This window comes from Amycolatopsis sp. NPDC006125 (genome assembly GCF_040614195.1).
GTDB classification, from domain to species: domain Bacteria; phylum Actinomycetota; class Actinomycetes; order Mycobacteriales; family Pseudonocardiaceae; genus Amycolatopsis_E; species Amycolatopsis_E tucumanensis.
This window is the reverse complement of the sequence record NZ_JBEXTZ010000018.1, coordinates 55,043-103,408: the sequence shown is the minus strand read 5'-3', so window position 1 is coordinate 103,408 and position 48,366 is coordinate 55,043. Positions and strand designations below refer to the sequence as shown.

Annotated in this window: 49 protein-coding genes and 2 tRNA genes (1 of these 51 running past the window's edge); 32 read left to right on the top strand and 19 right to left on the bottom strand. The window is 70.1% G+C overall.

The features are described 5' to 3' along the window. Positions 1–97 precede the first annotated feature (97 nt). The 7 genes from murJ (at position 98) to ABZ193_RS12250 (ending at position 7,804) form a co-directional block, all read left to right on the top strand. Positions 98–1,933 carry a murein biosynthesis integral membrane protein MurJ gene (gene murJ, locus ABZ193_RS12280; RefSeq protein WP_157358404.1) on the top strand — a complete coding sequence of 612 codons (1,836 nt, stop codon included), beginning with the start codon at positions 98–100 and terminating at the stop codon, positions 1,931–1,933. 80 nt (positions 1,934–2,013) lie between these two features. Then, entirely contained in the window at positions 2,014–3,603 is a 1,590-nt protein-coding gene (locus tag ABZ193_RS12275) for a protein kinase family protein (protein WP_020416217.1), read from the top strand. A 10-nt stretch (positions 3,604–3,613) separates the two neighbouring features. After that, positions 3,614–4,249, top strand: coding sequence for an RNA polymerase sigma factor SigM (gene sigM / locus ABZ193_RS12270; RefSeq protein ID WP_027933195.1), 636 nt, complete (start codon positions 3,614–3,616; stop codon positions 4,247–4,249). Continuing rightward, positions 4,246–5,016, top strand: a complete 771-nt coding sequence (locus ABZ193_RS12265; RefSeq protein WP_354709842.1) for a hypothetical protein — start codon at positions 4,246–4,248, stop codon at positions 5,014–5,016. Before sigM ends, ABZ193_RS12265 begins: the two co-directional genes overlap by 4 nt. A gap of 101 nt (positions 5,017–5,117) precedes the next feature. Continuing rightward, on the top strand, positions 5,118–6,110 hold the full coding sequence (gene trxB / locus ABZ193_RS12260; RefSeq protein WP_020416220.1) for a thioredoxin-disulfide reductase: 993 nt from the start codon (positions 5,118–5,120) through the stop codon (positions 6,108–6,110). A 31-nt stretch (positions 6,111–6,141) separates the two neighbouring features. Then, positions 6,142–6,468 carry a thioredoxin gene (gene trxA / locus ABZ193_RS12255; protein ID WP_017985934.1) on the top strand — a complete coding sequence of 109 codons (327 nt, stop codon included), beginning with the start codon at positions 6,142–6,144 and terminating at the stop codon, positions 6,466–6,468. Positions 6,469–6,670: 202 nt separating this feature from the next. Further along, on the top strand, positions 6,671–7,804 hold the full coding sequence (locus ABZ193_RS12250; RefSeq protein WP_020416221.1) for an N-acetylmuramoyl-L-alanine amidase: 1,134 nt from the start codon (positions 6,671–6,673) through the stop codon (positions 7,802–7,804). An 80-nt stretch (positions 7,805–7,884) separates the two neighbouring features. Here the strand turns inward: ABZ193_RS12250 and ABZ193_RS12245 are convergent, their stop codons facing one another. Further along, a complete protein-coding gene (locus ABZ193_RS12245) occupies positions 7,885–8,532 on the bottom strand; it encodes a GNAT family N-acetyltransferase (protein WP_027935576.1) in 648 nt (215 codons plus the stop codon). Positions 8,533–8,713: 181 nt separating this feature from the next. Between ABZ193_RS12245 and ABZ193_RS12240 the strand changes: the two genes are divergently transcribed. Together ABZ193_RS12240 and ABZ193_RS12235 are read left to right on the top strand one after the other, a co-directional pair. Continuing rightward, positions 8,714–10,027 carry a PLP-dependent aminotransferase family protein gene (locus tag ABZ193_RS12240; protein WP_354709841.1) on the top strand — a complete coding sequence of 438 codons (1,314 nt, stop codon included), beginning with the start codon at positions 8,714–8,716 and terminating at the stop codon, positions 10,025–10,027. Positions 10,028–10,078: 51 nt separating this feature from the next. After that, positions 10,079–11,029, top strand: a complete 951-nt coding sequence (locus ABZ193_RS12235; RefSeq protein WP_354709839.1) for a D-alanine--D-alanine ligase — start codon at positions 10,079–10,081, stop codon at positions 11,027–11,029. A 95-nt stretch (positions 11,030–11,124) separates the two neighbouring features. On the opposite strand, the gene ABZ193_RS12230 is transcribed toward ABZ193_RS12235, so the two are convergent. The 8 genes from ABZ193_RS12230 to rpmH form a co-directional block, all read right to left on the bottom strand. Continuing rightward, positions 11,125–12,126, bottom strand: coding sequence for a ParB/RepB/Spo0J family partition protein (locus ABZ193_RS12230; RefSeq protein WP_020416225.1), 1,002 nt, complete (start codon positions 12,124–12,126; stop codon positions 11,125–11,127). Continuing rightward, on the bottom strand, positions 12,123–13,025 hold the full coding sequence (locus ABZ193_RS12225) for a ParA family protein (RefSeq protein ID WP_084506005.1): 903 nt from the start codon (positions 13,023–13,025) through the stop codon (positions 12,123–12,125). The genes ABZ193_RS12230 and ABZ193_RS12225 overlap by 4 nt, the downstream gene beginning before the upstream one ends. A gap of 102 nt (positions 13,026–13,127) precedes the next feature. Continuing rightward, entirely contained in the window at positions 13,128–13,784 is a 657-nt protein-coding gene (rsmG, locus tag ABZ193_RS12220; protein WP_354709838.1) for a 16S rRNA (guanine(527)-N(7))-methyltransferase RsmG, read from the bottom strand. Between the two features lie 477 nt (positions 13,785–14,261). Then, the gene (locus ABZ193_RS12215) at positions 14,262–14,798 is read right to left on the bottom strand and encodes a R3H domain-containing nucleic acid-binding protein (protein ID WP_020416228.1); all 537 of its coding nucleotides are present in this window, start codon (positions 14,796–14,798) and stop codon (positions 14,262–14,264) included. Between the two features lie 29 nt (positions 14,799–14,827). After that, positions 14,828–15,943 (bottom strand): membrane protein insertase YidC, encoded by a 1,116-nt coding sequence (gene yidC / locus ABZ193_RS12210; RefSeq protein ID WP_020416229.1) that lies wholly within the window; start codon positions 15,941–15,943, stop codon positions 14,828–14,830. 4 nt (positions 15,944–15,947) lie between these two features. Beyond that, positions 15,948–16,256, bottom strand: coding sequence for a membrane protein insertion efficiency factor YidD (yidD, locus tag ABZ193_RS12205; RefSeq protein ID WP_027935580.1), 309 nt, complete (start codon positions 16,254–16,256; stop codon positions 15,948–15,950). Continuing rightward, entirely contained in the window at positions 16,249–16,668 is a 420-nt protein-coding gene (rnpA, locus tag ABZ193_RS12200; RefSeq protein ID WP_081617639.1) for a ribonuclease P protein component, read from the bottom strand. The genes yidD and rnpA overlap by 8 nt, the downstream gene beginning before the upstream one ends. Before the next feature lie 22 nt (positions 16,669–16,690). Next, positions 16,691–16,834 carry a 50S ribosomal protein L34 gene (gene rpmH / locus ABZ193_RS12195; protein ID WP_017985946.1) on the bottom strand — a complete coding sequence of 48 codons (144 nt, stop codon included), beginning with the start codon at positions 16,832–16,834 and terminating at the stop codon, positions 16,691–16,693. Positions 16,835–17,353: 519 nt separating this feature from the next. Here rpmH and dnaA point away from each other — a divergent pair. Further along, the gene (gene dnaA, locus ABZ193_RS12190; protein ID WP_020416231.1) at positions 17,354–18,967 is read left to right on the top strand and encodes a chromosomal replication initiator protein DnaA; all 1,614 of its coding nucleotides are present in this window, start codon (positions 17,354–17,356) and stop codon (positions 18,965–18,967) included. Here dnaA and ABZ193_RS12185 read toward each other — a convergent pair. Then, complete coding sequence (locus ABZ193_RS12185; protein ID WP_020416232.1) at positions 18,945–19,865, bottom strand: LysR family transcriptional regulator; 921 nt, start codon at positions 19,863–19,865, stop codon at positions 18,945–18,947. The two genes, dnaA and ABZ193_RS12185, sit on opposite strands and share 23 nt — an antisense overlap. Before the next feature lie 74 nt (positions 19,866–19,939). Between ABZ193_RS12185 and ABZ193_RS12180 the strand changes: the two genes are divergently transcribed. From ABZ193_RS12180 to ABZ193_RS12140, 9 genes are all read left to right on the top strand, one after another. Further along, positions 19,940–20,752: an EamA family transporter gene (locus tag ABZ193_RS12180; RefSeq protein WP_354709837.1), complete on the top strand. Its 813-nt coding sequence runs from the start codon at positions 19,940–19,942 to the stop codon at positions 20,750–20,752. A gap of 587 nt (positions 20,753–21,339) precedes the next feature. After that, on the top strand, positions 21,340–22,473 hold the full coding sequence (gene dnaN / locus ABZ193_RS12175) for a DNA polymerase III subunit beta (RefSeq protein WP_017985951.1): 1,134 nt from the start codon (positions 21,340–21,342) through the stop codon (positions 22,471–22,473). Positions 22,474–22,504: 31 nt separating this feature from the next. After that, positions 22,505–23,395: a phosphogluconate dehydrogenase (NAD(+)-dependent, decarboxylating) gene (gnd, locus tag ABZ193_RS12170; protein ID WP_020416235.1), complete on the top strand. Its 891-nt coding sequence runs from the start codon at positions 22,505–22,507 to the stop codon at positions 23,393–23,395. Between the two features lie 10 nt (positions 23,396–23,405). Beyond that, complete coding sequence (gene recF, locus ABZ193_RS12165; RefSeq protein WP_354709836.1) at positions 23,406–24,563, top strand: DNA replication/repair protein RecF; 1,158 nt, start codon at positions 23,406–23,408, stop codon at positions 24,561–24,563. Between the two features lie 256 nt (positions 24,564–24,819). Continuing rightward, complete coding sequence (locus tag ABZ193_RS12160) at positions 24,820–25,290, top strand: DciA family protein (RefSeq protein ID WP_039791185.1); 471 nt, start codon at positions 24,820–24,822, stop codon at positions 25,288–25,290. A 178-nt stretch (positions 25,291–25,468) separates the two neighbouring features. Next, positions 25,469–27,436, top strand: coding sequence for a DNA topoisomerase (ATP-hydrolyzing) subunit B (gene gyrB / locus ABZ193_RS12155; protein ID WP_354709834.1), 1,968 nt, complete (start codon positions 25,469–25,471; stop codon positions 27,434–27,436). Between the two features lie 43 nt (positions 27,437–27,479). Next, positions 27,480–29,999: a DNA gyrase subunit A gene (gyrA, locus tag ABZ193_RS12150; protein ID WP_237335831.1), complete on the top strand. Its 2,520-nt coding sequence runs from the start codon at positions 27,480–27,482 to the stop codon at positions 29,997–29,999. Further along, entirely contained in the window at positions 30,000–30,716 is a 717-nt protein-coding gene (locus ABZ193_RS12145) for a DUF3566 domain-containing protein (protein ID WP_017985957.1), read from the top strand. 30 nt (positions 30,717–30,746) lie between these two features. Beyond that, positions 30,747–30,820, top strand: a tRNA-Ile gene (locus tag ABZ193_RS12140). Positions 30,821–30,880: 60 nt separating this feature from the next. Here the strand turns inward: ABZ193_RS12140 and ABZ193_RS12135 are convergent. Continuing rightward, positions 30,881–31,708, bottom strand: coding sequence for an LLM class flavin-dependent oxidoreductase (locus ABZ193_RS12135; protein ID WP_354709833.1), 828 nt, complete (start codon positions 31,706–31,708; stop codon positions 30,881–30,883). 149 nt (positions 31,709–31,857) lie between these two features. Here ABZ193_RS12135 and ABZ193_RS12130 point away from each other — a divergent pair, with 149 nt between their 5' ends. Next, complete coding sequence (locus ABZ193_RS12130; RefSeq protein WP_354709832.1) at positions 31,858–32,991, top strand: PP2C family protein-serine/threonine phosphatase; 1,134 nt, start codon at positions 31,858–31,860, stop codon at positions 32,989–32,991. A gap of 103 nt (positions 32,992–33,094) precedes the next feature. Beyond that, complete coding sequence (locus ABZ193_RS12125; RefSeq protein ID WP_020416242.1) at positions 33,095–33,952, top strand: YceI family protein; 858 nt, start codon at positions 33,095–33,097, stop codon at positions 33,950–33,952. Here the strand turns inward: ABZ193_RS12125 and ABZ193_RS12120 are convergent. The 3 genes from ABZ193_RS12120 to ABZ193_RS12110 all read right to left on the bottom strand — a co-directional run bounded on the left by ABZ193_RS12120 (position 33,949) and on the right by ABZ193_RS12110 (position 36,756). Beyond that, positions 33,949–34,917 carry a MerR family transcriptional regulator gene (locus ABZ193_RS12120; protein ID WP_237335828.1) on the bottom strand — a complete coding sequence of 323 codons (969 nt, stop codon included), beginning with the start codon at positions 34,915–34,917 and terminating at the stop codon, positions 33,949–33,951. The genes ABZ193_RS12125 and ABZ193_RS12120 overlap by 4 nt on opposite strands. Before the next feature lie 146 nt (positions 34,918–35,063). Next, positions 35,064–35,297: a CsbD family protein gene (locus ABZ193_RS12115; RefSeq protein WP_020416244.1), complete on the bottom strand. Its 234-nt coding sequence runs from the start codon at positions 35,295–35,297 to the stop codon at positions 35,064–35,066. A 61-nt stretch (positions 35,298–35,358) separates the two neighbouring features. Next, complete coding sequence (locus ABZ193_RS12110; RefSeq protein ID WP_237335827.1) at positions 35,359–36,756, bottom strand: FAD-binding oxidoreductase; 1,398 nt, start codon at positions 36,754–36,756, stop codon at positions 35,359–35,361. A gap of 169 nt (positions 36,757–36,925) precedes the next feature. Here ABZ193_RS12110 and ABZ193_RS12105 point away from each other — a divergent pair, with 169 nt between their 5' ends. The 7 genes from ABZ193_RS12105 to ABZ193_RS12075 all read left to right on the top strand — a co-directional run bounded on the left by ABZ193_RS12105 (position 36,926) and on the right by ABZ193_RS12075 (position 42,478). Further along, positions 36,926–37,114 (top strand): DLW-39 family protein, encoded by a 189-nt coding sequence (locus ABZ193_RS12105; RefSeq protein ID WP_017985983.1) that lies wholly within the window; start codon positions 36,926–36,928, stop codon positions 37,112–37,114. A 28-nt stretch (positions 37,115–37,142) separates the two neighbouring features. Then, positions 37,143–37,215, top strand: a tRNA-Ala gene (locus ABZ193_RS12100). A 16-nt stretch (positions 37,216–37,231) separates the two neighbouring features. Continuing rightward, the gene (locus tag ABZ193_RS12095; protein WP_237335826.1) at positions 37,232–39,064 is read left to right on the top strand and encodes a hypothetical protein; all 1,833 of its coding nucleotides are present in this window, start codon (positions 37,232–37,234) and stop codon (positions 39,062–39,064) included. A gap of 91 nt (positions 39,065–39,155) precedes the next feature. Further along, positions 39,156–39,446: a DUF6403 family protein gene (locus ABZ193_RS12090; RefSeq protein WP_237335825.1), complete on the top strand. Its 291-nt coding sequence runs from the start codon at positions 39,156–39,158 to the stop codon at positions 39,444–39,446. Beyond that, entirely contained in the window at positions 39,443–40,756 is a 1,314-nt protein-coding gene (locus ABZ193_RS12085) for a hypothetical protein (protein WP_354709830.1), read from the top strand. Before ABZ193_RS12090 ends, ABZ193_RS12085 begins: the two co-directional genes overlap by 4 nt. Further along, positions 40,753–41,589 (top strand): hypothetical protein, encoded by an 837-nt coding sequence (locus ABZ193_RS12080; protein ID WP_020416249.1) that lies wholly within the window; start codon positions 40,753–40,755, stop codon positions 41,587–41,589. The genes ABZ193_RS12085 and ABZ193_RS12080 overlap by 4 nt, the downstream gene beginning before the upstream one ends. 10 nt (positions 41,590–41,599) lie before the next feature. Further along, positions 41,600–42,478, top strand: a complete 879-nt coding sequence (locus ABZ193_RS12075; protein ID WP_020416250.1) for a fused MFS/spermidine synthase — start codon at positions 41,600–41,602, stop codon at positions 42,476–42,478. Here the strand turns inward: ABZ193_RS12075 and ABZ193_RS12070 are convergent. Together ABZ193_RS12070 and ABZ193_RS12065 are read right to left on the bottom strand one after the other, a co-directional pair. Next, the gene (locus ABZ193_RS12070) at positions 42,468–43,097 is read right to left on the bottom strand and encodes a helix-turn-helix transcriptional regulator (RefSeq protein ID WP_017985988.1); all 630 of its coding nucleotides are present in this window, start codon (positions 43,095–43,097) and stop codon (positions 42,468–42,470) included. The two genes, ABZ193_RS12075 and ABZ193_RS12070, sit on opposite strands and share 11 nt — an antisense overlap. Before the next feature lie 33 nt (positions 43,098–43,130). Beyond that, positions 43,131–44,162, bottom strand: a complete 1,032-nt coding sequence (locus ABZ193_RS12065) for a M14 family metallopeptidase (RefSeq protein ID WP_354709828.1) — start codon at positions 44,160–44,162, stop codon at positions 43,131–43,133. Positions 44,163–44,261: 99 nt separating this feature from the next. Here ABZ193_RS12065 and ABZ193_RS12060 point away from each other — a divergent pair, with 99 nt between their 5' ends. Continuing rightward, on the top strand, positions 44,262–44,777 hold the full coding sequence (locus ABZ193_RS12060) for a DUF2020 domain-containing protein (RefSeq protein ID WP_020416253.1): 516 nt from the start codon (positions 44,262–44,264) through the stop codon (positions 44,775–44,777). A 161-nt stretch (positions 44,778–44,938) separates the two neighbouring features. Then, a complete protein-coding gene (locus ABZ193_RS12055) occupies positions 44,939–45,391 on the top strand; it encodes a hypothetical protein (RefSeq protein WP_027935584.1) in 453 nt (150 codons plus the stop codon). Between the two features lie 150 nt (positions 45,392–45,541). On the opposite strand, the gene ABZ193_RS12050 is transcribed toward ABZ193_RS12055, so the two are convergent. Further along, the gene (locus tag ABZ193_RS12050) at positions 45,542–46,144 is read right to left on the bottom strand and encodes a hypothetical protein (RefSeq protein ID WP_235716044.1); all 603 of its coding nucleotides are present in this window, start codon (positions 46,142–46,144) and stop codon (positions 45,542–45,544) included. A gap of 97 nt (positions 46,145–46,241) precedes the next feature. On the opposite strand from ABZ193_RS12050, the gene ABZ193_RS12045 reads away from it, so the two are divergent. Both ABZ193_RS12045 and ABZ193_RS12040 read left to right on the top strand, forming a co-directional pair. Beyond that, positions 46,242–46,793 (top strand): peptidylprolyl isomerase, encoded by a 552-nt coding sequence (locus tag ABZ193_RS12045; protein WP_017985993.1) that lies wholly within the window; start codon positions 46,242–46,244, stop codon positions 46,791–46,793. A 22-nt stretch (positions 46,794–46,815) separates the two neighbouring features. Further along, positions 46,816–47,757, top strand: a complete 942-nt coding sequence (locus tag ABZ193_RS12040; protein WP_237335819.1) for a rhomboid family intramembrane serine protease — start codon at positions 46,816–46,818, stop codon at positions 47,755–47,757. Here ABZ193_RS12040 and ABZ193_RS12035 read toward each other — a convergent pair. Both ABZ193_RS12035 and crgA read right to left on the bottom strand, forming a co-directional pair. After that, entirely contained in the window at positions 47,754–48,053 is a 300-nt protein-coding gene (locus ABZ193_RS12035) for a PH domain-containing protein (RefSeq protein WP_020416257.1), read from the bottom strand. The two genes, ABZ193_RS12040 and ABZ193_RS12035, sit on opposite strands and share 4 nt — an antisense overlap. A gap of 189 nt (positions 48,054–48,242) precedes the next feature. Further along, positions 48,243–48,366: the 3' end of a cell division protein CrgA gene (crgA, locus tag ABZ193_RS12030; protein ID WP_027935586.1), read on the bottom strand. Its footprint extends 143 nt past the window's final position; only the last 124 of its 267 coding nucleotides appear in the window; its start codon lies off the right edge, out of view; its stop codon occupies positions 48,243–48,245.

Genomic DNA, 48,366 nt, shown 5'->3' with positions numbered 1-48,366 from the left:
ACCCCCAACCACAAGGTGGTGACGGGAGTTACGCCGTGTGGACCGCCGCCAGCCGGTCCGGCCGTGGCGGCAGGAGCGGCAGCGCCACCAGGACAGCATGCCGTTCGGCGCGCCGCCGCTGCCGCCGAACGACCCCGACGCGACCATGCTGATCCCGCGGATCAGCGGCGTGCAGGGCGGCAACCGCTGGCCGGTGGCCGACCCGGACGTGCTGCGGCCCTACGACGCGCTGGCGACGCGGATGATGCCACGCATCACGGCGTCGCCGTCCACCTCGTTCGGCGAGGGTCCCGGCCTGGACGCCACCGGCTTCCACGCGCCCGTCGAGGCGCCGGAGAAGCCGGCCGCGCCGTCGCTGGCGAAGTCCAGCAGCCGGATCGCCATCGCGTCCCTGATCAGCCGGATCACCGGGTTCCTCTGGAAGATCATGCTGGTCTGGGCCGTGGGCACCGGCGTGGTGAACGACTCGTTCAACATCGCCAACACGCTGCCCAACATCGTCTTCGAGCTGCTGCTCGGCGGCGTCCTGAGCAGTGTGGTGGTGCCGCTGCTGGTGCGGTCGCAGGACGACAAGGACGGCGGCCTGGCCTACACCCAGCGCATGCTGACGGTGGCGTTCGTGCTGCTGGTGATCGGCACGGTGGTCGCGGTGGCCGCCGCGCCGTGGCTGACCTCGCTCTACCTGGACGGCGAACCGGGCAAGACCAGCTCGGACCTGACCACGGCGTTCGCCAGGCTGCTGCTGCCGGAGATCCTGTTCTACGGCCTGTTCGCGCTGCTCTCGGCGATCCTCAACGCCAAGCAGATCTTCGGGCCGCCGGCCTGGGCGCCGGTGGTGAACAACCTTGTCGTGATCTTCACGCTGGCCGTGTTCATGCTCACCCCCGGCGAGATCACGTTCAACCCGGTCGAGATGAGCCAGCCGAAGCTGCTGCTGCTGGGCATCGGCGTGACCATGGGCATCGTCGTGCAGGCGATCATGCTGGTGCCGCCGCTGCTGCGCAGCGGGTTCCGGTTCAAGTGGCGCTGGGGCATCGACAAGCGCATGAAGGAGTTCGGCGGCCTCGCGCTGTGGATCCTCGGCTACGTCGCGGTCAGCCAGATCGGCTTCACCGTCAACACCCGCGTGCTGACCAGCGGTGACCCGGGCGGTGTGACGATCTACTCGAACGCCTGGCTGCTGTTCCAGCTGCCGTACGGCGTCATCGGCGTCTCGCTGCTCACCGCGATCATGCCGCGGCTGTCGCGCAACGCCGCCGACGGCGACACCCGCAAGGTGGTCGCCGACCTGTCCTACGCCTCCCGCATCTCGACGGTGATGCTCGTGCCGATCGCCGCGGTGATGTCGGTGATCGGCACCTCGGTCGGTGTGGCGTTGTTCAGCGGCGGGGAGAACTCGACCGCGGACGCGTCGCGGCTGGGTGAGGCACTGGCCATCTCGGCGTTCGGCCTGCTGCCGTACGCGCTGGTGATGCTGCAGCTGCGGGTGTTCTACGCGATGAAGGACGCCCGCACGCCGACGCTGATCATGGTCGTGATGACCCTGGTCAAGATCCCGCTGCTGTACCTGTGCCCGGTGCTGCTGTCGGACCAGAACATCGTGCTGGGCGCGATGATGGTCAACTCGCTGACGTTCGTGGTCGGCGCGATCATGGGCCAGGTCTGGCTGTGGGTCAGCCTGGGCAACCTGCGCAGCAAGCGCGTGCTCGGCGTCATCCTGTTCACCGTCGTGGCGAGCGGGCTGGGTGTGCTGGCCGCGGTCGCGGTCGGCTGGGTGGTCCCGGACTTCGGCGAGCGGCTGACCGCGTGGATCAAGCTGATCCTGCAGGGCATCGTCGGCCTCGGTGTGTCGTTCGGCGTACTGGCGCTGCTCAGGGTGGACGAGCTGTCGCCGGCCACGAAGAGAATCACCCGATTGATCAAGCGCGGGTAACGAACCACTCACGGATAACCCTGTCTCACCCCGTGTGTTCACGTACCCTCGACCACAGGGCGCGGGAAAGAGAGCGTGGGGTGAACGAGAAGCGGAGCGAGCAGTCCGGTCCGATCCGGACGGGTGTCCGCGCGAGGGGAGGCTCCCTCGCGCCGGGCAGCGTGGTCGGAGACGGCCGGTACCGGTTGCTCGCCCAGTTCGGCATCGACGAGCGGGCGGGCGCCCACCTGTGGCGTGCGCGGGACGGCCAGCTGCGGCGGGACGTCGCGCTGACGCTGCTCGTCGGCGACCCCGCGGACGCCGAAGCCGCACGTCAGGCCCGCAAGACCCTCGAACGCGCCACGCACGCCGCCAAGTTCAACCACGAAGCGGTCGCCAGGGTGCTCGACGTGCTCACCCTCGGCAACGGCATCACCTCCGGTGAGGGCCTGCTGGGCGTCGTGGTCACCGAGTGGACCAAGGGCACCGACCTGATCGATCTGGTCGCCGACCGCCCGGTCCAGCCGCTCGCCGCGGCCCGGATGGTCCAGCGGCTCGCCGAGGCCGTCGAGCGGGCCCACCACTCCGGTCTCGTGCTCGGCCTGGACCACCCGCAGCGCCTGCGCCTGACCACCGAAGGCTCGCTCCGCCTGGCGTTCCCCGGCCCGCTGCCGGACGCGACGCTGCGCGACGACGTGAAGGCCATCGGCGGGATCCTGTACCTGCTGCTCACCGGCCGCTGGCCGCTGCCGGGCGGGCCGGCCGCGATCCCGGCCGCGCCGCACGCCCCGAACGGACGGCTCGTGCCGCCGCGCTCGCTGCAGCCGTCGGTGCCGCAGGAGCTGTCGTCGCTGGCGGTCCGCACGGTCGAGGACGGCGGCCCTGGCGGCATCCGCACCAGCGCCGCGATCGTGCGCGCGCTGGAGATGGCCGCCGAGGCCGAGGAGCGGACGCAGCTGATCAAGGCCCAGATGGAGGCCGACGGCGACGGCACGATCTGGACGACGAAGAAGCCGGTCAAGGACCGCGCGCGGCGGCGAAAGCTGGCGCTCGGCGTCACCGTGCTGGTCGTCGCCGCGGTCGCGATCCTGGCCTGGCTCGGCATGCTGGCGATCAGCTTCTTCCAGGACGATCCCAGCTCGGGCGGCCCGCCGATCAACGTGGCCAACCCGACCCCGACGGCGTCCGCGTCGGCCCCGGTCAACCCGTCGCCGAACCCGCCGCCGTCGCCCGGCGGGCAGGCGCAGATCGGCGCCGCGGTCGGCCCGGAGAGCGTCACGGTCTACAACCCGGACGGCAACGGCGACAACACCAGCCGGGCCCGCAACACCGTGGACGGCGACCCCACCACGATCTGGCGGACCGACCAGTACCGGCAGCAGTTCCCGGCCATCAAGGAGGGCGTCGGGCTGCTGGCGAGCTTCGACAAGCCGATCAACCTGGCGAAGATCACGGTGGCCGCGGACAGCCCGGGCACCTCGATCGAGGTCCGGCTGGCCGATTCGCGCAACCCGGAGCTGGCCGACACCCGCGTGATCGGCACGGCCACGTTGAACGGGCAGACCACCGACATCACCCTTCCGCAGCCCCAGCAGGGGCAGTACGTGATCATCTGGATCACTCAGCTGAGTGACACGGACAAGGGCTACCAGTCCCAGATAGGCGAATTGACCTTCCTCCCCGCCCAGTAGGGTGCTGCGGGTGACCGCAGCTGCACCAACGGACGCCGACCTCATCGCGGCGCACGCGTCGGGGGATCCGCACGCGTTCAGCGAACTGGTCCGGCGGCATCGGGACCGCATGTGGGCGGTGGCCCTGCGCACCCTGCGCGACCCCGAGGAAGCCGCCGACGCCCTGCAGGACGCCTTCATCTCCGCCTTCCGCGCCGCCGCGAACTTCCGCGCGGAATCCCAGGTCACCACCTGGTTGCACCGGATCGTGGTGAACGCCTGCCTGGACCGGGTCCGGCGCAGGCAGGCCCGTCCGACGGTGCCGCTGCCGGAGACCGGCGTGAACGAGCCGGCCACGCCGCGGGACTCGATGGCCGACCGGGAGACCCGGCTGGTCATCAAGGAGGCGCTCGCGCAGCTGCCGGAGGACCAGCGGATGCCGATCGTGCTGGTCGACGTCGAGGGGTACTCGGTCAGCGAGACCGCGAAGATGCTCGGCATCGCGGAGGGCACGGTGAAGAGCCGCTGCGCCCGCGGCCGCGCCAAACTCGCCAAAGTTCTCGGCCATCTCCGGAACCCGGATGCATTAGCGAACGTCCCAACTCCCGAAAGCAAACGGGAGCGCGGCGGCCGGTCTGGGGCACAGCGCGAGAGGGAGGGACGATGACAGACGAGAGTCGGGGGATCGAGGCCGCCGGCCCGCCCTGGTCTGTCGACCTGCTCGCGGACCTGCACGCCGGCGTCCTGGACGACGACGAAGCCGCCCGCCTGTGGCCGCTGGTGCAGGCCGATCCCGAGGCACGCGCGATCATCGAGGCGCTGGAGGCGACCACCGCCGACCTGGCTGAGCTGAGCGCGGACGTCCCGCCGATGCCGGCCGAGTTCGCGGCCCGCCTGGACGCCGCGATCGCCGAGGAGTCGCGCCGCGCGTTCCCGCAGCAGCAGCAGCAGCCGGGCGTGGCGCCGGTGGTGAGCCTGGACGCGGCCCGCCGTCGCCGCAACAAGCGCATCGGCTGGATCAGCGGGGTGGTGGCCGTGGCCGCCGCCGCGGTGGCCGCCGTCGCGATCGCCATCCCGGGTGGCACGTCGCCGTCGCCGGGCAGCAACGTGGCCGCGCCCCCGCCGGGTCAGAGCGCGCCGCAGCCGCCGCTGAACCTGCGCAGCGACCAGGCCGCGAGCGCGGTCGGCCAGATGCAGGGCACGTTCGACTACGGACCGCTGGGCAACGCGGACGCGCTGCAGACGTGCCTGACCGCCGCCGGCTTCGCCGACACCGCCAAGCCGATCGGCGTCCGCCAGGGCTCGATCGACGGGCAGCCGGCCGTGCTGACCCTGCTGACCACCGGTCAGCTGGCGAAGTTCCGGCTGGTCGCGTTCGCCCCGACCTGCGGCGCGGGCAACGCCGGGGTGCTCTTGGACAAGGTGATCGGGTAAGCGCGTTCCACGTCACGGGCGAGCCGTGTCACGCCGGGAACACTGGACCCTACGATCGTGTTGAGCCTGGTACGCAGGTCACGACGAGCGGAGGTCTACGGGTGGCAGCGGAAAACGTTCGGAACCTCATCATCGTGGGGTCGGGTCCGGCCGGGTACACGGCCGCGGTGTACGCCGCGCGTGCCCAGCTCGAACCGCTGGTGTTCGAGGGTTCCCAGTTCGGCGGCGCGCTCATGACCACCACCGAGGTCGAGAACTACCCCGGCTTCCGGGACGGCATCCAGGGCCCGGACCTGATGGAGGAGATGCGCAAGCAGGCCGAGCGCTTCGGCGCGGAGCTGCGCGCCGAGGACGTGGAGAAGCTCGAGCTGGAGGGCGACGTCAAGTACGTCACCGCCCACGGCACGCGCTACGCGGCCAAGGCCGTCGTCCTCGCCATGGGTTCGGCCGCGCGCTACCTCAACGTGCCCGGTGAGCAGGAGCTGCTCGGCCGCGGTGTCTCGGCGTGCGCGACCTGTGACGGCTTCTTCTTCCGCGACCAGGACATCGCCGTGCTCGGCGGTGGCGACTCCGCCATGGAGGAGGCCACCTTCCTGACCAAGTTCGCCCGGTCGGTGACGATCGTGCACCGGCGCGAGGAGTTCCGCGCCTCCAAGATCATGCTCGAGCGCGCCCGCGCGAACGAGAAGATCAAGTGGGCGCTGAACAAGCAGGTCGTCGAGGTGCTGGGCGACACCACCGTGTCCGGCCTGAAGCTCAAGGACACCGTCACCGGCGAGGAGTCGGTGCTCGACGTCACCGGCTTCTTCGTCGCGATCGGCCACGACCCGCGCAGCGAGCTGGTCAAGGGCCAGGTCGAGCTGGACGCCGAGGGTTACGTCCTGACCAAGGGCCGCACCTCCTACACCAACCTGCCGGGCGTCTTCGCCGCGGGCGACCTGGTCGACCACACCTACCGGCAGGCCATCACCGCCGCAGGCTCGGGCTGCTCCGCGGCCATCGACGCCGAGCGCTGGCTGGCCGAGCACGCCGGCAACCCCGAAGCCGAGATCGCGCCCGAACTGGTGGGCGGCGGCTACGGCTCCGCGAACTGAACTCCAAGCTCGTACCAAGTAGGGAGATGAAATGTCCGACACCGTCAAGGTGACCGATAAGTCCTTCGCCGACGACGTTCTGACCAGCGACAAGCCGGTCCTGGTCGACTTCTGGGCGACCTGGTGCGGGCCGTGCAAGATGGTCGCCCCGGTGCTCGAGGAGATCGCCGCCGAGCACAAGGACAAGCTGACCGTCGCGAAGCTGGACATCGACGAGAACCCGGGCACCGCCCGCGACTACCAGGTCATGTCGATCCCGACGCTGATCCTGTTCCAGGGCGGCAAGCCGGTGAAGCAGATCGTCGGCGCCAAGCCGAAGGCCGCGCTGCTGTCGGATCTGTCCGACGTTCTCGCCTGACGAAGGCAACCCGGACCCGGGGGTAAACGTCTTCTACGGACGGCCCCCGGGTTTTTCCATGCTCACCCGCCCGGATGACGCACCGACCGGCCCTACGCGGTCACGGAGAGTCCTCAGGGCAGAATGGGTACCCGAGGTTAGCCCGAGACTGTTTGTGCCGCATCGGTTTTTGATCGATGCCCAAGGAAAGAGCGAGGAGTGCATGCGGGTGCTCCGCCGCGGCGACGTCGGGGACGACGTCGCTGAGATCAGGTCGATGCTGGCCTCGATCGGTCTGCTCCGGCCGGATGCCGGCAACCTGTTCGACCACGAGGTCGAACGGGCCGTCCGCGGGTTCCAGCAGCGCCGAGGGCTGCTCATCGACGGCGTCGTCGGCCCGGCCACCTACCACGTGCTGCGCGGCGCGACCTTCCACCTTGGCAGCAGGCCGCTGGCCTACCTGATCTCCTCGCCGGTGCACGGCGACGACGTGTTCGCGCTGCAGGACCGGCTGACCGAGCTGGGCTACGACGCCGGCCGCCCGGACGGCATGTTCGGCCCGAAGACCGAGCACGCACTGCGCAACTTCCAGCGCGACTACGGCCTGGTCATCGACGGCATCTGCGGCCCGGCGACCGTGCGCGCGCTGCGGCAGCTCTCCCCGCGTGCCCGTGGTGGCCGCCCGGTGCTGCTGCGCGAGCAGGAGCAGGTCCGCCAGTCCGGGCCGCGGCTGCGTGGCAAGCGGATCGTCATCGACCCCGGTCACGGCGGCGCCGACCCGGGTGTGGAGATCGGCGGCCTGCGCGAGGCCGACATCGTGTGGGACCTGGCGCGCCGTCTGGAAGGCCGGATGAAGGCCACCGGCATGGAGGCGCTGATCTCGCGTGGCCCGGACACCGGGCCTGCGGAGGCGGAGCGCGCCGCGTTCGCCAACAACGCGGGCGCCGACCTGTTCCTGTCGCTGCACTGCGACCGCAACTCCTCGCCGCACGCGCAGGGCGTCGCCTCGTTCCACTGGGGCAACGGCCTGGGCACCACGTCGACGGTGGGTGAGCTGCTGGCCGGCTACCTGCAGCGCGAGGTGGCCGCCCGCACCGGTCTGCTGGACTGCCGGACGCACGCCAAGACCTGGGACATCCTACGGCTGACGCGGTGCCCTGCGGTGCGGATGGAAATCGGCTACCTGAGCAACCCCGGCGACCGGGCGAAGCTGTCCGACCCGGCGTTCCGCGACATCGTCGCCGAGGGCATCCTGATCGCCGTCAAGCGCCTGTACCTGCTCGGTGAGGGCGACCAGCCGACCGGCACGTTCACGTTCGCCGACGTGCTCGCCCACGAGCTGGCGAAGGCCGAATAAGCCCACTCGTTCACAGCAGTTGTCCACAGAAACCTGTGGACAACTGCTGCCTTGTGGACCGTTTCTGTGGATAACTCCGTCTACGCGCGGGCTGTGCTGGGTTCGGCTGTGGTGATGGTCACCTGGCCGAGGAGCCGCTCCAGCGCCGCTTCGACGTCTTCCTTCCAGGACAGCGCCGACCGGATCTCCAGGCGCAGCCTGGGCCACTTGGGGTGCGGGCGCACGGTCTTGAACCCGACCGCGGTGAGGAAGTCGGCCGGGACCACGCAGGTGTGCCCCAGCAGCTCGTTGTCGGCGTCGTCCGGGCTCGCGTCGCCGAACGCCTCGATCGCACGCACACCGCGGCGCGTCATGTCCTTGGCGACCGCCTGGATGAGCGTGCGGCCCAGCCCGCCACCGCGGAACTCGGGCAGCACCTGGAAGCTCGTCAGCAGCACCGCGTCCGCGCTGGGCGGGGACGTGGGGAAGGCGACCGAGCGCGGCACCAGGTTCGGCGGGGCGTACAACACGAACCCGACGGGCAGCGAGTCGCTGTAGATGATGCGGCCGCAGGAGCCCCACTCCAGCAGCACCGAGGAGACCCAGGCCTCCTTCTCGACCTCGGTCTGGCCGAACTCCTCCGCCTGCGCGCGCAGGTGCGGCGCGAGCTCCCAGTACACGCACCGGCGGCAGTTCTTGGGCAGGTGTTCCAGGTTGTCGAGGGTGACGCCCACGACTCGACGCGACACCTGATCCCCTCCCCGGATTTCGCGGCGGCCGGCCCGACGTGGAGCAGGGCGTGGCGTACCGCCGCAGCCTGCTCGGCCGCATTTGAGGATAGGCGTCTGTGACCCGCGCCGGAAGGCCGGGAATATCACAAGGACGAGTGGTTACACTCGGGAAACTGACCATTCGACAGAGCGAAGTGCGATGACTGCGAATCCACCCGAGCACACTGGCCGCCGAGACCTCGATCCCCACCTCGCCCGTTACGCCGCCCGCACGGCAGGCATGACGGCGTCGGAGATCCGAGCTCTCTTCGCGGTGGCCAGCCGCCCGGAGGTGGTTTCGCTCGCCGGCGGCATGCCGAACCTCGCCGCGCTCCCGCTGGACAGCCTGTCTTCGCAGGTAGGGGAGATCATCGCGGAGGACGGCCTGGTCGCGCTGCAGTACGGCTCCGCGCAGGGCGTGCCGGTGCTGCGCGAGCAGATCTGCGAGGTCATGGCGATGGAGGGCATCAACGCGCACTCCGACGACGTCGTGGTGACCGTCGGCTCCCAGATGGGCCTGGACATGGTCACCCGGCTGTTCTGCGACCCTGGCGACGTCGTGCTGGCCGAGGGGCCGTCCTACGTGGGCGCGCTGGGCTCGTTCGCCGCGTACCAGGCGAAGGTTGTGCACGTCGTGATGGACGACCAGGGGCTGGTGCCGGAGGCGCTGCGGGAGGCACTCGCGGCCGCCGAGAAGGCCGGGCAGCGGGTCAAGTTCCTCTACACGATCCCGAACTTCCACAACCCGGCCGGCGTGACGCTCGCGGTCGAGCGGCGCGCCGAGATCCTCGCGATCTGCCGGGCGCACGGCGTGCTGGTGGTCGAGGACAACCCGTACGGACTGCTCGGCTTCGACGGCCAGACCTACCCGGCACTGCGGTCGCTCGACCCGGACAACGTCGTGTACCTGGGCTCGTTCTCCAAGACGTTCGCCTCCGGCCTGCGGGTCGGCTGGGTCCTGGCGCCGCACGCGGTGCGGGAGAAGCTGGTGCTGGCCGCGGAGTCGGCCACGCTGTGCCCACCGAGCCTCAACCAGATGATCGTGTCGCGGTACCTGGCCACGCACGACTGGAAGGGCCAGATCAAGACCTTCCGCGAGAACTACCGGGAGCGGCGGGACGCGATGCTCTCCGCCCTGGAGCAGCACCTGCCGTCCGGCTGCAGCTGGACGCACCCGGACGGCGGTTTCTACGTGTGGGTGACGGTGCCGGAGGGTGTCGACACCAAGGCGATGCTGCCGCGCGCCGTCACCGCCCGGGTCGCGTACGCGTCCGGAACCGGTTTCTACGCCGACGGTTTCGGCAGCAGGCAGATGCGGTTGTCGTACTGCTACCCGACGCCCGAGCGGATCAAGGAGGGCGTGCGACGCCTGGCCGCGGTGCTCGAGTCCGAAATGGACCTGGTGCGCACGTTCGGTAACGTCAGCATGCGCGCGATCCCCGGCCCGGAGACGCCGTCGCCGGACACGGCCTGATCGCCGCGCTGCTGAGTCCTATTTAGACTGTTGATTGAGGAGAGTGCCGGCGTGGTTATGCCGACCGTCGCCGTTCTCGCGGGCGGGCTTTCGCATGAACGCGATGTCTCGCTGCGGTCCGGCCGCAGGCTGTCCGCCGCGCTGCGGGAGCAGGGGCTGACCGTCGAGGAGTGGGACACCGACGCGGGCCTGCTCGACCGGTTGCGGTCCGAGCGGCCCGACGCGGCCGTCGTGGCACTGCACGGTGGCCAGGGCGAGAACGGGTCGGTGCAGACCGTCCTGGAGATGCTGAAGGTGCCGTACGTGGGCACCAGCTCGCGCGGGTGCCGCCGGGCGTGGGACAAGCCGACCGCGAAGGCCGTGCTGTCCGCCGCCGGGTACGCGACCCCGGACTGGGTCGTGCTGCCGCACAGCACGTTCCGGGAGCTGGGCGCGCAGGGCGTGCTGGATGCGATCGTCGACCACCTGGGCCTGCCGCTGATCCTCAAGCCCGACCAGGGCGGGTCCGCGCTGGGCGCCCAGGTCGTGCGGGACGCCGCCGAGCTTCCCGCCGCGATGGTGGGCTGCTTCGCGTACGGCGACACCGTGCTGGCGGAGCGGCTGGTCGAGGGCGTCGAGGTCGCGGTGGCGGTCGTCGAGCGGGACGGGGAGCCGGAGGCGCTGCCCGCCGTGGAGATCGTGCCGGAGAGCGGTGTCTACGACTACACCTCGCGCTACACCGCGGGGCTGACCGACTTCTTCGCGCCGGCCCGGCTGCCGGAGGCGTCCGCGAAGGCGGTCGGCGAACTGGCCGTCGCCGCGCACAAGCTGCTCGGTCTGCGGGACATCTCGCGGACCGACGCGATCGTGACCGCCGACGGCACGGTCCAGTTCCTCGAAGTGAACTCGTCGCCGGGCCTCACCGAGACGTCGACCGTGCCGATGGCGATCGAGACCGCGGGCACGTCGCTCGGCGCCGTGTTCACCGATCTCGTCGCGCGGGCGATCCGCCGGTCCGCCTGACACGTCCCCGGAACCACTGAGGGCCACCTTCCCAAGCGGGAGGTGGCCCTCAGTGTTGTCAGATCAAATCATCACCGTGACGAAACGACCTGGTGTCATTCCTCATCGGTTCGCAGCGCCTGATTTGTCCGATTCGGGTCCATGATCGAGACGATTCGCTCCAGATCGTCGATCGAGCCGAACTCGACGACGATGCGCCCCTTCCGGCGGCCGAGGTCGACCTTGACGCGGGTGTCGAAGGTGTCCGACAGCCGGTTCGCCAGATCCTGGAGACCGGGCGCCTGCATCGCCTTGCGGGGAGCGGCCTTCGGCTTGGCCGGCGCCTCGCTCTTCTTGAGAGTCACCGCCTCCTCGGTCGCGCGGACCGAGAGCCCCTCGGCGACGATGCGCGTCGCGAGCTCCTCCTGCTGCTCCGGATCTTCGAGCGAGAGCAGCGCCCGGGCGTGCCCGGCGGAGAGAACCCCGGCGGCGACGCGGCGCTGCACGGGGAGGGGGAGCTTGAGCAGCCGGATGGTGTTGGTGATGACCGGACGGCTGCGGCCGATGCGGGAGGCGAGCTCCTCGTGCGTCACCTCGAACTCGTCGAGCAGCTGCTGGTAGGCGGCCGCCTCTTCGAGCGGGTTCAGCTGGACGCGGTGGATGTTTTCCAGCAGCGCGTCCCGCAGCATCGCTTCGTCGGCGGTCTGCCGGACGATGGCCGGGATGTTCTCCAGCTCGGCCCGCTGGGACGCACGCAGACGGCGCTCGCCCATGACGAGCTCGTACTCACCGCCGCCGAGTTCGCGGACGACGATCGGCTGCATGAGGCCGAACTCGCGGATCGAGTGCTCCAGCTCGGCGAGGGCGTCCTCGTCGAAGACCTGCCGCGGCTGCTTCGGGTTGGGCTTGACCGAGCTCGTCGGGATCTCGCGGTAGACGGCGCCGGCCACCTCACCGCTGGGGACGACCTCGCTGTTGGCCGCGAACCAGTCCTTGTCACCGTTGCGAGACGGCGCCTCCGGGCGGGCCGGCGCACTGGGGGTGTTCTCGCCTGCGGGCGGTCCGGTCGGGATCAGCGCGGCCAGGCCACGCCCCAGGCCACCCCTGCGTTCGGTCATAACGTGCCCCTCCTCGATCCGTTGCTGCTGCCACGCTCCGCGAGTTCGCGAGCCGCATCGACGTAGCTCATCGCGCCCCGCGAACCCGGGTCGTACGCCAGCACGGTCTGGCCGTAGCTGGGCGCCTCGGACACCTTCACGTTGCGGGGGATGACGGTCTTGAGGACGACGTCGCCGAAGTGGTCGCGCACCTCGGCAGTCACCTGGTCGGCCAGCTTGGTGCGGCCGTCGTACATGGTGAGGAGGATCGTCGAGACGGAGAGGCTGGGGTTGAGGTGCTTCTGCACCAGCTCGATGTTGCTGAGGAGCTGCCCGAGGCCTTCGAGTGCGTAGTACTCGCACTGGATCGGGATGAGCACCTCGCGGGCGGCGACCATCGCGTTGACCGTGAGGAGGCCGAGCGAGGGCGGGCAGTCGATGAAGACGTAATCGACGCCGAGCTGGTCGACCACCTCGCCGGTGAGCGCCTCCTTCAGCCGCGATTCGCGGGAGGGCATCTCGACGAGCTCGATCTCGGCGCCGGCGAGGTCGATCGTCGCGGGAACGCAGAACAGGTTGGGGGACTGCTCGCTGACGGCCATCGCCTCGCCCAGGGGGAGGTCGCCGAGGAGGACGTCGTAGATGGAGGGGGTGCCGGAGCGGTGGTCCACGTTGAGCGCGGTGCTGGCGTTGCCCTGCGGGTCGAGGTCGATGACGAGGGTCTTGAGCCCGTGCACCGCGAGGGCCGCGGCGAGGTTGACGGCGCTGGTCGTCTTGCCGACGCCGCCCTTCTGGTTGGCGACGGTCAGCACGCGGCGCTGATCGGGCCGGGGGAGGGAGTTGGGTTCCGGGTGCAGCACGCGGGCGGCGCGCTCGGCCTCTTCGGCAATGGGGGTCCAGTCTGACGCAGGCGGGGTCACCGGCCGAGCCACCTTTCCGCAATCGACGCTGTTGGTTTCACGTGGAACATGGGTCGCATCATGCTGATCTGGCCTCCACAAGCCATCCAGTACGCCATCCTGTCATCCCGCACGGCGCGGGCGACGGGCACTTCGTACGCGCTCCACCCGCACCACGGTCGTCGGCGTTTCGAGCACGCCGACCCCGCATTCAGAGACCGTTGGAGCACCCCCACCGACGCGGGCAACCGCCTTCGCATCACGGGCAACTTCGTCCCGGGCACTAGCTCCCTTGACTGCGAGCATCATGCCACCCTCCCGGACGAGGGGGAGGCACCAGCCCGCCAATCGCGCGAGCGGAGCGACGGCCCGCGAGGTGACGACGTCCGCGGTCCCGACGCGATCCCGGAGTGCCTTCTCCTCCGCCCGGCCGCGGACGACGGTGACGTCCAGTTTGATGGTCTCGGCGACTTCGTTCAACCAGTCGGCGCGCCGAGCCATGGGCTCGACGAGAACGACCTCCAGATCCGGCCGCGCGATGGCGAGCGGCACTCCGGGAAAGCCGGCGCCGGACCCGACGTCGATCACCCGGACGCCGTCCGCGATCCGCTCACCGACGACGGCGGAGTTCAACAGGTGCCGATCCCAAAGCCGCTCCACCTCACGCGGCCCGATCAACCCCTGCTCGACGCCGAACCGCTCGAGCATCTCAGCGAAGGCGACGGCCTGATCGAGCCCATCGCCGAACACTCGCCCCGCCACGTCGGGCACCGGCACCACTAGCACTCCTCGGGTTTCACGTGAAACGACCAACGCCCCCGATTCTCCACGACGCGAACATCATCGCGGGGAGGCGGACCGCAACTGTGGACGGTTTCACGTGAAACTGCCCGAGGAGTGTCAGTGGCTGGTTCCACGTGAAACCGACGCACAGTCATAGACGCGACCCGCACGCGAGCCACCCGACCCGCACGAAGCGAGCAACCTTCCGAGAGTCTCGCGTCCGCGCAATGCGCGGCGCCGTGTCGGGCGGAGCCACCACGAGACCCGCCAACCCGCGCGGTACCACCGCCGCGGCCGTTTCGCAGCGAGCCGCGAGCGGGCCGCCGATCGGACTGCGGGCACAGGAAGAGCCACCGCTCTGACGCGCCTACCGCGGCACACCTCGTCGCCACCGCCAAAGAACCACCGCTCGAAATCGCGGACATAAAAAAGGCGGCCCACCGAAGTGGGCCGCCTTCCGAGAAACCTGAACGCCTACGCGTCCGGCATCACCACGACACGCCGCTTGGGCTCCTCGCCTTCGCTTTCGCTCTTGACGCCGCCCACCGCGGCCACCGCGTCGTGGACGACCTTTCGCTCGAACGGGCTCATCGGCTGCAGCCGCACCTTCTCGCCCGTCGCCTTGACCGTCTCGGCCGTCGTGCGGCCCAGCTCGCTCAGCTCGGCGCGGCGGCCGGCCCGCCAACCGGCGATGTCGAGCATCAGCCGGCTCCGGGTGCCGGTCTCCTGCTGCACCGCGAGCCGCGTCAGTTCCTGCAGCGCCTCAAGCACCTGGCCGCGTCCGCCGACCAGCTTCTCCAGATCGTCACCGCCGTCGATGCTCACGATCGCGCGGCCGCTCTCCACGTCGAGGTCGATGTCCCCGTCGTAGTCGAGCAGGTCCAGCAGCCGCTCCAGGTAGTCGCCCGCGATGTCGCCCTCGCGGACCAGCAGGTCCTCCGTCGACGAACCCGTCGCCTCCGCAGCGGGCGCCTCGTCGTCAGCGTCGATCGCTTCGACCGTCTCCGCCATCGTCATCTCCTTTCACCGGGCTCCAGCGCTCAGCGGCGCTTCTGCCCCGAGCCCTTCTGTCCTGAGTTCTTGCCGCCCTGCGAAGGCTTCTTGCGCTTCTGCGCCGAGCCGTTCTGCGGGCGTTGCCCCTGCTGCGGGAAGCGGTGCGGGGAGCCGGCCTTCGAGCCCGGCTTCTGCCCGGTCGCCTTGCCGTCGGCGGCCGGCTTGCCGTCGGCGGCCGGCTTGTCGGCCGCGCCGTCACCGTCGTCCGTCTTCTTCGGCTGGACCGGCTTCTGGCCCGGCTTCGGCTTCGCACCCGGGCGCGGCGCCAGCGAGTTGCGCTTCTCGGCGGCCTCGGCCTTCTTCTGCGCCTCTTCCTTGTCGATGCGCGTGTAGACCAGGCGCTGCTGCATCAGGGTCCAGCCGTTGTTCGCCAGCCAGTAGACGAGCAGACCGATCGGGAAGAACGCACCGAACACCAGAACACCGAGCGGGAAGATGTACATCGTCAGCCGCTGCATCATCTGCGTCTGCGGCGTGATCGCCTCGGGGTTCAGGTTCTGCCGCTGCGCCGAGTGCCGCGCGGTCAGGTGGGTCAGGACCGACGCGAGGATCATCAGCGGGATCGCGACCGGCGCGACGTGCCAGTGCCAGCCGCCGCCCTGACCGCCCAGCATCGAGGCGTTGTGGATGGCATCGCCGATGTTGACGCCGAACAGCTTCGCGTGCACGTACGACTCGACGCCGGCCTGGTCGAAGAAGTAGTTCTCCGTCTTCGGGCTGCCGTCCGCGGGCTGGATGGAGAACGCGCGCAGCACCCAGTTCAGACCGATGAACACCGGGATCTGCAGCAGCATCGGCAGGCAGCTGCCCAGCGGGTTGACGCCGTGCTCCTTCTGGAGCTTCTGCATCTCCATCGCCTGGCGCTGGCGGTCGTTCGCGTACTTCTTCTGAATCTTCTTCAGTTCCGGCGCGAACTCCTGCATCTTCTTCATCGACCGGACCTGGTTCACGAACGGCTTGAACATGATGCCGCGAACCGTGAAGGTCAGGAAGATGATCGCCAGGAGCCAGGTGATCGCGTTGTCGGCCCCGAAGACGAACCCGAAGACCTTGTGCCAACACCACAGGATGAAGGACACGGGGTAGTAGATGAAGTCGAGCACTGAGCTACTCCTCGGTTGACAAACCAGGTCTCTGGTGGCGCCACGAGAACACCTCAGGCACCGGGTCGCGGCCGGGCATCGTCCACGGGCCGCAGCGCAGCAGCCGTCGGAGGGCGAGGTAACTGCCCTTCGCGGCGCCGAAGCGGGTCAGAGCCTCGACCGCGTACGTGCTGCAGCTGGGGTAGAAGCGGCAGCTCGGCGGGAGGTAGGGCGAGATGAAACGGCGGTAGAACCGCAGCGGGAGCAACAACACCTGGGCGACCGGCCCAGGGCGCTCGACCTTCCGCGGTGCATCGGTGCTGGCGTCATTCACCGGCGTGGCCCCTCATGTCCGCGGCCGTGTCCGGCCGGGGTGTCGCCGGGCCGTCGGATGGGCGGCCCGGGAGCAGGCTCAGCCGTTTCAGCGCCGCGTCCAGATCGGCACCGAGTTCGGCACTGGACGCGGTGGCCGCCGGCGGCAGGGCCCTCACGACCAACGAACTGCCGGGCGGCACGGTTCCGAGGCGCTGCATGACGAGATGCCGCAGGCGCCGGGTCACCCGGTGGCGCACAACCGAGTTGCCCACGGCCTTGCTCACCACAAAACCCGCCCGCGGCGTTCCCGCGGACGGGTCGGTGGACTGAACCGCGTGCACCACGAGGCGGCGCCGACCTGCCCGAGCACCCCTGCGCATGACCTCGCGGAAGTCCTCACTGCGCCGCAACCGGGCGGCACGGGGCAGCACGTCGCGCCTCGGAACGGCGCTATCAGGCGGACAGCTTCTCGCGGCCCTTGCGACGACGGGCCGACAGGATCGCACGACCGGCGCGGGTGCGCATCCGCAGCCGGAAGCCGTGGGTCCGGGCGCGTCGACGGTTGTTCGGCTGGAAGGTGCGCTTACCCTTGCTCACTGCTAACTCCTGGTCTCGACATACTCGGCGGCAAGCTGGAGCCACCGATCAGCTCGGGGGTGTCTCGAATCGCGCGCATGCGAACAAACCCGTCGCGCGCGGGAGACTTATCGAGAGTACGCACCCCGCTCACCGGTCCGGCAACCGGCCCCCTCAACCACAGCGGGGGACCGAGTGGCGACGCCACGTGAGGCATGCCATCCTGGCTCCCACGGTGCCTTGTGGCACGGCACGGGCCTTTGTTAGCGTGTCTCCTCTTGGGTCACCCGTTCGAGGTGCTCGGCGCCGCCGTAAGAAGGTGTGGAGGCTCTGGCTGGCGTAGGTTCGCACCCGCAGGTGGAGTGACTGCGGGCCGCCGTACATTAGTGCACAGTTGTGGACAACTCTGTGGATACTTGCTGCGCGCGGTGACCAGGGGGCTGCGAGGCGCCGCTCGTGTGAGTGAGCCAGGCGCCCGGCTCGGGTGTTCTTCGAGGTCGGTGGGGTCGTCCGGGGTGACGAGGGGAGGGGACGAAGTCGGTGTCCGAGCACCAGTTGAATCTGGGCGTGGTCTGGGACCAGGTGGTCCGGGAGCTGTCGGACGGCACGCTTTCGCCTCAGCAGCGGGCCTGGATGCGAGTCACCCGCCCGATCGGCCTGCTCGACGGCACGGCCCTGCTCGCCGCCCCGAGTGACTTCGCCAAGGAAGCGATCGAGCGCGCCCTGCGGGACCCGATCACGCACGCGCTCTCGCGCCGGCTCGGCCGTCCCGTCTCGCTGGCCGTGAAGGTCGACACCGCCGAGGTGACCCCGCCTCCTCCGCCGCCCGCCCCGTACCCGTCACCCGCCCGGGTGGAAACGGCGCCCGTCGCCGCGGCCGAGGCGCCGGTGATGCCCCCGAAGATGCCGCCGCTCGACGACGGCATGCTCCCGCCGCTGCGGCGGGTCCGGGCGCACCCGCCGGAACCGGTGAAGGCCGTCCTGCCCGAGGACGACGGTGACGAGGAAGTCGACGAAGAGGGCGAGGCCCTGGCCGCCGCGCACGAGATCTGGCCGATGTTCTCCGGCCAGCCGAGCGCGGGCCAGCCCTACACCGCGCCTGCCCAGCCGGAGACGTCGAAGACGCGGCTCAACGAGAAGTACACGTTCGACACGTTCGTCATCGGCGCGTCCAACCGCTTCGCGCACGCGGCCGCGTTCGCCGTCGCGGAGGCGCCCTCCCGCGCGTATAACCCGCTGTTCATCTGGGGCGAATCCGGGCTGGGCAAGACGCACCTGCTGCACGCCGTCGGGCACTACGCTCAGCGGCTCTTCCCCGGCATGCGCGTGCGCTACGTCTCGACCGAAGAATTCACCAACGACTTCATCAACTCGCTGCGCGACGACCGGAAGGTGGCGTTCCAGCGGCGCTACCGGGACATCGACATCCTGCTCGTCGACGACATCCAGTTCCTGGAGGGCAAGGAAGGTACTCAGGAGGAGTTCTTCCACACCTTCAACACGCTGCACAACTCGAACAAGCAGATCGTGGTGTCCTCGGACCGGCCGCCGAAGCGGCTGGAGACCCTGGAGGACCGGCTGCGCACGCGGTTCGAGTGGGGCCTCATCACCGACATCCAGCCGCCCGAACTGGAGACGCGCATCGCGATCCTCCGCAAGAAGGCGGCGCAGGACCGGCTGGCCGTGCCGGGTGACGTGCTCGAGTTCATCGCCTCGCGCGTGGAGGCGAACATCCGCGAACTGGAGGGCGCGCTCATCCGCGTCACCGCGTTCGCGTCGCTGAACCAGCAGCCGGTGGACGTCGGTCTCGCCGAGATCGTGCTGCGCGACCTGATCCCGGACTCGCAGGCGCCGGAGATCAGCGCGCCGACGATCATGGCCACCACGGCCGAGTTCTTCGACGTGACGGTCGACGACCTGTGCGGCCCCGGCAAGACGAAAGCCCTTGCCACGGCGCGGCAGATCGCGATGTACCTGTGCCGCGAGCTGACGGACATGTCGCTGCCGAAGATCGGGCAGACGTTCGGCGGCCGCGACCACACGACGGTCATGCACGCGGACAAGAAGATCCGCAAGGAGATGGCCGAGCGCCGGCGGATCTACGACCAGGTGCAGGAACTCACCGCGCGCATCAAACAGCGCGCCCGTCAGTAGCCCGCTCCGCGCACACCGCTTCGATCGCCGCGATCGCGCGGGCGATCGGCCACTGCTCCTCGCTCCCGCGCCGGACGCAGCCGACGATGCGCCGCGACGGACGCGGGTTGCCGCGCAACGGAATCCGCACCACCTCGTGCTGCGGTGGCAGGGGAGCGAGCCGCGGCACAAGGCACACCCCGAGCCCGGCGGCGACGAGCGCGGACACCGCGAACCACTCCTTGGCTTCGTGCGCGATGCGCGGCGTGAAACCGGCGGCGGCACAAGCGGCTTGCAGGAGCGTGTACGTGTCGTTGTGGCGCGGCTTCACGATCCACGGTTCACGCGCGGCGTCGGCGAGTTCCACCGCGTCCTGCCGAGTCAGGGGATGTCCGGCGGCGACGAGGAGGTCCTGCGGGTCGTCGAGGAGCGGCCACTGCGTGAAGCGGGGGTCGTCGACGGGCGGCGCTTCGGGCGTGGGCAGCACGACGGCGATGTCGGCCGCCTCGGCGAGCAACAGCTCGTAGCAGTCAGCGCTTTCCTCTTCTATTACGCGCGCCGTCAGCCGCGGGTGCTCCTGCCGCAGCCGCGTGACCGCAGGACCGAGCAACGCGGCGACCGTCGACGAGACGCCGCACATGCGCACGGCGCCGACCTCTTCGCCCGCGGTCAGGTCGGCCCGCGCCCGTTCCCATTGCGCGAACAGCGAATCCGCGTGCTCGAGCAACACCACCGCGGCGGGGGTCAACCGGACGCGCCGCCCATCGCGGCGCAGCAGTTCGACACCGACCTCCTTGGCGAGCAACCGGAGTTGCTGCGAGACCGCCGACGGGGTCAGGTGCAGCGCCTCCGCGGCGGCCGTGACGGTGCCGTGCTCGGCCAGTACCCGGAGGACGCTCAGGCGCCGGAGGTCGATCATGTAGTGGAGGCTAAAGAGTTCCGTGCGCGAAGTCTCGATGGATCTTCACCGGGTCCGCGCCAAGACTCGACGGCATGGGAGCCGCACTTCTCGTCCTCGGCAGCGTCGTCAGCGTGCAGACCGGGCAGGCGTTCGGGAAGCAGCTCTTCGCCGCGGCCGGCCCCGGCGGGGTGGTCGCCTTGCGGCTCTCCTTCGCCGCGCTCGTGCTGCTGGCGATCCACCGCCCGGCGTTGCCGTCGCGCCGCAACCTGCCGCCGGTGCTGGGTTTCGGCGTGGCGATCGCCGGGATGAACCTGATCTACCCGGCGCTGGGTTTCCTGCCGCTGGGCGTGGCGAGCGCGTTGCAGTTGCTCGGTCCGCTGGGGGTCGCGGTGGCGACGGCACGGCGCGCGCGTGACGTCGGTTTCGCTCTGGTCGCCGCCTTCGGGGTGTGGCTGTTCCATTCGCCGTCCGGGACGACGCTTCCGGCGGCCGGAGTCACGCTCGCTCTGCTGTCCGCCGTGTCGATGGGCGGATACCTGGTGCTGAGCCGGAAAGTCGGCGCGAGTGTCCCGGATGGATCGATGCTCGCGCTCGCGGTGACGGTGGCCGCGATCCTCGCGCTGCCCTTCGGCGTGACCGCGCCGGTGTGGCGGCCTTCCTTGCTGCTGGCGGGATTCGGCGTCGCGGTGCTGTCGGCCGTGATCCCGTACTCGCTCGATCTCGCCGCGCTGCGCCGGGTTCCACCGCGCACGGTCGCGGTGCTGGAGAGCCTCGAAGCGGCAGTGGCGGGAGTGGCCGGCGCGCTTGTTCTCGGTGAGCGGCTGCCGTTCGCCGCGTGGGCCGGGATCGCTTGTGTGACAGCGAGTGCGGCCGCGGCGGGCCGCGCTGCGGCGCGAAATCTGTGATCCCAGTAACGAGAACGCATCGATCGACGCGAGCGCGGTCACCCACTGGGTTGGTTCCACAGCGACCGCGTCTGTGCGCGGCCATGGGGACGAACATCCCCACAACTGGGGACAGTTCTGTGGACAGCTGGCGACAACTGTGGATCAGTTGGGGAGCGCCCGAAGTTGTCCACGGACGGCCCGAGTTGTCCACCGGTAGTACTCCACAGATGTCCACACCCCGCCGCGCGAGCGGACCTGCGACGACGGCAGTAGTCCCCAGAATCCACAGCCCCTATTACTGTCACTGCCCTTGGTTTTTTCTCAAGAAGTCCTTCGGAGAAAAACAGGGGGCTGTGGACATGGGGACAGAGCTCCGGACGAGATCGTCTTATCGACAAATCGATGGGCTGCCCCGAGTGACGCCGGTGCCGCTCACGTTCTAACGTGGGTATCCACACCCAGCCCGCTCGTCGTTGGCGACATCGGCACCGGGCCACACCACACTGCGAGATCCCTGGCCAGCGCGCTGCTCGAGGCCTGCCCGGGGACGTTTGTCGATCTTCTCGGGCCGCGATGAGGGGCTCGGCTGTCGAAAGGATGGGCACATGAAGATCCGCGTCGAGCGCGACGGGCTCGCGGACGCCGTCGCGTGGGTGGCACGCAGCCTGCCGTCGAGGCCACCGGTCCCGGTCCTGGGCGGGGTGCTGCTCGACGCCGGATCCGACGGCTCCACCGACGCGCTCACCGTCTCCGGCTTCGACTACGAGGTCTCCGCGACGGTCGGCGTCCCGGCGACGATCGCCGACGGCGGCAGGCTGCTGGTGTCCGGGCGGCTGCTCGCCGACATCACCAAGGCGCTCCCGGCCCAGCCGGTCGAGATCTCCGTCGAGGGCTCCCGCGCCTCCATCACCTGCGGCAGCGCCCGGTTCAGCCTGCCGACCATGCCGGTCGAGGACTACCCGCAGCTGCCGGCCCAGCCGACGTTCGCCGGCGAGGTCGCCGGTGAGGCGTTCGGCCAGGCGGTCACCCAGGTCGCCGTCGCGGCGGGCAAGGACGACACCCTGCCGATGCTGACCGGCATGCGGCTGGAGATCTCCGGCAACTCGCTCACCCTCGTCGCCACCGACCGCTTCCGCCTGGCGATGCGCGAGTTCGCGTGGGAGCCCGCCGAGGGCCTGGCCGACGCCGCGGTGCTCGTCCCGGCGCGCACCCTCGCCGAGGCGGCCAAGTCGCTCGGCACCGCGGGCAACAAGGTGTCCGTCGGGCTCGCCAGCGGCGAGGGCCTGCTCGGCCTGTCCGGCAACGGCCGCTACACGACCACCCGGCTGCTCGACGCCGAGTTCCCGCCATACCGGCAGCTCCTCCCGAACCAGCACTCCTCCCGCGCGGTGATCGAGGTGTCCCCGCTCTCGGAGGCGATCAAACGTGTGTCGCTGGTGGCGGAGCGGGGTACCCAGGTCCGGCTGGAGTTCGGCGACAACTCGCTGCGCCTGTCGGCCGGCGGCGACGACGAGGGCAGCGCCGAAGAGGAGCTGCCGGTGGAGTACGAAGGCGAGCCGGTGACGATCGCGTTCAACCCGGGCTACCTCGTCGACGGCCTGGGCGCGCTGCACCACGACCGCGCCGAGCTGACCTTCACCACCCCGAACCGTCCGGCTTTGATCAAGCCGGCCGATGAGCAGGGCCAGGTCGTTCCTGGTTACCTCTATCTACTGATGCCGGTCCGCCTACCCGGCTGACCGCGACGGAGAAAGCACGAAGGGGAGTTCCATGGTTCAGCTGGGACTGGTCGGCCTCGGCCGGATGGGCTTCAACATGCGCGAGCGGCTGCGCGCCGCCGGGCACGAGGTGGTCGGCTTCGACCGCAACCAGGCGGTCTCGGACTCGACCTCGCTCGCCGACATGGTGTCCAAACTGGACGCTCCGCGGATCGTCTGGGTGATGGTCCCCGCGGGCGGGCCGACCCGCGAGACGGTGGCCGAGCTGGGTGAGCTGCTCGCCGAGGGCGATCTGGTGATCGACGGCGGCAACTCCCGGTTCACCGACGACAAGCACAACGCCGAGGTGCTGTCCGCCAAGGGCATCGGCTACCTCGACTGCGGTGTGTCCGGTGGCGTGTGGGGCAAGGAGAACGGCTACGGCCTGATGGTCGGCGGCGACAAGGAGCTCGTCGAGCGCGCCATGCCGATCTTCGACGCGCTGCGCCCGGACGGCCCGCGCGAGGAGGGCTTCTCGCACGCCGGCTCGGTCGGCGCGGGCCACTACGCGAAGATGATCCACAACGGCATCGAGTACGGCCTGATGCAGGCCTACGCCGAAGGCTTCGAGCTGCTCGAGGCCGCGAAGGTCGTCGAGGACGTGCCGGCCGTGATCAAGGGCTGGCAGCGCGGCACCGTCGTCCGGTCCTGGCTGCTCGACCTGCTGGTGCGGGCGCTGGACGAGGACCCGGAGCTGGACGACCTCGAGGGCTACGTCGAGGACTCCGGCGAGGGCCGGTGGACGCTGGAGGAGGCCATCAACCACGCGGTGCCGGCGCCGGTGATCTCGGCCGCGCTGTTCGCGCGGTTCGCCTCGCGGCGGAAGGACTCGTCCGCCATGCGCGCCGTCGCGGCGCTGCGCAACCAGTTCGGCGGCCACGCCGTGAAGAAGGCCGGCGAGTAGGCACCCAGCCGTGCACATACGGCACCTGCAGGTCACCGACTTCCGCTCCTGGGAGCACGCTGACCTGCCGCTCACCCCCGGACCGACGGTCCTCGTCGGCCAGAACGGCCGCGGGAAGACCAACCTGCTGGAGGCGATCGGCTACCTGGCGACCCTCGGGTCGCACCGGGTCGCGACGGACGCCCCGCTGGTGCGGCACGGTTGTGAGCGGGCACTCGTGCGGGCGGCCGTGGTCAACGAGGACCGCGAGCTGACCGTCGAGCTGGAGATCAACCCCGGCCGGGCGAACCGCGCCCGGGTCAACCGGGGCGCGGTCGGGAAGCCACGGGACATCCTCGGGATCCTGCGCACCGTGTTGTTCTCCCCGGAGGACCTGGCGCTGGTGCGCGGCGACCCGGGTGAGCGCCGCCGGTTCATGGACGAGCTGCTGGTGCAGCGCGCGCCCCGGTACGCGGGGGTGCGCGCCGACTACGAGCGGATCCTCAAACAGCGCAACGCGTTGTTGAAGACGGCGGGCAAGAAGAAGGGCGCGGCGCGCGACGACCCGTACGCGCTGTCGACCCTGGAGGTGTGGGACAACCACCTCTCGGTGGTCGGCGCCCAGCTGCTCGCCGCGCGGCTCGACCTGGTCGCCGACCTCGGGCCGCACACCACCGCGGCCTACGCCGGGGTGGCGCCCGACTCGCGGCCGGCGAAGATCTCGTACCGGTCCAGCCTCGGCGCGGCGCTGCCCGAGGGGTACGGGGTTCCGGACGGGAAACGCGCCGAACCGGAGGTCCTCACCGGCCTCCTGGTGGAGGCGATGGCGCAGGTCCGGCAGCAGGAGCTGGAACGGGGGATCAGCCTGGTCGGGCCGCACCGCGACGAGCTGGAAATCATCCTCGGCGAGGCCCCCGCGAAGGGCTACGCGAGCCATGGGGAATCCTGGTCGTTCGCCCTCGCGCTGCGGCTGGCGTCCTACGAGCTGCTGCGGCGGGAAGCGGGTGAGCCGGTGCTCCTGCTCGACGACGTCTTCGCCGAGCTCGACCGGCGGCGCCGGTCACGGCTGGCCGAGGTGGCCGCGGGTGCCGAACAGGTGCTGGTCACCGCGGCGGTGGACGAGGACGTGCCAGGGGAACTCGCCGGGGTCCGGTTCACCGTCGCCGACGGGGAGGTGCGCAGTGCCTGATGACGAACGGCCTGGTGAGCCACGGCGAGTGACCGGCGACACAGGAGTTACCCACCGATCTGGGGACAACTCTGTGGATAGTGTGGATAACACGGTGAACGCGTTATCGCCCCGCGTGACCAAGCGGCCAAACGAGCGATCTTCAACCGCGCCACAAGCGGCGCAGACTCCCCAGAAGAGTGGATCAGACACGGACGGTGACGTCCCGGCTGGGCCGAACGGGAACACTACCGGACGTGATCTCGTCCGCTCCGCACTGGCCGCCGCTCGCGCCAAGGCCGACGCCAGGGGCACCGAGCCGGGCAGGCGGAAGTTCGAGCTCGGCGGCCAGAGCCCGCGCCGGCGCCGCTGGTCGGGAGCCGGCCCGGACGCCCGCGACCCGCAGCCGTTCGGCCGCCTCGTCGGGCGGCTGGTCGCCGAACGCGGCTGGCAGGAGCGCGTGACCAGCAGCCGGGTCTTCGGCGAGTGGGCCCGCCTGGTCGGCGAGGACGTCGCCGAGCACGCCCAGCCGGTGACGCTGAAGGACGGCGAGCTCACCGTCCGCGCCGACTCGACAGCGTGGGCCACGCAGCTGCGCCTGCTGCAGAGCCAGCTCATCGCCAAGATCGCCGCTGGGGTGGGACACGGCGTGGTCAAGCGCATGCGCATCCACGGCCCGACCGCCCCGAGCTGGCGGAAGGGCCCGCGGCACGTGCCCGGTCGCGGGCCACGCGACACCTATGGGTGACTGAGCGCGTCGTATCGCGGCTCGACCCCCGCCGGATAGCGCCGGACCCGGCGACGCTCGCGTTCGGGCCTCTGTGACGAAATCAGGGGTGTCCTTGCGGCATGTCAGCGGAGCTGGCCAAGTAGACTGGAGGGCAGTGGGGGAGTCCCTTGGGCAAGACTGAGGAGAAAGCAGGCTCGTGGCAGCTCAGCAGAACGACTACAACGCGTCCTCCATCACGGTGCTCGAGGGTCTCGAGGCGGTCCGCAAGCGGCCAGGCATGTACATCGGTTCCACCGGTGAACGCGGTCTGCACCACCTGATCTGGGAGGTCGTCGACAACTCGGTCGACGAGGCCATGGCTGGCTACGCGACGAAGGTCGAGGTCACCCTCCTCGCCGACGGCGGCGTCCGCGTGGTCGACGACGGCCGCGGCATCCCCGTCGAGGAGCACCCGGTCCACAAGAAGTCGACGCTGGAGATCGTGCACACCGTGCTGCACGCGGGCGGCAAGTTCGACAGCGAGAGCTACGCGGTGTCCGGCGGTCTGCACGGCGTCGGCGTCTCCGTCGTCAACGCCCTGTCCAGGGCGCTCGACGTCGAGGTCTCCCGCGATGGCAAGAAGTGGCGCCAGCACTACGACCACTCCAAGCCCGGCCCGCTGGAGGAGGTCGGCCCCGCCGAGGGCACCGGCACCTCCACCACCTTCTGGGCCGACCCGGACATCTTCGAGACCACGACGTACAACACCGAGACGGTCTCGCGCCGCCTGCAGGAGATGGCCTTCCTGAACAAGGGCCTGAGCATCACGTTGCGCGACGAGCGGGTCACCGAGGCGGAGACCGAGGCCGACGCCGACGGCAAGCAGGCGCGGGTCAAGGAGCGCGTCTACCACTACCCGGGCGGGCTCGAGGACTTCGTCAAGCACATCAACGGCTCGAAGGACCCGATCCACTCCAGCATCATCTGCTTCGACTCCAAGGGCGACGGCCTCGAGGTCGAGGTCGCGATGCAGTGGAACAACTCGTTCACGCCGTCGGTGCACACCTTCGCCAACACCATCAACACCCATGAGGGTGGGACCCACGAGGAGGGCTTCCGCGCTGCGCTGACCCGCGTGGTCAACGCGTACGCGCGGGACAAGAAACTCCTCAAGGAGAAGGACGAGAACCTCTCCGGCGACGACGTGCGCGAGGGCCTGACCGCGATCATCTCGATCAAGCTGGCCGAGCCGCAGTTCGAGGGCCAGACCAAGACCAAGCTGGGCAACAGCGAGGCCAAGTCGTTCGTCCAGTCCAAGACCAACGAGTGGCTGTCCGACTGGTTCGAGCGCAACCCGAGCGAAGCCAAAACGATCATCAACAAGGCGCTGTCCAGCGCGCAGGCGCGGATGGCCGCCCGCCGGGCGCGCGACCTGGTGCGCCGCAAGGGCGCGCTGGAGATCGGCGGACTGCCCGGCAAGCTCAAGGACTGCCAGTCGACCAACCCGGAGGAGTGCGAGCTCTACATCGTGGAGGGTGACTCCGCGGGCGGGTCGGCCAAGGAGGGGCGGGAGTCGCGGTTCCAGGCGATCCTGCCGATCCGGGGCAAGATCATCAACGTGGAGAAGGCCCGCATCGACCGGGTGCTCAAGAACAACGAGGTCCAGTCGCTGATCACCGCGCTGGGCACCGGCATCCACGACGACTTCGACCTCTCCAAGCTGCGGTACCACAAGATCGTGCTGATGGCCGACGCCGACGTCGACGGCCAGCACATCCGCACCCTGCTGCTGACGCTGCTGTTCCGGTTCATGCGCCCGCTGATCGAGCACGGCCACGTCTACCTCGCGCAGCCGCCGCTCTACAAGATCAAGTGGCCGCGGTCGGAGCCGGAGTACGCGTACTCGGACAAGGAGCGCGACGGTCTGCTCGCGGCCGGCGCCGAAGCCGGCCGCAAGGTGCCGAAGGAAGACGGCATCCAGCGGTACAAGGGTCTCGGCGAGATGAACGCCGAAGAGCTGTGGGAGACCACGATGGACCCGTCCCGCCGTCTGCTGCTGCAGGTCACGCTGGACGACGCCGCCGCGGCGGACGAGCTGTTCAGCGTTCTGATGGGCGAGGACGTCGAAGCCCGGCGCTCGTTCATCACCCGCAACGCCAAGGACGTCCGCTTCCTCGACGTGTAGCGCGCCCCCGCCTCCTTTTCCCATTCGTCAGTAGAAGGACCCCATGACGGAAACCTTGCCGCCGGAACACGACCGCACCGAGCCGGTCGACATCCAGCATGAGATGCAGCGCTCGTACATCGAGTACGCGATGAGCGTGATCGTGTCGCGCGCGCTGCCGGACGTGCGGGACGGCCTCAAGCCGGTGCACCGCCGCGTCCTCTACTCGATGTACGACTCGGGGTTCCGGCCGGAGCGCGGGTACAACAAGTGCTCGCGCGTGGTCGGCGACGTGATGGGCAACTACCACCCGCACGGCGACTCGGCGATCTACGACGCCCTCGTGCGGCTGGCCCAGCCGTGGGCGCTGCGGTACCCGCTGATCGACGGCCAGGGCAACTTCGGCTCGCCGGGCAACGACCCCGCGGCGGCCATGCGGTACACCGAGTCGCGGCTCGACCCGCTGGCCATGGAGATGCTGCGGGACATCGAAGAGGAGACCGTCGACTTCTCGCCCAACTACGACGGCCGCACGCAGGAGCCGGACGTCCTGCCGTCGCGGATCCCGAACCTGCTGGTCAACGGCACGTCGGGCATCGCGGTCGGCATGGCGACCAACATCCCGCCGCACAACCTGCGCGAGGTCGCCGAGGGTGTCGTGTGGGCGCTGGACAACTGGGAGGCCGGCGACGACGAGACGCTGGCCGCGCTGATGCAGCGGATCAAGGGCCCGGACTTCCCGACGAAGGGCCTGATCCTGGGCACGTCGGGCATCGAGGAGGCCTACCGCACCGGCCGCGGCTCGATCCGGATGCGCGCGGTGGTCGAGGTCGAGGAGGACGCCCGCGGCCGCACCACGCTCGTGGTCACCGAGCTGCCGTACCAGGTCAACCCGGACAACCTGGTGGAGAACATCGCCACCCTGGTGCGGGACGGGAAGCTGACCGGCATCGCCGACATCGCCGACGAGTCGAACAGCCGGCGCGGCATGCGGATCGTGGTCACGCTCAAGCGGGACGCGGTCGCCAAGGTGGTGCTGAACAACCTCTACAAGCACACCCAGCTGCAGTACAACTTCGGCGTCAACATGCTGGCCCTGGTCGACGGGGTGCCGCGCACGCTGCGGCTGGACCAGGTCGTCCGGCACTACGTCAAGCACCAGATCGAGGTCATCGTCCGGCGGACCCGGTTCCGCCTGCGCAAGGCCGAGGAACGCGCCCACATCCTGCGTGGTCTGGTCAAGGCGCTGGACCAGCTGGACGAGGTCATCGCGTTGATCCGCCGGTCGCCGACGGTCGACGAGGCGCGCACCGGCCTGATCGAGCTGCTGGACATCGACGAGATCCAGGCCACCGCGATCCTGGACATGCAGTTGCGCCGCCTGGCTGCCCTGGAGCGGCAGAAGATCGTCGACGAACTGGCGAAGATCGAGCTGGAGATCGCCGACCTGCAGGACATCCTGGACAAGCCGGAGCGCCAGCGGCAGATCGTCAAGGACGAGCTGACCGAGATCGTCGACAAGTTCGGTGACGACCGGCGCACCCAGATCATCCCGTTCGACGGCGACGTGTCGGTCGAGGACCTGATCGCGGTCGAGGACGTGGTGGTCACCATCACGCGCACCGGCTACGCGAAGCGCACCAAGACCGACCTGTACCGCTCGCAGCGCCGCGGTGGCAAGGGCGTGCAGGGCGCGCAGCTCAAGCAGGACGACATCGTCCAGCACTTCTTCGTGTGCTCGACGCACGACTGGATCCTGTTCTTCACGAACAAGGGCCGCGTCTACCGCGCGAAGGCGTACGAGCTGCCCGAGGCCAACCGCGCCGCCCGCGGTCAGCACGTCGCGAACCTGCTGGCGTTCCAGCCGGACGAGACGATCGCGCAGATCATCGAGATCCCGAACTACGAGGTCGCGCCGTACCTGGTGCTGGCCACGAAGAAGGGCCTGGTCAAGAAGACGCGGCTGAGCGAGTTCGACTCGAACCGCTCCGGCGGCCTGATCGGCATCAACCTGCGCGAGGGCGACGAGCTGGTCGGCGCGGTGCTCGCCGGCCCGGAGGACGACCTGCTGCTGGTGTCGGCCGAGGGCCAGTCGATCCGGTTCCACGCCACCGACGAGACGCTGCGCCCGATGGGCCGCCCGACGTCGGGTGTGCTCGGCATGCGGTTCAACGATGGTGACGAGCTGCTCGCGCTGAACGTGGTCAAGCCGGACAAGTTCCTGCTGGTCGCCACCGACGGTGGGTACGCCAAGCGGACGCCGATCGAGGACTACCCGGTGCAGGGCCGCGGCGGCAAGGGTGTGCTGACCATCCAGCACGACCGCAAGCGTGGCAGGCTGGTGGGGGCGCTCATCGTCGACGCCGACGACGAGCTCTACGCCATCACCTCCAGCGGCGGCGTCATCCGCACGCCCGCGGACCAGGTGCGCAAGGCGGGCAGGCAGACGAAGGGCGTGCGGTTGATCAACCTGGGCGAGGGTACGACTCTTCTCGCGGTCGCACGCAACGCTGATGAGCCCTCGGGCGTCGGTAATGGTGAAGGCAACGGAGGAACCGAAGAACCCGTCTCGGAAGAGAGCTAAGTGACGACACCGGAGAACCCCGAACAGCACGGTGCGCAGACCGGTGACGCGGGCACGCCGCCCTGGCAGCGGCTGAGCCGCGACGCCGGTCAGGGCACGACGACCGACCCCAAGGCAGGCGGTTACCGGGACGGGTGGTCGTCGGAAGGCCAGGCCGAGAAAACTGTGTTGTACTCGAACGGTGACGACCAGCCGGTCGTCACCGGTTCGGCGGCGCAGGGTCTGTTCGGCAACCCCGCGGCGCGCGACGACGCGTTGTCAGGGTTGAGGGGGCAGGAAACGGTGAGCGTCGCCAGTGCCGGCACCAAGGGACGTTCGACGCCCAGCGCACTGCGCCGCCCCGGCCGCGGCCCGCGCCGGGCGAGCCTGCAGATCAAGCGGTTCGACCCCTGGTCGGTGCTGAAGCTGTCGCTGGTTCTCGGTGTCGCGCTGTTCTTCGTGTGGCTGGTGGCCGTCGGCGTGCTGTACACGGTGCTCGACGGCATGGGCGTGTGGGACAAGCTGAACGGCACCTACTCGTCCCTGGTGTCCGGCGAGGGCGCCGGCGTGACCAACGAACCGCTCATCAGCGCCGGCCGGGTGTTCGGCATCGCGGCCATCCTCGGCGCGATCAACATCGTGCTGCTCTCGGCGCTGGCCACGGTGAGCGCGTTCATCTACAACGTGTCCGCCGACCTGGCCGGAGGCCTAGAGGTGACCCTGTCGGAACGCGAGTAGAAGGCATGTTGTAGTCTTCTCTCCGTTCGAGGGCCCATAGCTCAGGCGGTTAGAGCGCTTCGCTGATAACGAAGAGGTCGGAGGTTCAAGTCCTCCTGGGCCCACAGCAGCTCAGCCCCCGTCTCCCAACCAAGGGAAACGGGGGCTGAGTCTTTGTTGGCTGCCTACCGTCCCGCCAGCTCGGCGACCACCGGCGCGAGGGCACCGGCGGCGCCAGCGCCGAACACGAAGTAGGAGAAGCCGATCTCCTCGCGTCGCCGCTGGATTTCCTCGGCCGCGGCGGCGGGATCGCTGGGCAGGAACGCGAGCGAGTCCGCGGCCCGGACGGCGGCGGGGTCGGTGTCGGGTCCGGCCATGAACGCGGCGACCGAGTCGCCGACCACAGGTACGTGCAATGCCAGTTCCGCACCGCGGTGGTTGTCGAAGCTTTCTACCCGTTGCACCGTCGCCGCCCGGGTCTCGATCTGTGGCATCACGAAGGTCACCGTGTCGGCGAGTTCAGCCGCCAGCGCTTGTGCCTTCGGACCGCGCACGGCCATGGCCACCGGCGTGTGCCGGTCCGGACCGTCGAGCTCCCGCAGGGCGGCGACGACGTCACGCACTTGGCTCCACCGCTGGCCCTCCGGAGGGAGCGGCAGACCCAGCTCACGGAGTTGGTCGGCGATCCCGGGCCGGCCGGTGCCGATGCCCATTTCGAACCGCCCCTCGGTGAGCACGGACAGCGAGTGCGCCTCCCACGCCGTGATCCACGCGGGCCGGACCGGAGACGCGTACACCCAGGTGCCCACGCGCAGGCCGGTGATCGTTGCCGCCACGGCGAGCGCCGGGCCCGGTGCCGGCTGCCACTGCGGCACGTCGGGCATCAGGACCGTCGAGAAACCACTGTCGGCCAGCCCGCGCAACTGATCACGCCAAGCCGGCATGTCAGTGGTGATCGGCGCGACGACGCCGAACCGCAACGGCCTGATCTCGTGTGTCGAACCACCCGTCATCGGTGGAGCTCCTCCCACGTGGCCCGGCCTGGTGCCGAGCTTCACATCTTCTACGAACGAGCCACCGTGCATCCGACAGGACCCGCCGCTGGAGGGTTAACCGGCTGGTCTGAGCGGGTATCCACCGCCACCGAGGGAGGGAGCCGGCGATGTCCGATGTCCCGTCCGGTCTTGCGGCGGTGCTCGCCGCCGCTGAGCGGGCCTCTCCGGTTCGCTCGGTCGACGTGGTCGCGGCTTACCTGGCCGAGCGGTTCGCCGCCTCGGACACCTCGTTCCTGCTCGTCGACCTCGTGGCCCGCGCGCTCGTCCGGCTTCACGGCACAGCCCTGCACGGCGCGGACGCCGACCGCGTCGACCTGGCCGGCACCGTCTACGAGCGCGTCCTCTACAGCCAGGAGCCGTTCCACGACCAGGGGCGCGTCATCGTGCCCGTCACGCACCGCGGCGACGCCATCGGTCTGCTCGAAACGACCGTCCCCCGCCCCGACGTGGTGGAGCAGGTGGGCGAGGTGGCCCACGCCCTCGCCTACCTCATCGTCACCGACCGGCGCTTCACCGATCTCTACGAGTGGGGCGAGCGCACCACCCAGGTGAGCCTGGCCGCCGAGATCCAGCACCAGCTGCTGCCGCCTGCCCCGTGCTGCGAGGCCCCGGAGTTCACGCTCGCCTGCGCGCTGGTGCCCGCCGACGACGTGGGCGGCGACACCTACGACTACGCCCTCGACCACGGCACGTTGAACCTGACGATCACCGACGCGGTCGGCCACGACGTCCAGTCCGGCCTGGCCGCGACCCTGCTCATGGGCGCGTTGCGCGGCGCCCGCCGCGCCAACCGGTCCCTCGCCGACCAGGCGGCGGAGGCCGACCGGGCTGTGCGGGAGCACGCGAAGATCCCCTACGCGACCGGTCAGCTGTTCCGCTTCGAACTGGCCGAAGGCCGTGCCGAAGTCGTCAACGCCGGGCACCCGCTCCCGCTGCTCCTGCGCGACGGCCACGTCCGCGAGCTGCCGCTGCACCGCGACACCCCCTTCGGCACCGGCCTGCAGGACAAGCCGCACGAGGTCCAGGTCGTCGACCTGCGCCCGGGTGATCGGCTGTTCCTGCTGACCGACGGGATGCTGGAGCGGGAGGCGGCGTCGGTGGACCTGCGCAGGCTGGCGCGGGAGACCGCCGACCTGCACCCGCGTGCCGTGGTGCAGGTGATGACCAGGGCCGTTGTCGATGCCGCCGCCGGGCACCCCAAGGACGACGCCTGCGTCATCTGCCTCGACTGGATGGGGTGATTCAGCGATGCCGGAGCGGTGACTCTGGTAACGACCGGGTCACGGAACGCCGTTCGGCTGGTTATGGTCGCCTGCGGACCACCGACCGATGGGAGCGCCTCCGATGTTCAGCCGCCTGCGTCGACGTGACGGCCGGCAGGGGGAGCCCGTCACCTTCGCGGCCGGCGCCGGCCTGGTGAGCGCCCGGCTGCGGGACGAGACGGGCAACCCGCTGGCCGGCGCCGAGATGGTCCTCCGGCACAAGCGCAGTCCGCGGGTGTTCCGGGCCGTGTCCGACGACTACGGACTGGTGGTCGTCACCGCGGCCACCGGCACCTACCAGGTGACGATCACCGCGGGCGGTTACCGCGAGGCCACCCACACCGTCGACGTCGCCAGCGGCGACCACACCTCCCTGGGCGACGTCGAGCTGCACCCCGACGCGAGCGTCCGCCTGCCGGGTCCGGGCCGCTGGGTGATCGACCCGGACCACACGTCGATCCGCTTCGTCGCGCGGCACATCGGCCTGTCCCGCGTCCACGGCCGGTTCACGCGCTTCCACGGCAGCGTCACTGTCGGCGAGCGGATCGAGAACTCGTCGATCGAGGTCGTCATCGACGCGGCCAGCATCGACACCGCCGCCGAGAAGCGGGACGAGCACCTGCGCTCGCCCGACTTCCTCGACGTCGAACGCTTCCCGAAGATCCACTTCTTCAGCGACCGGGCCCAGCGCGTGGCCGGGGACCGCTGGCAGATCGACGGCACGCTCAACCTGCGCGGCGCGAGCCGCGGCGTGCGCCTGGACGCGAGCTACCTCGGACTGCGGTCGTGGAACGGCGAACGCCTCGGCGCGGTCGCGAAGGCCGAGCTGCACCGCGAGGACTTCACGATCAACTGGCAGCAGACGCTCGCGAAGGGCCTGGTCGTGGTCGGTTCGACGGTCGAGCTCCGCTTCGACGTCCAGGCCGTCCGCGGCGCCTAAGCCGCGACGTCGGCGACCACGCAGGCGATGTTGTCCGGGCCGCCACGCCGGTTCGCGAGGTCGACCAGCGTGCCGACGGCGTCGCCCGGGGTGGCGGCCGCCCTCAGCTCGGCCTGCAGCACGTCGGCCGGCACCGCGTTGTAGAGGCCGTCGGAGCACAGCAGGTACCGGTCGCCGTTCCGGCCGTCGCTCAGCAGCAGATCCGGCTCGGCCGGCTGCCGGTGCAAGGCCTTGACCAGCGTCGCCGGGATCGCGCTGCCCTGCACGTGGTCCTGCGTCAGCTGGTGGAGCTCGACTGCGCGCAGCAGGTACGCGCGCGAATCGCCGACGTGTACGACCCCGAGCCGCGAACCCGACCACAGGAGCGCGGTCAGCGTGGTGCCGGCGTCCTCGAGGTTCCGGACCGCGGCGCCGGCCGCGCGGAACGCTTCGCCCAGAGCAGCCAGCGGATCGCCGCTCGTCAGCGAGTCCAGCGGCCGCACGGCCTCGATCGCGGCGACGCTCGCCTGGTGCCCGCCCTGGCCGAACCCGTCGGCGACGGCCAGCAGGTGCGGCCCGGCGTAGGCGGCGTCCTGGTTCGATTCCCGCACCAGACCACGGTCGGCGCGTGCGGCGTGGATGAGTCCCGTCATCGCAGTGTCCTTTCCGGACAGTTGCTCGACGAGGAAGGCGACGAGCCGCCCGCGCGCCGCGACGTCGGCCTCGACCGAACGCCAGTAGGCGAGGACCTCGGCTGCCGGATCGGAGCTGGACAACGCCAGGGAGATCCGCGCCAGCGGCATCCCGGTCCGGCGCAGCAAACCAATCAGGCGGGCCCGCTCCAGCTGGTCGGGCGAGTACCGCCGGTAGCCGGACACCGGGTCGACCGACGCGGGCCGGAGGAGGCCCAGGTCGTCGTAGAGCCGCAAGGCCTTCGGGGACAGTCCCGCCGCGCGGGCGAACGCCCCGATCGTGAGCAGTCCCATGTCGCCCTCCTCGTACCAGGCATTTTGCCCGGCGGAAGCGACTGTGGGGCTTGCCCCAGGGACAAGGTCAACCTTGGTTCCACGTGGAACGGCCAGGACAGACGGGGAACTGTGCCGCGTCTGACCTGGCCGTGTCTCGGGGTGTGTTACTGCTCGCTGCGCTGCCGCGCCTCACCGAGGGCCGCTTCCTCCCGCGCCCGGTCGGCTTCGGCTTCCTTCTCGCTGACCCGCTGCTGCGCGTCCGCCTTCTCCTGCTGCGCGCGGCCTTCCCGCTGCGCCGAGTCGTTCCCCAGGAACGTGCCCGCGGTCTCCTTGACCTTGCCCTTCAGGCCCTCGACCGCGCCCTTGATGCCTTCCTGACGGTCTTCCTTGTCGGTCATTCCTGCCCCTCCTTCGTCACCGTCACGAATCGGCTACCCGGGTGGCAGGAGCGCTAATCACTCACGCGGGTGCGAGTGCGGGTTTTATGTTCGGGTTGCGGTGCAGCAGGTTCTCCGGGTCGTAGTGCGCCTTGATCCGGGCCAGCCGTGCGTATTTCGCGGCCCCGAAACTCGTGCGCACGCGGTCGTCCTCGTAGTCGGTCATGAAATTGACGTAGCCGCCGGTGCCGGACGAATGCGGTGCCACGGCGTCCCACAGATCCCGGGCCCATTGCCGGTCACGCGCGAGGAGGTCTGCGTCCGTGGCCAGCGCGGCGATGCTGAACAGCACCACGGGGTTCCGGGCGCCGCCGAACGCCGTGGCGTCGTTGGCGACCTCGGTGAACGCGCCGCCCGCGAACATGTTGGGCAGGAACGACATCGGCGAGCTCCGCAGCGGCATCCGTTCGGTGACCGCGGTGATGACCGGGTCCGAGAAGCGATCCAGGTAAAGCGCTTTCTCGTAGGCGAGGATGCCCGGCAGCGCGGTCTCGTCGAGCATTTGCTGGAGCGCGACGTAGGGCATCGGGGTGGTGAACTCGAACAGCGGCGCGAGACCGGTGCGGACCTGCTGCGCGGCTTCGGCGAATTCCGGTTCCGGGCCGAAACCGGCGAGGAGGAGCGCGTAACCCGGGCGGAAGTGGTGTTCCTCGGGCACGAAATCGGCGGGCGGAGCGTTCAGCGCCGCGATGATGGCGCCGGCTTTCCGCGGCAACGATTCGACGATCCCCTGCATGTGCCGCAGTGCTTCGGCGCCGCGGTCGTCCTCCCAGAAGAACAGCCCGAGCTGGATGATCGGCCCGACCGGGTGGAGCTGGAACTCGAACTCGGTGACGACGCCGAAGTTCCCGCCGCCACCGCGCAGGGCCCAGAACAGGTCGGTGTTCTCGGTGTCCGACGCGCGCAGCACGTCGCCGGAGGGGAGGACGACCTCCGCGGAGAGCAGGTTGTCGCAGGCCAGGCCGTACTGGTTGGTGAGCCAGCCGAAGCCGCCGCCGAGGGTGAGGCCGGCGACGCCGGTGTCGCTGACGGTGCCGCCGACGGTCGCCAGGCCGTGCCCCTGGGTGGCGGTGTCGACCTGTCGCCACCGCGCGCCGCCGCCGACCCGCGCGGTGCGGCTGCCGGGGTCGACCACGACCTGGTCGAGGCTGCTCAGGTCGATGGTCAGGCCGCCATCGGCGACCGCGGCCCCGCCGACGTTGTGCCCGCCGCCGCGGACAGCCACCTCCAGGCCGGAGTTCCGGGCGGTCGCGAGCGCCGTGGCGACGTCACGCGGGCCGGACGGCTGGACGATGACCGCGGGATGGCGGTCGATGAGGCCGTTCCACACGGCGCGGCCCTGGTCGTAGCCCGGATCGCCGGGTGTCAGGGCGGCGCCGTCGAGGGACCGCCGCAAGGTCTCCACGTCGAAGGGGTTCATGACTTCCTGCTTTCGCGGGCGGACGGTGGACGTGGCGCGAACCACCAGAGGAAGTCGAAGTGGATGTGACCTGCATTACAGCTCGCGGCCGTCCGCACCGCGCGAACCTCCCCCTGGCGGGTGCAGTAGCATCGTGAGGTCAGCCGGACCGTCGAAGAGGGGCCTGAACGTGAAGAAGCTGCTGGCGCTCGCAGTCGTCGCGGGTGGGGTGCTGTTCGTGATCAAGCGCAACAAGGACGCGAAGGCTGAGGCCGACCTGTGGCGCGAGGCCACCGCCCCGACCGAGCGCCCGCTGGCCGCGGTCTCGACGAACGGCAGCGCGCCGGCGAAGGCCGCCGAGGCAGGCACGAACAACTGAACTTCCGCGGGCTTGGGGGCCCGCGTCCGGGGCTGTAGCTCAATTGGTAGAGCGCTGCTTTTGCAAGGCAGAGGTCAGGGGTTCGATTCCCCTCAGCTCCACTCGGAGAGGGTTGCGGTGATCGACCAGACGGAACTCATTGCCGACGACCTCCTCGACAGGTTCGAGCGCTGGTGCGCCGACCACGGTGTCGAAGCCGACCTGTTCTTCGTTGACGCGACCCTCGACCGGTTCGTCGAGCAGGATCTCGATCCCGCGCGCTGGACAGTTGAGGACATCAGCGACCTGCTGCTCCACTGGTTCCCGCGCAACGTGACCCTCGAACACGCCGCGCGGCCGGCGGTGCTTTCCACGTTCCACCACTGGATCGACTTCCTGTCAACCACGCCCGTCGGCCGCATCCGTGACGCGGGTGCGCTGCACGCGGAGATCGACCGGAACGCGGATGCGTTCTTCGCGGCCATGTCCGACGAACGCAACTTCGGGCTGGCGAAGTTCTGGGCGGCGCGGATGCTCGAGCACGGTGTCGATCCGGAGGACGGCGACCAGGTCCGCGAGTTCCTCGACGGGGTCAACGCCGGGCAGATCGACTACGACCGGGACGTGCTGGACGAGATCGTGCGGCGACGGACCGAGTCCGAAGAAGAGCCGCCCGAACCGCTGCCGCCGGTCGTCCTGCCGCCGCAGGAGGAGATCGAGGCGCTCGCCGCGAACACCGCTGTCGTGCACCGGCTGCGTACGTTGACGGAGTGGGTCGGCACGGGACGCGCGCTCACGCAGACGAATCGGCTTCGGGTTGCGGACGCTCGTGAGCTGGCCGCGCTCCTCGACGTCGACCGGACCGCCGAGCGGGTTCGCAGCAGCGCGGACCTGCCCGAGGTCACCTTGCTGGTCGCGTGGGCGAAGGCGGTCCGGTTGGTGCGCGTGCTCAAGGGCAGGCTGGTCGCCGTCAAGAGCGCGGCGGGCCTGCTGCGGCGGCCGTGGGCGTTGTGGCGGCAGGCCTACGACGCCTTCCCCCACCTCGGGCCGGCGGTTTGCCTGCCGGCGAACCGGTACGACCAGCCCTGGCTGGGGCACCTGCTTCCGGAGCTGGCGCCGGACCTGTGGCTGGCTCTCTACCGGGCAGGCCGAACGCCGTTGCCGGTCGAACTCCTCGTCCAGTACGTGCAGGAGACTCTCGGCGGTCCTGGTGGTTTCGCGTCCGCGCTGATGTGGCGGCGAGAGCTGGACGGCATCCTCGCCGCGCTCGAGGTGCTGGGCGCGGTGGAGATCACGAAGAGCACCCTCCGCGACCTCGACAAGATCGCCGAGGTGTCCGGCCTCGGCAACCCGGACGACCGGCTCGTGCAGCTCACGCCGCTGGGACTGTGGGCCGCGCGGCAGGTGGCGCTGGCGCAGGGGATTCCCGCACCGCTCGCCCACGAACTGGCTGCCCTGTCGCCGGAACGCCTCTGTGAGGCGCTGAACCACGCCGATCGCGAAGTGGCCGAGATCGCGATGAGCGAGTGGATCCGGGCCAGGACCCCCGCCGGGGCGGCAGTCGCACTGGCTTCGTTGTGCGAGCGGACGCAGTCGCCGTCGCAGCGGGTGTTGGCCTGGGGCGGGCTGGAACTGGCCGGTGACGACGGCATCCGGGAAGCGGAGCGGTTGCGGGCAGGTGGCGGAGTGGTCGGCGCGAGCGCCGCGCAGTGGCTGGTCCGCCGAGGCGCGCTGGACGCTCGTGCGGTGGATGAACAGGAGATGGTCCTGTCCCTCGCCGAGAACCTCGCGGCGCTGCACGAACAGGGCTTGCTCGTCGCGGAGCTCACCCAGCACTCGCCGGACGACCAGATCGGCATCGTCCGCGGGCTGGCCGCCAGTGACCACCCCGGTCGCGGCGACATGCTGGCCGAGATCGTCGCCCACCATCCCGTGCCCGAGATCGCTGCCGAAGCGAAGCGTGCGGTGTGACATCTTGGGTGAACCTGTCGCGCCCGGCCTTCCGATCATGGACAATCAGGGCTCGTTGATCACCTGATCCGCTGGGGTTCCCTTGTCCTCCTTGGCCGTCTGGCTCGCCGCTGCCGTGGTGCTCGTCCTCGCGGGCGGTGGTGTCGTCTTGCTTCCGCGGTGGCGCGACCGGCGCCGCTCCACCGGCACCGCTTGGTCGTCGGCGCGGGCGGCTGTCGTCAGGGCGCAGATCAGTCGTGATGCCGCCCGGACCGACGTCGAGGAGGCCGAGCATCTCCTCGCCAAGGCGGAGCGCCTGCTCGCCGACGGTGGCGGCACCGGCGCGGCCGAGACCGCCGAGCACGCCGCCCGCCGGGCCGATCAGCTGTGGCGCGACGCGTGAAGCGCGGGCTCGAATGGCTGCGCTGGGGCTGCCTCGCCGCCGCGATCGGCGTTCTCGTCGTCTTCCTCGTCGCCCAGGGGCAGGCCTTCGACGTCAGCTACGGGCAGTCGCCGACGCAAACCGAACCCATCCGCGAGGGCGAGGCCGGCGAGCTCAGCGACACCACCGTCCCCTCCGTGGAGGAGATGACCGCGCTCGTCGCCGCCAACCCGGTCACCCGCCTGCCCGGTTCGATCGCGCAGTGGGACGAACAGCAGGTCCGCGCGGCGATCGGCGCCACCGACGTCCGCATCCTCGTCGCCCCGCCCGGGCTGGACAAGGCCGAGCGCGACCGAGTCCGCGACGTCGAGAACGCGAACATCACGATCTTGGGCACCCAGGTCACCGGCGACCCCGGCCAGGTCGTCGCCGACCGGCTCACCGGCTGGCGCGCCCAGTTCGCCGCCGGTGACGTCACCGACCTGCTGCTCTTCCTGATCGCCCACATCCAGGACCGGCCCGAACCACCCGACACCGACACCATCCGGTACCGCCAGCCGACCGCCGCCGAGCTCGAACCCGTCGTCGCGGACCTGCGCGCCACCGGCGTGCACGGCATGACCGACATCCCCTCCGCGGCCGACGCCTTCCCGAACGGCGCGCTGTTCGTCGTCCTCCCGCGGCAGCAGGCCGGGCAGCCCATCCCGGACTACGGCACCGCGCTGACCAGCGTCTTCCCGGGCAAGCCGATCGTCGTCATGGTCGGCGAGTGGGTCGAGTACCACGGGCCGCAGGCCGCCGACTTCGCCGAGGTCGCGGCGGCCAGCTTCTACGGCCAGTACAGCGACCGGCTCAGCCTCTACGCCTACCCGCAGCGCAACATCCTCGGCGCCTACCTCGACCGCGTCACCGACGTCCGCTACGCGGGCCTGTTCGACCGCCCCCTGCCGTACCAGCCGTTCGACCCCGTCCGGGTCGCACTGCCCGCGCTGCCGTGGATCTTCGCGGCCTGCGCGGTGGTCTTCCTGGTCCTGACGGCGCGGGCGGTGCGCACGGCCGCGCAACGGCGGTCGGGCGCGAGCGTGCGGATGGCCGGCCTCACCGCGCTGGCCATCGAGGTCTCCGGCCTCACCGGTGACACCACCGACCCCGCGCTGACCAGGGCGATCGCCACCCTCCAGTCCGCGCGGGAAGCCGTCGCCCAGAAGCTGCCGGACCAGCACGTCGCCGCACTCCTCGACGACGCCGAGGCCGAACTCGACCACGTGGCGAAGACCCTGAAGCGCCGGGAGTACCGGCCCGCTGTCTACCTCCGGGGCAGGCTGGCATGACGAAGTTCTTCCGCAGCACCTTCGGCATCGCCACCGTCGTCTGCTTCGCCTTCGCGCTCTGGGCACTGTGGACCGGCGGGATCTTCGACGGCGCCATGGCCCGCGACGTGCGCACGTCCTCGGTGTACGTCGCGGACGGGGTGGACCTCGACGAGGCCGCGGCCGAACGGGTCATCGGCAACCGGCGGCTCGTCGTCATCCTCGACGAACCCGGCGCGGACCTCCGCGAAGGCTGTGACGACGTCGAGCGCGCCGCCGACGGCAACCTCGTCCTGCTGCTCAGCCAGGACGGCGACGAGTACGACACCTACGGCTGCGCGCTCCTGCCCGACCGCGACGACGAAAACTTCGGCAAGGCCTTCGTGGCCGAACAGATCATCAAACGCGGCATCGACCAGTTCGCCGACCGGCCACTGGAGGCGATCAAGGTCGTCGCGGTGAACTACGACCTGCTCGTCCGCGCCGGCACCGTCCCGGACGGCGCGCGTGAGGTCAGCGCGCCGCTGCCGAGGTTCCTCATCGCCGGAGCCGCGGTGCTGGCCGTCGTGCTCGGCGCGGTCGGTCTCAACCTCGCGGCCCGGCGCGCCGCCCGGCTCGCGATCCGCGTGCAGGAACAGCGGACGGCGGAAGGCGACGCCCGCAGCAGGCTCAACGCCGGAGCCGCCGTGCTGGCCCAGCAGATCATCGACCTCGACGGACGGCACCCCGCCTCGATCATCAACGACTACGTGCGGTTGCTGGACGACATCCCGGACGCCCGCACCGAGGCGGACTACAACGCGCTGGCCAAGCGGGTCGACGCGCTGAGCGAACGCTGCCGTCGCGTCACGTAGAGTTGCGGCAATGGCAGGCAGAGGCACCAAGCGGCGCGGCGCCGCCCGACCGGTTCCAGGCCGCTACCCGGTCCGCTTCGGACTCGCCGAGTTGCTCGCCGACGCCGACCGCCCCAACGCCTGGCTCCTGACCGTCGACGAGGTCGCGCAGTCCTATGTGGACTTGGACGATCCGACGCACCTGGAGTTCGAGTACGTGCGGCGCATCGGCGACGTGATCGACTGCCTCGCCGGCGGCCCGCTGGAGGCGCTGCATCTCGGCGGCGCGGGCTGCACCGTGCCGCGCTACATCGCGGCCACGCGGCCCGGCTCGCGGCAGCTCGTCTTCGACGCCGACGAGCCGCTCATCGACCTCGTCCGCGAACAGCTCGACCTGCGCGCGGTCCCGAACCTGCGGGTGCGCATCTCCGACGGCCGCGAGGGCGTCGCAACGCGCCGCGACGACTCGGCCGACCTGGTCGTCGCGGACGTCTTTCAGCGCGCGAAGATGCCGGGCGACGTGGCGACCCTGGAGTTCACCACCGACGTCGCGCGGGTGCTGCGGCCGGCGGGCACGTACCTGATCAACGTCGCCGACGGGCCGGGCCTGAAGTTCGCCCGCCGCGTCGTCGCCACCATCGGCGCCGTGTTCCCGCACGTCGTGATGCTCGCCGACTCCGGGGTGCTGCGCGGGCGGCGGTTCGGCAACGTCGTGCTGGTCGCCTCGCGCGCGGACCTGCCCGTCGACGAGATCACCCGCCGCGCCGCGTCCGCGGCCTTCCCGGCCCGCGTCACCAGCGGCGAGGAGCTGGACCGGTTCCGCGGCAACGCGAAACCGATCCACGACGACGAGGCGCTGGACACCCCGCGTCCGCCGTGGAACGTCTTCGGCCTGCCGCCTAGGACCTGATCTCGGCCAGGTGGTTATAGGCCGACGCGCGGGAGATCCCCAGCGCGGCGGCCACCTCCGGCACGGCCTTCTGCAGCGCGAACAGCCCGCGCTCGTCGAGGGCCCGGAACAGGTCCAGCCGCTCGGCGCGCGTCATGCGGCTCACCGGACGGCCGAGCTTCAGCTCCTCCTCGGCCACGACCGCGCGGATCAGCTGCCCGACGTCGTTGGTGAACGTCGTGGTCGCGTCGGGCAGCGCGGTCACCGCCGCCAGCTCGCCGAGCAGCACGGCCGCGTGCCGCAGGTCGGTCACGTCCAGGTTCACGCACAGCGCCCCGAACACCTCGCCGTCGCGGTCGCGCAGCAGCATCGTGGAGGCCTTGATCACGCGCCCGGCCGGGGTGCGCGTCAGGTAGTTGATCTGGTCGCGCGCGTCGCGGCCCTGCTTGAGCAGGCTCAGCCCCAGCTCGCTCATCGAGCCGCCGGGCGCCCGGCCGGTGACCTCGCCCGCGACGGCGACGACGGAACCCTCCGGCCGCCGGTAGTCGTGCAGGACGACTTCGCAGTTGCCGCCGAAGGTGGCGGCCAGGCCGTCGAGCACGGGTCGGAGCGCGGAGAGCACCGCGTCGGCATCGGTCACCTGGGCATGATGTACAAAACCTGGATCGATTGTCTAGCGCGCCTCGGAGATCAGGATGTCCACGGCCGCGTCGTTGCGGGTCGTCTCCCGCACGATGTCCTCGTCCGGCGGGTAGAAGCCGGGGAACGGGCTCGTCGGGTACATCTCGAAGGTGAACGTCAGGATCTTGTGGGTGCCCCACATCCAGTCGTTGATGTCGCCGTCGGTGACGTAGAGATCGCTGGACTGCTGGGCGGTGTACCCGTTGGTCGCCGCCATGCGCTGCCCGACGTCGCGGAAGCGGGCGTTGTCCTCGGCCGTCATGCCCTCGCCGGTGTCCTCCTCGGTGTGCCCGAACGGCCAGAGCACCAGCTCGGAGTAGGTGTGGAAGTCGATGTGCGCCTTGATCCGCTGCTTCCCGCCCGCCGCGCGGGAGTCGACGAACCTCGACACGGCCTGCGTCTCCGGCTCGGAGAAGGCCGACGGGCCGCGGTAGGTGTCCGAGGCGGGCCGCGTGCTGGAGCCGTCGCAGCAGCCCCACTTGTAGCCCCAGTTGCGGTTGAGGTCGGTGCCGATCTTGCCGCCGTCCACGGGCCTGCGGTTCTTGCGCCAGTACTTGTAGTCGGTGTCCGAGATGTCGTACTCCGAGCCGTCCGGGTTGACGTTCGGGATCACCCAGATCACGTGGTCGTCGACCAGCGAGCGGATGTGCGGGTCGGTCGCGTAGCCGTCGGTGAAGCGCTGCACGATGTGCAGGCACATCTCGGTGGTCAGGTGCTCGCGGGCGTGCTGGTTGCAGGTGAACAGCACCTCCGGCTCGCCCTCGTCGGCGGCGGCGTTGTCGCTGATCTTCACCAGGTTCAGCTCGCGGCCCTCGTAGGACTTGCCCACGCTGGAGAGCACCGCGATGTCCGGGTGGTTCGCGGTCGCCTTCTGCAGTTCCGTCGTGACCTCGGCGTAGGTGTGGTAGCCCTCGTCGCCGGCCGGGAATTCGGCCGCGACGGCCTGCGCGGGCGCGGTCCCGGCCAGCAGGGCGGCTCCGGTCACCAGGGCGAGCACGCCACCGGCGGCCCGACGTGAATACATTTCGCCTCCGAACGAACACGTAGAGTAGTGCCTTCTACCCTGCTGTAGCGGCGCGCCCGCCACAACCCGGCGGGCGCCGGGTGGTTCACTGATCGGGTTATGCGACGAGTTCTGCCCGCCCTGATCGCGGCCGCCGCGTTGGCCGGTTGTGCCGCCCAGCAGGCTCCGGAGACGCCGCCGTCCCCGAGCGCGCCGGCGACGACCGCCGTGCAGCTGCCGCCGGAGCCCACGCCGGCCCGTGCCGCGCCCTGCCCGTACCTGGAGAACTCGTTCGTCGCGGACGCCAACGGGCAGCGGGTGTCGAAGGTGGAGGTCTCCGCCGACCAGCCGCACCCGACGTGCTTCTTCTACGCGCGCTCCGGGAAGCTCCAGCTGACCGTGCGCGTCTACACCGGCGATCCGGCGGTGGCGAAGGCGATCGTCGACCAGGCGGCCCCGGTGGCCACGAGCAACCCCGCGACCGATCCGCCAGGGTGGCAGGGCGGTTACGCAGCGAAACCGGACGGCGCGGTATATGCCGTGGCCAAGGGCGGTACGGCGGTCGTGGTGACCACCGATCAGCAACAGACGGTGAAGGCGAGAACCGTTGCCCGGCAGGCGATCTCGCGGCTTTAAGGCCGCCAGGGTGCAGTGTCAAGTTGATCTTGTATTACCCTGATCGCACCTCGCAGCCGGGGGAGGACCAGCACGTGTTCGGTCGAGACCTGCGGCCGGCGCCGTGCCACGGGCTGCGAGAAGCCCCCCGTGTACCTCGATGTGAAGAAGGACAGACATTCGTGGCTGACACCCTCAAGGAAATCCTGCTCGACTCCAGCAGGCGTCCGGCCGTTGTGACCGACCTGGAGACGCTGGTCGACGAAGAGGTCTCGGACAAGGGCGGCGTGTCCGGCGCCGTCATCAAGACCGGCTTCGCCGCGGTCAAGAAGATCAAGCCGGGCATCATCGGCTCCGCCGTCGACAGCCTGCTCGACGACTTCACCGCCGCGCTCGAGCCGTTCTACGCCGACTTCAAGGGCCAGGGTGGCGGCGACTTCGGCGCCTACCTGTCCAGCCGTGGTGACCAGGCCGCCGACGCGCTGCTGGGCGTGACCGACGCGCGCGCCGCCAAGAGCAGCCGCGACAGCATCAAGAAGGTCTACGAGAAGCTGCGCCCGAACGGCAAGAAGAACGTCGAGGAGGCGCTGCCCCGCCTGGGCAAGCTGATCGACAAGCACGCGGCCGCCGCCTGAGGCAGGCCACGCGCGCGAAGCGGCCGTTTTCCCTTCGGTACCAGTAGGGAAAGCGGCCGTTTTCGCATGTGCGGGCATCCCGCGGACGTCGCCCGCGCAGGCGGAGGTGCCGCTCGGCTCAGAGCCGAGCGGCACCTCCGGTGGAACGTGTCAGTTCTGCTTTTCCGCGGGTGACGGGCTCGGCGCGTGCTGGCCGTTCGCCGTCGACTCCGGGGTGGCCGGCTTCGGCGCGGCGCGCGGCGGCTCGGTGGCCACCGGCGGCTCCTGCTTGCCACGCAGCGCGACCGCGGCGCCCGCCGCGGCCAGGACGCCCAGCACCAGGAAGAGCGGCCACTTGCGGCTCTTCTTCGTGCCCTTGGCGGCCAGCTTCGCCTCCTCCAGCGCGGCCCGGAAGTCCTTCTTCGCCTGCTTGAAGTCCTTCTTGGCCTTGCGCTTCGACTCGCCGGCGGCCTTCGCGGCCTGCACCGCGGCCTTGCGGGCCTTGCGGCCGGGCTTGCGCAGCTCGGCGAGCCGCGCCGCGGCCTCCTTGCGCGCCTGCTTGCTGGCCTTGCTCAGGTCCTTCCGGGCCTGACGGCCCCGCTTGGCGGCTTCCTTGCGCGCCTCCTCGGTGCTCTCGGAAAGCCGTTTCTCGGCCGCATGGGCGGCCTGAGCGGTCACCTCGGCGCCTGCCTTGCCGACCTCGACGGCCCGCTTGCTCAGGCCGAGCAAGCCGGCCTTGACCGACTCACCCACCGAGTCCGCAGCTCGGGTCATGGCCTTTCACCTCGACAATCGTTTCGTCTCACGTTCCATCCCCGTAACCATCCTGCCCGTTTCCGGCCGATCTCGCTGCGGATGGCACGATGAAGCGGTGACCCAGAGCAGTGAATCCCTCGTTGGTGCGAAGGCGACCGCCGTCCTGCACACCAACGCCGGGGACATCCGGATCAACCTTTTCCCTGATCACGCCCCCAAGACGGTGGCCAACTTCGTCGGCCTCGCGGAGGGCACGAAGGAGTACCAGCGCCCGAACGCCAAGGGCGAGAACTCCGGCCCGTTCTACGACGGCGCGATCTTCCACCGCGTCATCTCGGGCTTCATGATCCAGGGCGGCGACCCGACCGGCACCGGCCGCGGCGGCCCCGGCTACCAGTTCGGCGACGAGTTCCACCCCGAACTCCAGTTCGACCGGCCGTACCTGCTGGCGATGGCGAACGCGGGACCGGGCACCAACGGCTCGCAGTTCTTCATCACCGTGGCCAAGACGCCGCACCTGAACTTCAAGCACACGATCTTCGGCGAGGTCGCCGACCAGCAGTCGCGCGACGTCGTGGACTCGATCGCGAACACCGCGACCGGCCCGGCGGACAAGCCGCTGCAGGACGTCGTCATCGAGAAGATCGACATCGAACGCGCAGGCTGAGCCAGGGTAGGTTGGAGGCATCGTGAACATGCCTCCCCACCCGCCTGCCTCGCAGCCGCCCCAGCAGTCGGCCCTGCCCGGTTGCTGGTGGCACCCGTCGCGCCCCACCGGGCTCAGCTGTGTCCGGTGTGGCCGTCCGGCGTGCCCGGACTGCCTGCGTGAGGCCTCGGTCGGCTACCAGTGCATCGACTGCGTGCAGACCGGGCGGCGCGAGCAGAACGTCCAGCGCTACACGCCGCGCACGGTCGCCGGCGCCCAGGTTTCGCACCGGCCGGTGGTCACGCCGATCCTCATCGTGCTCAACGTGCTGGCGTACGTGGTCACGGTGTCGCAGGCGGGCAGCCTGACCCGCAACGACACCGCGCCACTGTTCGGCGACGGGGTGTTGTGGCCGCTGGCGATCGCGGGCGAGGACGAGTGGTGGCGGCTGGTCATGTCCGGCTTCCTGCACTACGGCCCCATCCACCTCGCGGTCAACATGCTCGCCCTGTGGATCCTCGGCCGCGACATGGAGACGCTGCTGGGGCGCGTGCGCTTCACGGCGCTGTACCTGGTGTCGCTGCTGGGCGGCGCGGTGGCGGTGTACCTGTTCGACGGGGTCGACCGGGGCACGGCGGGGGCGTCCGGTGCCATCTACGGGTTGCTGGGCGCGATGCTCGTCGCCGTCATCCGGCTGCGGCTGAACCCGGCGTACGCGATCGGCACGATCGTGCTGAACCTGATCATCACCGTGTCGCTGCCGAACATCTCGTTGCTCGGCCACCTCGGTGGCCTGGTCGTCGGCGCGCTCGTCACGGCGGCGATGGTGTACGCCCCGGCGAAGGGGCGCCAGTACTGGCAGGGCGGCGCGGTGGCGGTGCTGCTGATCGCGTTGCTGGTGCTGGTGTTCGTGCGCGACGCGCAGCTGGCGAGCGTGGTGTGCGGCTACCGTGGTGACGAGCTGAACTGCGGGATCCCCGGCTAGGGCCGCAACGCGGTCAGCGTGTCGAGCACGTCCCGCGGGTCGGCGCCGAGTTCGAGCCAGCCGAAGACGAACAGCTGCTCGCCCGCTTCGATTTCCAGCGTCGCCGAGTCGCGGCCGAGGCGGCGCGTGGTGCGCACGCGCGCGGTCACCTCGGGCCAGTGCAGGTCGTGTTTTCCCGTCGTGGTGCGGATCCGCAGCCCACGCGGATCCGCGGTGAGACGGGGGCGGACGAGCAAACCGTGCAGGGACAACGCGGTCAGCGCGATCGCCGCGACGGCGAAGAACACGGTGCCCATGCGGTCGCTCGCCAGTACCGCCGCGGCCGCCGCGAAAACGGCCGCGGCACAACCGGCTCCGACCAGAACGGGTCGCGGAGCCCAGTGCGGAGACGAGTTATCCACAGTGGTTATCCACACTGGGGAAAAGTCACAGTGCTGTAATTAGTGGTCAAGCGGCTGTTCGGGGCAATCGCTGTGATCTTCCGCTCAGCGCCAGCGCATCGTCATGAGCAGACCGACGATCATCAACGCGAAGCCGACCGCGAAGTTGCCGTTGCCGAGGTCCGCCATGAACGGGATCTTGTCGCCCGCGATGTAGTTCACGACGAGC

Bases quoted from the DNA above. Each gene is read 5' to 3' on its own strand.
- ABZ193_RS12265 (WP_354709842.1), top strand. From the start codon at position 4,246: ATGACAGACGAGAGTCGGGGGATCGAGGCCGCCGGCCCGCCCTGGTCT.
- trxA (WP_017985934.1), top strand. From the start codon at position 6,142: ATGTCCGACACCGTCAAGGTGACCGATAAGTCCTTCGCCGACGACGTT.
- ABZ193_RS12065 (WP_354709828.1), bottom strand. From the start codon at position 44,162: ATGTATTCACGTCGGGCCGCCGGTGGCGTGCTCGCCCTGGTGACCGGA.
- ABZ193_RS12035 (WP_020416257.1), bottom strand. From the start codon at position 48,053: ATGGGCACCGTGTTCTTCGCCGTCGCGGCGATCGCGCTGACCGCGTTG.
- ABZ193_RS12125 (WP_020416242.1), top strand. From the start codon at position 33,095: ATGTTCAGCCGCCTGCGTCGACGTGACGGCCGGCAGGGGGAGCCCGTC.
- ABZ193_RS12230 (WP_020416225.1), bottom strand. From the start codon at position 12,126: ATGACCGAACGCAGGGGTGGCCTGGGGCGTGGCCTGGCCGCGCTGATC.
- ABZ193_RS12240 (WP_354709841.1), top strand. From the start codon at position 8,714: ATGACTGCGAATCCACCCGAGCACACTGGCCGCCGAGACCTCGATCCC.
- gnd (WP_020416235.1), top strand. From the start codon at position 22,505: ATGGTTCAGCTGGGACTGGTCGGCCTCGGCCGGATGGGCTTCAACATG.
- ABZ193_RS12110 (WP_237335827.1), bottom strand. From the start codon at position 36,756: ATGAACCCCTTCGACGTGGAGACCTTGCGGCGGTCCCTCGACGGCGCC.
- ABZ193_RS12180 (WP_354709837.1), top strand. From the start codon at position 19,940: ATGGGAGCCGCACTTCTCGTCCTCGGCAGCGTCGTCAGCGTGCAGACC.
- ABZ193_RS12120 (WP_237335828.1), bottom strand. From the start codon at position 34,917: ATGGGACTGCTCACGATCGGGGCGTTCGCCCGCGCGGCGGGACTGTCC.
- ABZ193_RS12130 (WP_354709832.1), top strand. From the start codon at position 31,858: ATGTCCGATGTCCCGTCCGGTCTTGCGGCGGTGCTCGCCGCCGCTGAG.
- ABZ193_RS12250 (WP_020416221.1), top strand. From the start codon at position 6,671: ATGCGGGTGCTCCGCCGCGGCGACGTCGGGGACGACGTCGCTGAGATC.
- ABZ193_RS12050 (WP_235716044.1), bottom strand. From the start codon at position 46,144: ATGACCCGAGCTGCGGACTCGGTGGGTGAGTCGGTCAAGGCCGGCTTG.
- ABZ193_RS12115 (WP_020416244.1), bottom strand. From the start codon at position 35,297: ATGACCGACAAGGAAGACCGTCAGGAAGGCATCAAGGGCGCGGTCGAG.
- ABZ193_RS12185 (WP_020416232.1), bottom strand. From the start codon at position 19,865: ATGATCGACCTCCGGCGCCTGAGCGTCCTCCGGGTACTGGCCGAGCAC.
- ABZ193_RS12135 (WP_354709833.1), bottom strand. From the start codon at position 31,708: ATGACGGGTGGTTCGACACACGAGATCAGGCCGTTGCGGTTCGGCGTC.
- ABZ193_RS12060 (WP_020416253.1), top strand. From the start codon at position 44,262: ATGCGACGAGTTCTGCCCGCCCTGATCGCGGCCGCCGCGTTGGCCGGT.
- ABZ193_RS12215 (WP_020416228.1), bottom strand. From the start codon at position 14,798: ATGGCGGAGACGGTCGAAGCGATCGACGCTGACGACGAGGCGCCCGCT.
- gyrA (WP_237335831.1), top strand. From the start codon at position 27,480: ATGACGGAAACCTTGCCGCCGGAACACGACCGCACCGAGCCGGTCGAC.
- ABZ193_RS12075 (WP_020416250.1), top strand. From the start codon at position 41,600: ATGGCAGGCAGAGGCACCAAGCGGCGCGGCGCCGCCCGACCGGTTCCA.
- murJ (WP_157358404.1), top strand. From the start codon at position 98: ATGCCGTTCGGCGCGCCGCCGCTGCCGCCGAACGACCCCGACGCGACC.
- ABZ193_RS12080 (WP_020416249.1), top strand. From the start codon at position 40,753: ATGACGAAGTTCTTCCGCAGCACCTTCGGCATCGCCACCGTCGTCTGC.
- dnaN (WP_017985951.1), top strand. From the start codon at position 21,340: ATGAAGATCCGCGTCGAGCGCGACGGGCTCGCGGACGCCGTCGCGTGG.